The organism is uncultured Sulfitobacter sp. (assembly GCF_964021855.1).
Taxonomy (GTDB): domain Bacteria; phylum Pseudomonadota; class Alphaproteobacteria; order Rhodobacterales; family Rhodobacteraceae; genus Sulfitobacter.
Genome location: NZ_CAXHZD010000003.1, coordinates 399,156 through 454,169 on the forward strand (window position 1 = coordinate 399,156; position 55,014 = coordinate 454,169).

At 58.4% G+C, this 55,014-nt stretch carries 59 protein-coding genes (2 of these 59 running past the window's edge); 32 read left to right on the forward strand and 27 right to left on the reverse strand.

The features are described 5' to 3' along the window. The 8 genes from AADJ11_RS12535 to AADJ11_RS12570 all read left to right on the forward strand — a co-directional run. Nucleotides 1-578: the 3' portion of a transporter substrate-binding domain-containing protein gene (locus AADJ11_RS12535; RefSeq protein ID WP_341234850.1), read on the forward strand. It extends 157 nt beyond the left edge of the window; only the last 578 of its 735 coding nucleotides appear in the window; its start codon lies off the left edge, out of view; the stop codon is at nucleotides 576-578. A gap of 174 nt (nucleotides 579-752) precedes the next feature. After that, nucleotides 753-1,559: an ABC transporter permease subunit gene (locus AADJ11_RS12540; protein ID WP_341235020.1), complete on the forward strand. Its 807-nt coding sequence runs from the start codon at nucleotides 753-755 to the stop codon at nucleotides 1,557-1,559. Continuing rightward, a complete protein-coding gene (locus AADJ11_RS12545) occupies nucleotides 1,556-2,362 on the forward strand; it encodes an ABC transporter permease subunit (protein ID WP_341234851.1) in 807 nt (268 codons plus the stop codon). Before AADJ11_RS12540 ends, AADJ11_RS12545 begins: the two co-directional genes overlap by 4 nt. Nucleotides 2,363-2,460: 98 nt before the next feature. Next, entirely contained in the window at nucleotides 2,461-3,795 is a 1,335-nt protein-coding gene (locus tag AADJ11_RS12550; RefSeq protein ID WP_341234852.1) for a glutamine synthetase family protein, read from the forward strand. A 10-nt stretch (nucleotides 3,796-3,805) separates the two neighbouring features. Beyond that, nucleotides 3,806-4,486, forward strand: coding sequence for a type 1 glutamine amidotransferase (locus tag AADJ11_RS12555; protein WP_341234853.1), 681 nt, complete (start codon nucleotides 3,806-3,808; stop codon nucleotides 4,484-4,486). Next, nucleotides 4,486-5,844: a glutamine synthetase family protein gene (locus tag AADJ11_RS12560; protein WP_341234854.1), complete on the forward strand. Its 1,359-nt coding sequence runs from the start codon at nucleotides 4,486-4,488 to the stop codon at nucleotides 5,842-5,844. The genes AADJ11_RS12555 and AADJ11_RS12560 overlap by 1 nt, the downstream gene beginning before the upstream one ends. A gap of 74 nt (nucleotides 5,845-5,918) precedes the next feature. Beyond that, nucleotides 5,919-7,223, forward strand: a complete 1,305-nt coding sequence (locus tag AADJ11_RS12565) for an FAD-binding oxidoreductase (RefSeq protein ID WP_341234855.1) — start codon at nucleotides 5,919-5,921, stop codon at nucleotides 7,221-7,223. Nucleotides 7,224-7,318: 95 nt separating this feature from the next. Then, nucleotides 7,319-8,497 (forward strand): aminotransferase class I/II-fold pyridoxal phosphate-dependent enzyme, encoded by a 1,179-nt coding sequence (locus AADJ11_RS12570; RefSeq protein ID WP_341234856.1) that lies wholly within the window; start codon nucleotides 7,319-7,321, stop codon nucleotides 8,495-8,497. Between the two features lie 138 nt (nucleotides 8,498-8,635). On the opposite strand, the gene phaR is transcribed toward AADJ11_RS12570, so the two are convergent. The 3 genes from phaR to phaC form a co-directional block, all read right to left on the reverse strand. After that, the gene (gene phaR / locus AADJ11_RS12575; protein WP_341234857.1) at nucleotides 8,636-9,214 is read right to left on the reverse strand and encodes a polyhydroxyalkanoate synthesis repressor PhaR; all 579 of its coding nucleotides are present in this window, start codon (nucleotides 9,212-9,214) and stop codon (nucleotides 8,636-8,638) included. A gap of 140 nt (nucleotides 9,215-9,354) precedes the next feature. Continuing rightward, nucleotides 9,355-9,798 (reverse strand): phasin, PhaP, encoded by a 444-nt coding sequence (locus AADJ11_RS12580; protein ID WP_341234858.1) that lies wholly within the window; start codon nucleotides 9,796-9,798, stop codon nucleotides 9,355-9,357. 141 nt (nucleotides 9,799-9,939) lie between these two features. Then, nucleotides 9,940-11,745 carry a class I poly(R)-hydroxyalkanoic acid synthase gene (gene phaC, locus AADJ11_RS12585; RefSeq protein WP_341234859.1) on the reverse strand — a complete coding sequence of 602 codons (1,806 nt, stop codon included), beginning with the start codon at nucleotides 11,743-11,745 and terminating at the stop codon, nucleotides 9,940-9,942. Nucleotides 11,746-11,851: 106 nt separating this feature from the next. Here phaC and phaZ point away from each other — a divergent pair, with 106 nt between their 5' ends. After that, on the forward strand, nucleotides 11,852-13,141 hold the full coding sequence (gene phaZ / locus AADJ11_RS12590; protein WP_341234860.1) for a polyhydroxyalkanoate depolymerase: 1,290 nt from the start codon (nucleotides 11,852-11,854) through the stop codon (nucleotides 13,139-13,141). Next, entirely contained in the window at nucleotides 13,141-13,725 is a 585-nt protein-coding gene (locus tag AADJ11_RS12595) for a DUF6151 family protein (RefSeq protein ID WP_341234861.1), read from the forward strand. The genes phaZ and AADJ11_RS12595 overlap by 1 nt, the downstream gene beginning before the upstream one ends. A gap of 27 nt (nucleotides 13,726-13,752) precedes the next feature. Here AADJ11_RS12595 and AADJ11_RS12600 read toward each other — a convergent pair whose 3' ends face one another. The 4 genes from AADJ11_RS12600 to AADJ11_RS12615 form a co-directional block, all read right to left on the reverse strand. Beyond that, nucleotides 13,753-14,367: a hypothetical protein gene (locus AADJ11_RS12600; protein ID WP_341235021.1), complete on the reverse strand. Its 615-nt coding sequence runs from the start codon at nucleotides 14,365-14,367 to the stop codon at nucleotides 13,753-13,755. A 10-nt stretch (nucleotides 14,368-14,377) separates the two neighbouring features. Further along, entirely contained in the window at nucleotides 14,378-15,130 is a 753-nt protein-coding gene (locus AADJ11_RS12605; RefSeq protein ID WP_341234862.1) for an alpha/beta hydrolase, read from the reverse strand. 2 nt (nucleotides 15,131-15,132) lie between these two features. Next, entirely contained in the window at nucleotides 15,133-15,366 is a 234-nt protein-coding gene (locus AADJ11_RS12610; protein ID WP_093915341.1) for a hypothetical protein, read from the reverse strand. A gap of 61 nt (nucleotides 15,367-15,427) precedes the next feature. Continuing rightward, a complete protein-coding gene (locus AADJ11_RS12615) occupies nucleotides 15,428-16,708 on the reverse strand; it encodes an MFS transporter (RefSeq protein WP_341235022.1) in 1,281 nt (426 codons plus the stop codon). Nucleotides 16,709-16,888: 180 nt separating this feature from the next. Between AADJ11_RS12615 and thrS the strand changes: the two genes are divergently transcribed. From thrS to AADJ11_RS12640, 5 genes are all read left to right on the forward strand, one after another. Further along, nucleotides 16,889-18,835 carry a threonine--tRNA ligase gene (gene thrS / locus AADJ11_RS12620; RefSeq protein WP_341234863.1) on the forward strand — a complete coding sequence of 649 codons (1,947 nt, stop codon included), beginning with the start codon at nucleotides 16,889-16,891 and terminating at the stop codon, nucleotides 18,833-18,835. Between the two features lie 231 nt (nucleotides 18,836-19,066). Continuing rightward, a complete protein-coding gene (locus AADJ11_RS12625) occupies nucleotides 19,067-19,369 on the forward strand; it encodes a DUF2282 domain-containing protein (protein WP_341234864.1) in 303 nt (100 codons plus the stop codon). 71 nt (nucleotides 19,370-19,440) lie between these two features. Beyond that, nucleotides 19,441-20,289, forward strand: coding sequence for a DUF692 domain-containing protein (locus tag AADJ11_RS12630; protein ID WP_341234865.1), 849 nt, complete (start codon nucleotides 19,441-19,443; stop codon nucleotides 20,287-20,289). After that, complete coding sequence (locus tag AADJ11_RS12635; RefSeq protein WP_341234866.1) at nucleotides 20,286-21,053, forward strand: DNA-binding domain-containing protein; 768 nt, start codon at nucleotides 20,286-20,288, stop codon at nucleotides 21,051-21,053. The genes AADJ11_RS12630 and AADJ11_RS12635 overlap by 4 nt, the downstream gene beginning before the upstream one ends. Continuing rightward, a complete protein-coding gene (locus AADJ11_RS12640) occupies nucleotides 21,037-21,579 on the forward strand; it encodes a DoxX family membrane protein (RefSeq protein ID WP_341234867.1) in 543 nt (180 codons plus the stop codon). The genes AADJ11_RS12635 and AADJ11_RS12640 overlap by 17 nt, the downstream gene beginning before the upstream one ends. Here the strand turns inward: AADJ11_RS12640 and AADJ11_RS12645 are convergent. Continuing rightward, the gene (locus AADJ11_RS12645; protein ID WP_341234868.1) at nucleotides 21,576-21,890 is read right to left on the reverse strand and encodes an ArsC/Spx/MgsR family protein; all 315 of its coding nucleotides are present in this window, start codon (nucleotides 21,888-21,890) and stop codon (nucleotides 21,576-21,578) included. The two genes, AADJ11_RS12640 and AADJ11_RS12645, sit on opposite strands and share 4 nt — an antisense overlap. Before the next feature lie 164 nt (nucleotides 21,891-22,054). Here AADJ11_RS12645 and AADJ11_RS12650 point away from each other — a divergent pair, with 164 nt between their 5' ends. After that, a complete protein-coding gene (locus AADJ11_RS12650) occupies nucleotides 22,055-22,261 on the forward strand; it encodes a cold-shock protein (RefSeq protein WP_341234869.1) in 207 nt (68 codons plus the stop codon). 54 nt (nucleotides 22,262-22,315) lie between these two features. Here AADJ11_RS12650 and AADJ11_RS12655 read toward each other — a convergent pair whose 3' ends face one another. The 3 genes from AADJ11_RS12655 to AADJ11_RS12665 form a co-directional block, all read right to left on the reverse strand. Beyond that, nucleotides 22,316-22,588: a hypothetical protein gene (locus AADJ11_RS12655; RefSeq protein WP_341234870.1), complete on the reverse strand. Its 273-nt coding sequence runs from the start codon at nucleotides 22,586-22,588 to the stop codon at nucleotides 22,316-22,318. A 196-nt stretch (nucleotides 22,589-22,784) separates the two neighbouring features. Beyond that, complete coding sequence (locus AADJ11_RS12660; protein ID WP_341234871.1) at nucleotides 22,785-23,264, reverse strand: dihydrofolate reductase; 480 nt, start codon at nucleotides 23,262-23,264, stop codon at nucleotides 22,785-22,787. Nucleotides 23,265-23,266: 2 nt separating this feature from the next. Next, nucleotides 23,267-24,100 carry a thymidylate synthase gene (locus AADJ11_RS12665; protein WP_341234872.1) on the reverse strand — a complete coding sequence of 278 codons (834 nt, stop codon included), beginning with the start codon at nucleotides 24,098-24,100 and terminating at the stop codon, nucleotides 23,267-23,269. Between the two features lie 316 nt (nucleotides 24,101-24,416). Here AADJ11_RS12665 and AADJ11_RS12670 point away from each other — a divergent pair, with 316 nt between their 5' ends. The 3 genes from AADJ11_RS12670 to AADJ11_RS12680 are packed head-to-tail and all read left to right on the forward strand — an operon-like array spanning nucleotide 24,417 to nucleotide 26,262. Further along, the gene (locus AADJ11_RS12670; RefSeq protein WP_341234873.1) at nucleotides 24,417-24,851 is read left to right on the forward strand and encodes a VOC family protein; all 435 of its coding nucleotides are present in this window, start codon (nucleotides 24,417-24,419) and stop codon (nucleotides 24,849-24,851) included. Between the two features lie 5 nt (nucleotides 24,852-24,856). Beyond that, entirely contained in the window at nucleotides 24,857-25,570 is a 714-nt protein-coding gene (locus AADJ11_RS12675; RefSeq protein ID WP_341234874.1) for a DUF1194 domain-containing protein, read from the forward strand. Further along, nucleotides 25,567-26,262 carry a DUF1194 domain-containing protein gene (locus AADJ11_RS12680; RefSeq protein WP_341234875.1) on the forward strand — a complete coding sequence of 232 codons (696 nt, stop codon included), beginning with the start codon at nucleotides 25,567-25,569 and terminating at the stop codon, nucleotides 26,260-26,262. The genes AADJ11_RS12675 and AADJ11_RS12680 overlap by 4 nt, the downstream gene beginning before the upstream one ends. Here the strand turns inward: AADJ11_RS12680 and AADJ11_RS12685 are convergent. From AADJ11_RS12685 to AADJ11_RS12700, 4 genes are all read right to left on the reverse strand, one after another. Further along, nucleotides 26,259-27,086: a PhzF family phenazine biosynthesis protein gene (locus AADJ11_RS12685; RefSeq protein ID WP_341234876.1), complete on the reverse strand. Its 828-nt coding sequence runs from the start codon at nucleotides 27,084-27,086 to the stop codon at nucleotides 26,259-26,261. The two genes, AADJ11_RS12680 and AADJ11_RS12685, sit on opposite strands and share 4 nt — an antisense overlap. A 117-nt stretch (nucleotides 27,087-27,203) precedes the next feature. Then, entirely contained in the window at nucleotides 27,204-27,704 is a 501-nt protein-coding gene (locus tag AADJ11_RS12690) for a winged helix DNA-binding protein (protein ID WP_341234877.1), read from the reverse strand. Nucleotides 27,705-27,817: 113 nt separating this feature from the next. Continuing rightward, on the reverse strand, nucleotides 27,818-28,084 hold the full coding sequence (locus AADJ11_RS12695) for a succinate dehydrogenase assembly factor 2 (protein ID WP_341234878.1): 267 nt from the start codon (nucleotides 28,082-28,084) through the stop codon (nucleotides 27,818-27,820). Then, the gene (locus AADJ11_RS12700; RefSeq protein ID WP_341234879.1) at nucleotides 28,077-28,475 is read right to left on the reverse strand and encodes a helix-turn-helix domain-containing protein; all 399 of its coding nucleotides are present in this window, start codon (nucleotides 28,473-28,475) and stop codon (nucleotides 28,077-28,079) included. Before AADJ11_RS12700 ends, AADJ11_RS12695 begins: the two co-directional genes overlap by 8 nt. A gap of 90 nt (nucleotides 28,476-28,565) precedes the next feature. On the opposite strand from AADJ11_RS12700, the gene AADJ11_RS12705 reads away from it, so the two are divergent. Together AADJ11_RS12705 and AADJ11_RS12710 are read left to right on the forward strand one after the other, a co-directional pair. Further along, the gene (locus AADJ11_RS12705) at nucleotides 28,566-29,768 is read left to right on the forward strand and encodes a pyridoxal phosphate-dependent aminotransferase (RefSeq protein ID WP_341235023.1); all 1,203 of its coding nucleotides are present in this window, start codon (nucleotides 28,566-28,568) and stop codon (nucleotides 29,766-29,768) included. A gap of 91 nt (nucleotides 29,769-29,859) precedes the next feature. Next, nucleotides 29,860-30,255 carry a hypothetical protein gene (locus AADJ11_RS12710; protein WP_341234880.1) on the forward strand — a complete coding sequence of 132 codons (396 nt, stop codon included), beginning with the start codon at nucleotides 29,860-29,862 and terminating at the stop codon, nucleotides 30,253-30,255. Here AADJ11_RS12710 and AADJ11_RS12715 read toward each other — a convergent pair. Both AADJ11_RS12715 and AADJ11_RS12720 read right to left on the reverse strand, forming a co-directional pair. Next, nucleotides 30,252-31,628 (reverse strand): MATE family efflux transporter, encoded by a 1,377-nt coding sequence (locus AADJ11_RS12715; protein ID WP_341234881.1) that lies wholly within the window; start codon nucleotides 31,626-31,628, stop codon nucleotides 30,252-30,254. The two genes, AADJ11_RS12710 and AADJ11_RS12715, sit on opposite strands and share 4 nt — an antisense overlap. 41 nt (nucleotides 31,629-31,669) lie before the next feature. Further along, the gene (locus AADJ11_RS12720) at nucleotides 31,670-32,044 is read right to left on the reverse strand and encodes a DUF4260 domain-containing protein (protein ID WP_341234882.1); all 375 of its coding nucleotides are present in this window, start codon (nucleotides 32,042-32,044) and stop codon (nucleotides 31,670-31,672) included. Between the two features lie 96 nt (nucleotides 32,045-32,140). On the opposite strand from AADJ11_RS12720, the gene AADJ11_RS12725 reads away from it, so the two are divergent. From AADJ11_RS12725 to AADJ11_RS12750, 6 genes are all read left to right on the forward strand, one after another. Next, entirely contained in the window at nucleotides 32,141-33,001 is an 861-nt protein-coding gene (locus AADJ11_RS12725) for a LysR family transcriptional regulator (RefSeq protein ID WP_341234883.1), read from the forward strand. Nucleotides 33,002-33,082: 81 nt separating this feature from the next. Next, nucleotides 33,083-34,231 (forward strand): alpha/beta fold hydrolase, encoded by a 1,149-nt coding sequence (locus AADJ11_RS12730; RefSeq protein WP_341234884.1) that lies wholly within the window; start codon nucleotides 33,083-33,085, stop codon nucleotides 34,229-34,231. Continuing rightward, a complete protein-coding gene (locus tag AADJ11_RS12735) occupies nucleotides 34,228-35,100 on the forward strand; it encodes an alpha/beta hydrolase (protein ID WP_341234885.1) in 873 nt (290 codons plus the stop codon). Before AADJ11_RS12730 ends, AADJ11_RS12735 begins: the two co-directional genes overlap by 4 nt. Nucleotides 35,101-35,256: 156 nt before the next feature. Continuing rightward, nucleotides 35,257-37,218, forward strand: coding sequence for a DNA topoisomerase IV subunit B (locus tag AADJ11_RS12740; protein ID WP_341234886.1), 1,962 nt, complete (start codon nucleotides 35,257-35,259; stop codon nucleotides 37,216-37,218). Further along, nucleotides 37,211-38,056 carry a hypothetical protein gene (locus AADJ11_RS12745; protein ID WP_341234887.1) on the forward strand — a complete coding sequence of 282 codons (846 nt, stop codon included), beginning with the start codon at nucleotides 37,211-37,213 and terminating at the stop codon, nucleotides 38,054-38,056. Before AADJ11_RS12740 ends, AADJ11_RS12745 begins: the two co-directional genes overlap by 8 nt. Before the next feature lie 345 nt (nucleotides 38,057-38,401). Further along, nucleotides 38,402-39,082, forward strand: coding sequence for a hypothetical protein (locus AADJ11_RS12750; RefSeq protein WP_341234888.1), 681 nt, complete (start codon nucleotides 38,402-38,404; stop codon nucleotides 39,080-39,082). On the opposite strand, the gene AADJ11_RS12755 is transcribed toward AADJ11_RS12750, so the two are convergent. Continuing rightward, a complete protein-coding gene (locus AADJ11_RS12755; protein WP_245764144.1) occupies nucleotides 39,079-39,483 on the reverse strand; it encodes a cytochrome c in 405 nt (134 codons plus the stop codon). The genes AADJ11_RS12750 and AADJ11_RS12755 overlap by 4 nt on opposite strands. Before the next feature lie 95 nt (nucleotides 39,484-39,578). Here AADJ11_RS12755 and AADJ11_RS12760 point away from each other — a divergent pair, with 95 nt between their 5' ends. Further along, nucleotides 39,579-40,013, forward strand: coding sequence for a DMT family transporter (locus AADJ11_RS12760; protein ID WP_341234889.1), 435 nt, complete (start codon nucleotides 39,579-39,581; stop codon nucleotides 40,011-40,013). A 1-nt stretch (nucleotide 40,014) separates the two neighbouring features. Here the strand turns inward: AADJ11_RS12760 and AADJ11_RS12765 are convergent, their stop codons facing one another. The 4 genes from AADJ11_RS12765 to pepT form a co-directional block, all read right to left on the reverse strand. Next, nucleotides 40,015-40,698 carry an ABC transporter ATP-binding protein gene (locus tag AADJ11_RS12765; RefSeq protein ID WP_341234890.1) on the reverse strand — a complete coding sequence of 228 codons (684 nt, stop codon included), beginning with the start codon at nucleotides 40,696-40,698 and terminating at the stop codon, nucleotides 40,015-40,017. After that, a complete protein-coding gene (locus AADJ11_RS12770; RefSeq protein ID WP_341235024.1) occupies nucleotides 40,691-41,938 on the reverse strand; it encodes a lipoprotein-releasing ABC transporter permease subunit in 1,248 nt (415 codons plus the stop codon). The genes AADJ11_RS12765 and AADJ11_RS12770 overlap by 8 nt, the downstream gene beginning before the upstream one ends. Nucleotides 41,939-42,106: 168 nt before the next feature. Continuing rightward, nucleotides 42,107-43,447, reverse strand: coding sequence for a proline--tRNA ligase (gene proS / locus AADJ11_RS12775; RefSeq protein ID WP_341234891.1), 1,341 nt, complete (start codon nucleotides 43,445-43,447; stop codon nucleotides 42,107-42,109). A 155-nt stretch (nucleotides 43,448-43,602) separates the two neighbouring features. Continuing rightward, a complete protein-coding gene (pepT, locus tag AADJ11_RS12780; RefSeq protein WP_341234892.1) occupies nucleotides 43,603-44,844 on the reverse strand; it encodes a peptidase T in 1,242 nt (413 codons plus the stop codon). Nucleotides 44,845-45,076: 232 nt separating this feature from the next. Here pepT and AADJ11_RS12785 point away from each other — a divergent pair, with 232 nt between their 5' ends. From AADJ11_RS12785 to ppx, 4 genes are all read left to right on the forward strand, one after another. Then, nucleotides 45,077-46,156 (forward strand): AI-2E family transporter, encoded by a 1,080-nt coding sequence (locus AADJ11_RS12785; protein WP_341234893.1) that lies wholly within the window; start codon nucleotides 45,077-45,079, stop codon nucleotides 46,154-46,156. Nucleotide 46,157: 1 nt separating this feature from the next. Continuing rightward, nucleotides 46,158-46,829, forward strand: coding sequence for a chromosomal replication initiator DnaA (locus AADJ11_RS12790; RefSeq protein WP_341234894.1), 672 nt, complete (start codon nucleotides 46,158-46,160; stop codon nucleotides 46,827-46,829). 66 nt (nucleotides 46,830-46,895) lie between these two features. Further along, complete coding sequence (locus tag AADJ11_RS12795; protein ID WP_341234895.1) at nucleotides 46,896-49,070, forward strand: RNA degradosome polyphosphate kinase; 2,175 nt, start codon at nucleotides 46,896-46,898, stop codon at nucleotides 49,068-49,070. 221 nt (nucleotides 49,071-49,291) lie between these two features. After that, nucleotides 49,292-50,866, forward strand: coding sequence for an exopolyphosphatase (ppx, locus tag AADJ11_RS12800; RefSeq protein ID WP_341234896.1), 1,575 nt, complete (start codon nucleotides 49,292-49,294; stop codon nucleotides 50,864-50,866). 37 nt (nucleotides 50,867-50,903) lie between these two features. Here ppx and AADJ11_RS12805 read toward each other — a convergent pair whose 3' ends face one another. The 5 genes from AADJ11_RS12805 to scpA all read right to left on the reverse strand — a co-directional run. Beyond that, nucleotides 50,904-51,929 (reverse strand): endonuclease/exonuclease/phosphatase family protein, encoded by a 1,026-nt coding sequence (locus tag AADJ11_RS12805; RefSeq protein WP_341234897.1) that lies wholly within the window; start codon nucleotides 51,927-51,929, stop codon nucleotides 50,904-50,906. Further along, the gene (locus tag AADJ11_RS12810) at nucleotides 51,929-52,609 is read right to left on the reverse strand and encodes a molecular chaperone DjiA (protein WP_341234898.1); all 681 of its coding nucleotides are present in this window, start codon (nucleotides 52,607-52,609) and stop codon (nucleotides 51,929-51,931) included. Before AADJ11_RS12810 ends, AADJ11_RS12805 begins: the two co-directional genes overlap by 1 nt. Nucleotides 52,610-52,640: 31 nt before the next feature. Then, nucleotides 52,641-53,126: an N-acetyltransferase family protein gene (locus AADJ11_RS12815; RefSeq protein WP_341234899.1), complete on the reverse strand. Its 486-nt coding sequence runs from the start codon at nucleotides 53,124-53,126 to the stop codon at nucleotides 52,641-52,643. After that, nucleotides 53,123-53,737, reverse strand: a complete 615-nt coding sequence (locus tag AADJ11_RS12820; protein ID WP_341235025.1) for a VOC family protein — start codon at nucleotides 53,735-53,737, stop codon at nucleotides 53,123-53,125. The genes AADJ11_RS12815 and AADJ11_RS12820 overlap by 4 nt, the downstream gene beginning before the upstream one ends. Nucleotides 53,738-53,816: 79 nt before the next feature. Beyond that, nucleotides 53,817-55,014 carry the 3' portion of a methylmalonyl-CoA mutase gene (scpA, locus tag AADJ11_RS12825; RefSeq protein WP_341234900.1) on the reverse strand. Its footprint extends 932 nt past the window's final position, so 1,198 of the gene's 2,130 nt are visible here — the last part of the coding sequence; its start codon lies off the right edge, out of view; its stop codon occupies nucleotides 53,817-53,819.

Below are 55,014 nucleotides of genomic sequence, written 5' to 3' on the forward strand. Positions count from 1 at the left end.
AAGTCGGCGACGAGCTGTGCGCGCGTGCAGAACTGACCTGTGAGTGGGTCACAAACGAATGGGACAGCATCATCCCGAACCTGACATCCGGCAACTATGACACGATCATTGCTGGCATGAGCATCACAGACGAGCGTGAAGAAGTCATCGATTTCACACAGAACTACTTCCCGCCAGCGGCCTCGGCCTATGTTGCGAAATCTGAAGGTGCAGACATCGCAGGCGGTGTTGTTGCAGCCCAGACTAGCACAATCCAAGCGGGCCACGTTGCCGAATCCGGTGCGACCTTGCTGGAATTCGCGACCTATGACGAAACAGTTGCAGCCGTGAACAACGGCGAAGCTGACGCTGTTTTCGCTGACAAAGACGCGCTGGCCCCCACGGTCGAAGAATCCGGCGGCGAGCTGATGTTTGTTGGCGACGACGTGCCACTCGGCGGCGGTATTGGCCTTGGCCTGCGCGAAAGCGACACCGAGCTGAAAGCGAAATTCAACGCCGCGATCCAGTCCATGAAGGACGATGGCAGCCTGAACAAACTGATCATCAAATGGTTCGGCGAAGGTTCGAAAACCTTCTGATCCTAGACATCTGATCTTAGGGGGGCGGCGTCACACCCGCCCCTTTTTCCATACTTCAAGACGCCCAATAAGGGCGCTGCCACCCGGGGACATCTCGTTATTTTTGCCTGTACCGATCCTGAAACGCTTTCCGGCCTGTCTTGGCTGACCTGCTACCTGACCACGGGCAAGCATCTGGCGTTCTACGGGGCCTTTGGCACCGTGCTGTTGTTGCTGGCCGTAACGGCCCCGGCGGCGATGGTCTTTGGCTTTGGCGGGGCCATGGCCGCGCGGTCGCGGGTTTTGCCGCTGTCATGGTTGGGCCGTGGCTATATCGCCATCGTGCGCGGCGTGCCCGATATTGCGTTCTTTCTGTTCTTTGTGATCGCGCTGGATCAGGGCATCGAATACCTGCGCCACAAGATCAAATGCCCCGATTGGGACGAACCGATCCGGCAGGGCAGTGATTTTATCGTCTGTCAGGCGGCCAAAATGCCCTTGGGCAACTCGCCCCAATGGGTCCATGAGGCCTATGGGTTTTCGCTGGCCGTTCTGACCTTTGCCATCGTTTTCGGGGCCTTTGCGGCCAACGTTCTTTACGGTGCCATGCGCGCCGTCCCCCGTGCCCAGCTTGAAACAGCCGAGGCGTATGGCATGTCGCCCCGCCAGACCTTTTGGCGCGTGTTGGTGCCGCAGATGTGGGTCTATGCCCTGCCCGGTCTCGGCAACCTGTGGATGGTGCTGATCAAGGCCACGCCGCTGCTGTTCCTGCTGGGCGTCGAAGACATCGTCTATTGGGCGCGTGATCTGGGCGGGGCGAAAACCCCGCGCTTTACCGATTATCCCCACCCCGACTGGCGGATGTGGTATTTCCTGGCCCTGCTGGTGTTTTACCTTTGCTTCACGCGCCTGTCCGAAATTGTGCTGGACCGCACCATGCGGCGGCTGACCCATGGGCAGGCCACAGCGGGCGGCGAAGCCCAGCGAAAGGCGCTGACATGACCTGTTTGGAGACAATTCAGGCCTATAGGCTGCGCTCGCTTGGGATTGGTGAACGGCTGTTGCCGCGCAGTGATTTCACCCTGTGTGATCAGTTCACCCTGATCGGATCGGGCATGATCTGGAACGTCTATTTCGGGTTCTTCGCGCTGGTGTCCGGCTTTCTGCTGGCAACCGCCCTTGCCGTGGCTAAGGCGAACCCGAACCCATGGCTGCGCAAACCGGCGGAATGGTTCATCTTTCTGTTTCGCGGATCACCACTGTTTATCCAGTTCTTCTTTGGGTATTTTTTGTTCCTTAGTCTAAAATCTGTGCACCCGTTTTTTGATGCTTTCACCTCTGCTTGGCTGGGCGCATTGGTGGTTTTGTTCTTTAACACCTCTGCCTATTCCGCCGAAATCTTCTATGGCGCGCTGCAATCCATCCCCAAAGGCGACACCGAAGCGGCGGATGCTTACGGGCTGTCCGGCTGGCATCGGTTCAAGCGCGTGATCTGGCCCACCATGCTGCGTCTGGCATGGCCCGCCTATACAAACGAGGCTATTTTCCTGTTTCACGCAACAACTTTGGTGTTCTTCACAGGGTTTCCGGCGCTGCAACAACGCGGTGATGCGCTGTATTATGCCAGCTATTTCGCCGACAAAACCTTTAACCCCTTTGTCCCCTATCCGATATTGGCGATGTATTTTGTGATGCTGACACTGGTCATCATTGGGGTCTTCGGTCTGATAAACCGCCGCCTGAACAAGCACCTGCCGCAAGAGCAGATACGGAAAATTCGCTTGCGTCCTAATCTGATACGGTAGTATCCATCTTTTGATCAAATTATTTGGCGCGTGGGCGTCGACCCCGGGTTTCGCCTTTTGAAGACCCCGTTTCATGCCCGCCGCTTACAAGGTGTGTTATGAAAAACTGGCTCCGTAAACATCCTCAGGTTCGCACGATCCGTGTGGCTGCCGCCGACCTGAACGGTCAGGCCCGCGGCAAACGCATCCCCACGCGTTTCGCGGATAAAATCGTCGAGGATGGTACGCGTTTTCCCGTGTCTGTCCTGAACCTTGATATCTGGGGCGAAGACATCGACGACAGCCCGCTGGTGTTCGAATCCGGCGATGCCGACGGGGTGCTGTTTCCCACTGAACGGGGCTTTCTGCCCATGCCATGGCTTGATTCCCCTTCGGCCTTGTTGCCGATCTGGATGTTTCGCGAAGATGGCACGCCCTACCCCGGCGATCCGCGCCATGCACTGCGCGCCGTCTTGGACCGTTACAAGGAGCGTGGCCTGACCCCCGTTTGCGCGGTCGAGCTTGAGTTCTTCCTGATCGACGATTCGGGCCGCAAGCTGCAGGTTCCCGTCTCGCCACGATCAGGCAAACGGCGCAAGGCGGCCGAGACCCTGTCGATCCGGGCATTGGATCAGTTCGATGAATTCTTTACCGATCTCTATGACGCCTGCGAGGAAATGGACATTCCCGCAGATACCGCCATTTCAGAGGCCGGATTGGGCCAGTTCGAGATTAACCTGATGCATTGTGACGACGCCCTGCGCGCCGCCGATGATGCATGGTTCTTCAAGATGCTGGTCAAAGGCCTCGCCCGCCGCCACGGCTTTGCCGCCAGTTTCATGGCAAAACCCTATGAGGATTATCCCGGTTCCGGCCTGCACACCCATTTCTCGGTTCTGGATAAAAACGGCAATAACATCTTTGACGATGGTGGCCCCGATGGGACAGCGATCATGCGTCACGCCATTGCAGGCTGCATGAACGCCATGGCTGCATCGGCGCTGGTTTTCGCACCCCACGCCAACAGTTTTGATCGGATGGTGCCGGGTTCCCATGCGCCCACGGGGATATCTTGGGCCTATGAAAACCGGACGTCCTCGATCCGCGTGCCGTCGGGCAGTCACAAGGCGCGGCGGATTGAACACCGTGTGTCCGGGGGCGATGTGAACCCCTATCTGATGCTGGCGGCGGTTTTGGGCGCGGCCATGAACGGCATCGAAGACGCGATTGAACCGCCTGCCCCGATCACCGGCAACGCCTATGCCGCCGATCTGCCGCAAATCCCCGGCGATTGGAAAACCGCAATTGATCTGTTCGAAAGCTCCCCCGAGGTGGCGCGCATTTTCGCCCCCGAGCTGATCCGAAACTTTGTCCTGACAAAGCGCCAAGAGCTGCATTACATGCAAGAGCTTACCCCACAAGAACAGGTCGAGATCTACCTCGACACCGTATAAGGGCAACATGATGAAAATCGGCATCCTTCAAACCGGCCACTCGCCCGACAATATGAAAGACCAGTTGGGCGACTACGGCGAGATGTTTACCAAACTGCTGGGCGGGCATGATTTCGACTTTCAAATCTGGTCGGTTGTGGATGGTGAATTTCCCGCGTCAGCCGCGGATGCCGACGCGTGGCTTATCACAGGGTCCAAGTTCGGCGCCTATGAGGATCACGACTGGATCCCGCAGCTGGAGCAGTTGATTTTGGCCATTCGCGAGACCGGACGCCCCATGGTCGGCATCTGCTTTGGCCACCAGATCATCGCCCAAGCGCTTGGCGGTAAGGTCGAAAAATTCGGCGGCGGCTGGTCTGTCGGCCCCACGGATTACACCGTTAACGGAAAACCGATGGCGCTGAATGCGTGGCATCAGGATCAGGTCACAGCCCTGCCCAAAGGGGCCAAGGTTGTCGGATCATCAGATTTTTGCGCAAATGCTGCGCTGCTCTATGATGATCAAATCTGGACGATCCAACCCCACCCGGAATTCAACGCCGATTTCATCGATGGTTTGATCCGCACCCGCGGCAAGGGCGTCGTGCCCGATGAACAACTCGCAGCGGCCGCAAAGCGGCTGGATACCCCTACAAATAACGCTGATATTGCAGATTTTATCGCCGATTTCCTCAAGAAAGAGAGACCCTGATGTCCGACTGGATTGACGACCTGCCTGAAGCCGCCCGAGATTATCTGGCGGGCAAACGACTGGATGAAGTCGAATGCATCATCCCCGATCTGCCCGGCATCGCCCGTGGCAAAGCGGTGCCAGCCAAGAAATTCTCGCGTCAGGAATACTTCCACCTGCCCGACAGCATCTTTTACCAAACCATCACTGGTGAATGGGGCGAAGCGGCGGGGGCCGACGGGTTCATCGAAAAAGACATGATTTTGCGGCCCGATATGTCGACGGCGACCGCCGCACCTTGGACTGCGGATTGGACCCTTCAAGTGATCCACGACGCCTATGACCGCGATGGCGAACCGGTGCAATATTCCCCGCGCAACGTCCTCAAACGCGTGGTTGAACTCTACCGCCAACAAGGTTGGGAACCGGTTGTCGCCCCGGAAATGGAATTCTTTCTGGTCGCGCGCAATCTGGACCCTGCCCATGCCATCAAACCGATGATGGGCCGGTCGGGCCGCCCCGCCGCCGCGCGTCAGGCCTATTCCATGACCGCCGTGGATGAATTTGGCCCGGTGATCGACGACATCTATGACTTTGCCGAGGCCCAGGGTTTCGAGATTGACGGCATCACCCAAGAAGGCGGTGCGGGCCAGCTTGAGATCAACCTGATCCACGGTGATCCGGTGCGGCTGGCGGATGAAGTGTTCTATTTCAAACGTCTGATCCGCGAAGCCGCCCTGCGCCACGATTGCTATGCCACCTTTATGGCCAAACCGATCGAAGACGAACCCGGCAGCGCCATGCATATGCATCATTCGGTGCTTGATATTGAAACCGGCAAGAACATCTTTTCCGACGCGGACGGCGGCGAAACCGAGGCGTTTTTCCACTTTATCGCCGGTATGCAAAACCACATGCCCGATGCGCTGGCCGTACTGGCCCCGTATGTGAACAGCTATCGCCGCTACGTCAAAGACCACGCGGCACCAATCAACCTTGAATGGGGCCGCGACAACCGCACCACGGGCATTCGCGTGCCCTTGTCCAAACCTTCGTCGCGCCGGGTTGAAAACCGTCTGGCCGGAATGGACTGCAACCCGTATCTGGGCATCGCCGCATCACTGGCCTGCGGCTATCTGGGCCTGATGGAAAAGAAACAGCCAAAGCCCGAGTTCAAAGGCGACGCCTATGAAGGCGACGGGGACATCCCGCAGGTTCTGGGCTCCGCGTTGGACTTGTTCGAAGAGGCCATCGGAATGCACGAAGTTCTGGGCCCCGATTTCGCCCGTGTTTATGCCATCGTGAAACGTGCCGAATATGACGAGTTCCTGCAGGTTATTTCGCCTTGGGAACGAGAGCATTTGTTAATGAACGTTTGATCCCGTCGCCGATCGCGGATGCCTTCGGCGAGGATTTAAAACCATTTGGAAGCGGGGACAGGAGCCCCTTTGCGATGAACCTGCTTTATGCAAATGACAAAAAAGGCGCTTATCCGGACAGCTGGCATGCCGCAACAGCAACACCGATGGAGCGGTTTCCCACCCTTCAAGGCGCTATAAAGACCGATGTCTGCGTGGTCGGGGGCGGCTATACGGGCCTGTCGGCTGCACTGCATCTGGCCCAAGCCGGCCGCGATGTGGTTTTGCTCGAGGCGCAGCGCGTCGGGTTCGGGGCGTCTGGTCGAAACGGCGGGCAATTGGGCGGCGGCCAGCGGGTCGAACAGGATGCGTTGGAAAAGATGCTGGGGGCCGATCACGCGCGCAAGCTTTGGGATTTGGGCGAAGATGCAAAGGCGTTGGTCAAAAGCCTGATTGCCGAGCATGATATTGACTGCCACCTGAAGCCGGGCGTCGCCTGGACAGCGTCCACTGCCAGCGACCTGCGCCATTTGCACGACTATGCGGGCCATCTGCAAAGCCGCTATGGCTATGACCAGATCGAGGTATTGGACCACGAGGCCCTGCAATCGGTCTGCCCCTCGCCCGATTACAAGGGCGGTATTCTGGACATGGGGGCCGCGCATCTGCATCCGCTTAACCTTGCACTGGGTCTGGCGCGGGCCGCGCAAAAAGCTGGGGTTCGGATCTACGAAGGCTCTGCCGTGCACCATATCCAAGAAGGCGCAAAGGTAGTAGTGCAAACCGATGGCGGGCGCGTCACAGCGGGGCATACTGTGCTGGCCTGTAACGGCTATTTGGGCGGGCTGAACCGCAAGGTGGCTGCCCGGGTGATGCCCATAAACAACTTTATCATCGCCACCGAACCCTTGGGCGACCGTATCCGCGATGTGCTGCCGCGCGATGTGGCGGTGGCCGACAGCCGGTTCGTCGTAAACTACTTTCGGCTTAGCCACGATGGGCGGCTTTTGTTTGGCGGCGGCGAAAGCTATGGCTACAAATTCCCGCGCGACATTGCCGCCAAGGTCCGCGCGCCCATGTCCGTGGTGTTTCCCCAGCTCAAAGACGTGGCGATAGACTACGCTTGGGGCGGCACCCTTGCCATCACCATGAAACGCCTGCCCTATCTGGCCCGTGTCTCGTCCAACATCCTTTCGGCATCAGGCTATTCCGGCCACGGCGTCGGTACTGCAACACACGCGGGGCAACTGATGGCGCGGGCCATAATGGGCGACAGCGACGGGTTTGACGTGATGCGCACCATCCCCACCAATCCCTTTCCCGGCGGGGCCGCAATGCGCACACCCCTGCTGACCCTCGCGATGAGCTGGTACAGCCTGCGCGACAAACTCGGGCTGTAGTCATAAATATTTAACACTGCGCTGACCTGAATTAGCTTGGCGATGGCACGCCCTTGTTTTACTATTCTGAAAACAAACATTCAGGATTTTGAAATATGTCCCTGCCAGATATGAACCGCGCCGAGGCCATCCCTGACGCCGCCCGCGCCGAGATTGAGCGGCTTTTGCAATCCGGCGATCTGTTTCGCTATACCGCTGCCTCCGACGCCCCGGTTTCCCTGCTCGAGGCTGAATTCGCCCAAATAATGGGCAGCAAATATGCCCTCGCCGTGTCCTCCTGTTCGGCCGCGCTTTTCCTGTCGTTGATGGCGCTGGACCTGCCAAAAAACGCACGCGTTATGATCCCTGGGTTTACCTTTGCCGCGGTGCCGTCTTCGGTGATCCATGCCAACTGCCAGCCGATACTATGCGAGGTCGGGGATAATTACCGCATCGACCTCAATGACTTCGAGGTCAAGTTGCCCACAGTCGATGCAGTGATCATCAGCCATATGCGCGGCCACACCTCGGACATGGATGCCATTATGGGCTTGTGTGACGCGGCCAACATTCCTGTGATCGAAGACGCAGCGCATTCATTAGGCACGCTGTGGTACGGCCAGAAAATCGGCACGATCGGCAAAATCGGGTGTTTCTCCTTCCAATCTTACAAAATGATCAACGCCGGCGAGGGCGGTATCATGATCACCGATGATGCCGACTTGATTGCCCGCGCGATCATTATGTCCGGCGCTTACGAGCATAACTGGAAAAAACACCCCAGCATCGCCGACGCCTGTGCACGCTGGCAAAACCAACTGCCGCTCTACAACTTGCGCTTGGGCAACCTATCCGCCGCCATCGTGCGCCCGCAATTGGCCGAACTGCCACGCCGCGTTGCCGACGGGCGGCGCAACCACGACTATGTTGCGGCCAAACTGAACGCCTCCCCCCATATTTCTGTGCCTGCACCGCTGGCCCCGGAAACCCGCGCCCCGGATTCCATCCAGTTCAACATGGTCGGGCTAGACGATGCTGTAATCCGTGCTTTCGCAGCCGCCAGCGCCGCCGCAGGGGTCAAGGTTCAGGTCTTTGGCCAAAGCACCGACAACGCCCGGGCCTTCTGGAACTGGCAATTTATCGAAAACCTGCCGGATCTGCCGCAAACCCGCAAAATGCTGATGACCGCCTGCGATGTGCGTCTGCCCGTCCACCTCAAGCCCAGCGATCTTGACGCGGTAATCAACGTCCTGCTGGGCGCGGTTCAAACGGCAGCAGGTTCCAGGGCCGCTTAACCCAGCCCTTTCATTTTGCCAAATAAACTCCCGCCGGAGGCATCCAACAGATACGAAAAAGCCCACCCCATTGCTGGGGTGGGCTCAGGCCTGATCTGGATCAAATAATAAAAATCGCACGTCCGTGCGGCCACTGGATCACTTCAGCTTGGACAGCTTATCCTGCAATTCGGCCAATTGCTGTTTGATCGCATCCAGACTCTCGTCTTGGTTTTTGTCGGACGTGTCAGACTTCGCCGGTGCTTCGGCCTCCGGCTTGGTCATGCCCGGCCATGCGGCTGGGATATTTCCAGTCATGGCTTTCATGAATGCTTCTTGCTGGGCCTGCATCACATCAAACCCGGGCATTTTGGACATAGGGTTGATCGTGTTCATATTTTCCAGCACCCGCGACTGGCCATCGCGCAGCATATCAAAAGATGCTTTCAAAAACTGCGGCACCACGCTTGCACCCGGTGACATATAGCTGCGCACAAGGTCGTTCAGCACATCAACGGGCAAAACTGATTCACCACGGCTTTCGTGATCTGCGATGATCTGCAGCAGATATTGGCGGGTCAGATCATCACCGGATTTCAAATCCAGAATCTGAACTTCGCGCCCATCCCGGATAAACCCCGAGATATCCTCAAGCGTGACGTAATCGCTTGTTTCCGTATTATAAAGCCGCCGGCTGGCGTAACGCTTGATAAGCAGAGGCTTGTCTGTGTCGGCCACGGTGGATCCTTCCCAAATTGCGTGCTGCATTGCAGCTTAGGGTAGCGTGTTTCAAAAAGAAAGGGTCTCGCAACAAAGAAAGGGCAGACTTTTTCAAGCCCGCCCCATCACTCATGAAAGTTGATTTGCCTTGCGGCGAATTACTTTGCTGTCGCTTTTTTCGTGGCTTTTGTTGCTTCAGCTGTTGCCTTTTGAACGGCGGCTGTTGCTTCTTCGGACATGTCTTTGCCCGCGGCCATCATCAGTTCAACTGTGTCCATTTGAACGGATTTTGCGATTTCGGCGAATGCGGCCATGTGCTCGGCTGCGACTTCGGCAGAGGCAGATGTGAAATCTGTCATTGCTTTTGCATAGTCAGCAGGCTCGGACTTGGCTTTGGACATTTCTGCCAGCTTGGACAGTGTTTCTTTTTGCCATTTGCTGGAAATCTCGGCGGATTTCTCGGCAGCTGTCAGCGCAACGCCGGACAGTTTTTCATTCAGAGTGGCTGTTGTTTTGAACGCATCGTTCAGCGCAGTTGTATCAACTGGGAATGCGCCCATAACGTCTTTCATCATTGCGGCGATATCAGGTGTCTTTGTCATAGTCTCTTCCTCTTTCAGTTGAGAGCGGCAACAGCCTACTCGTTCTGGTATAGGAGATATCTACATGCTGCAGCGCGGCATTTCAAGTATATTCTGCACTGCAGCATGTGAAAGTTGACCTAGGGTAAAAGCGTAATCAGATCAGCCTCTTGCTTTGCGTGTCACATAGGTTCCGGGGGCATCGCACAAAATTTCACGACCGTCCGCGCCCGGCACACGTGCCTCAATCAGCCCGCCCGAGTGATTCTCGAGCCACTTGCCCCAGCGGGGCCACCACGACCCTTTGTGGAACTTGGCCCCCGCCAGCCAGTCTTTGTAATCGAGTGCCGTATCGGCGTTGGTATAGTGGCCGTATTTACCTTTGCTGGGCGGGTTCACGATGCCTGCGATATGGCCCGACTGGGTCATAATGAATGTTTTGTCCTTACTGCCCATCTGCTGGATGCCGCGATAGCTGTCTTTCCACGGCGCGATGTGATCGGTCTCGCAGCCGATGGCGATCAACGGCACCTCGATATCGCCCAGCTCTAGGTGGTGGCCCATCAGATCAAACCCGCCCTCGGCCAGTTTGTTCTGCTGGCACAGCCCGCGCAGGTATTCCATCGCCATACGTTCCGGCAGATTCGCCCCGTCCCCGTTCCAATACAGCAGGTCAAACGCAGGCGGCGTATCGCCCAGCATATAGCTTTTGATCGCGGGGCCATACACCAGATCGTTCGACCGCAAGAACGAAAACGTCCGCGCCATGATGGACGACGGCAAGATGCCCTTGTCCTTGGTCTCCGCCTCGATCCCGTCGATGAAATCATCCGTCAGGAAGGGCTGGAATTCCCCTTGATCGGAAAAATCCGTTAGCGCGGTAAAGAACGTGGCGGATCGCACCGATGGGTCGCCGCGCTGTTTGAGCAAGGACAGTGTCAGCGACAGTGTCGTGCCCGCAATGCAATAGCCCACGGCGTTGACCTGATCCTGACCGGTGATGTTTTTGACCTCTTCAATGGCCGCGACAAAACCGTCCTCGATATAGTAGCCCATGCCAACGTCGCGATAGCTGTTATCGGGGTTGATCCAGGACACCATGAACAACGTGTGCCCCTGATCGACGATCCATTTCACCAGACTGTTCTGTTCCTTCAGGTCCAGAATGTAGAATTTGTTGATCCACGGCGGAAAGATCACGATCGGTGTTTCATGCACTTTTTCGGTGGTGGGGCTGTATTGGATCAGCTCGAACATGCGGTTGCGGAACACCACCTTGCCCGGTGACGTGGCAATGTTGCGGCCTAGCTCGAACGCGCTTTCATCGGCCAGACGCACGATCATCTCGCCGTTATTGGCCTCAAGGTCGGCAATCAGGTTTTCCAGCCCCTTGATCAGGCTTTCGCCTTCGGTCGCGACCGCACGTTCCAGCGCATCGGGGTTGGTTGCCAGAAAATTCGTCGGGCTCATCAGATCAACGATCTGACGGCTGAAATATTCCAGCCGCTGCTTTTCGCGCGGTTCAAGGTCGGACACATCTGCAATCGCTTGGTGCAGCGTTTCGGCGTTGATCAGATACTGCTGTTTCACATAGTTGAAATAGGGGTGGCTTTCCCACAGCGGGTTGGCAAAGCGTCTGTCCTTGGGCGTGGTATCGGCTGGCGCTTCCAGCTTGCCCTTGGCCAATGCCTTTTGCGCCTCGACAAAATGCGCCACCGATTTGGTCCAGAATGACACCTGCTGTTCGATCAGCTTGGCGGGGTTTTGAACCGCCTCGTTCCAATAGGATTGCGCAGCCTTGGCGAATAACTCTTGATTCGGTCCGTCCAGGGCGGCTTGGTGCCCCTCCCGGTTCACCATAATCTGTGACAATCGTGCGCCCAACGCTTCGACTTTGTTCATATTCTCTGTCATCCGCGCCAGCGCGGCTGCATCAGGTTCCAAGGGCTCATTCGTTTTTGTTGTCATCTTAACGGTTCCTCCCTATGTTTGCACTTGCAGCATCGCGCCGTCCTATCTGGGAGGGGACCGGCGGAGCGCCCAAGCACAAGGGCCAACCAACAGGAGACCCCTCATGAAGTATATGGCATCTTATGATTTAATGGAAACAATGCGTAACACCAATCAGTGGCTTGGTGCGACAGCGCAGGCGTTTGCGTCATATCCTGTATTTTCCGCCTTCCCCAATCCCGCGATGGATTGGATGGCCGCCTGGGGCGAGGTGACCGAACGCAGCTTTGCGCGGATGGTCGCCAAACCCGATTGGAACCTGCCCGCCGTCGTTGGCGAAGACGAGGCAGACCACCAAGTAGACATCGAGAAAGAAATCGAAGGCGCGTTTGGCGATCTTTTGCATTTCGTGGTCCAGAACCGTCCAGTGCCAAAGCGCAAGGTTCTGTTGGTCGCCCCCATGTCAGGCCACTATGCCACATTGCTGCGGTCGACCGTGATCAGCCTGATCCCCGACACCGATTTGTACATCACCGATTGGCACAATGCCCGCGAAATTCCCGTCAGCGCGGGTAAGTTCGACGTCGAAGATTACACCCTGCATCTGGTCGAATATATGCGCCATCTTGGCCCGGACGTGCATGTTATTGCCGTCTGCCAACCCGCGCCGCTGGCCCTTGCCGCCACCGCCTATCTGGCCGAGGAAGAGCCAAGCGCGCAGCCCAGTTCCCTGACCCTGATCGGCGGCCCGATTGACCCCGACGCCGCCCCGACCGAGGTCACTGATTTCGGCGACCGCGTGCATATGGGACAGCTTCAGGAAATGTCGATCCAGCAGGTCGGCTTTAAATACCCCGGCGTTGGCCGCAAGGTATATCCGGGGCTGCTGCAGCTGAATTCGTTCATCTCGATGAACAGCGAAACCCACGCAAAAGCATTTCAGGATCAGATCATGCGCGTCGTCCAAGGCGAGGCTGGCGATCACGACAAACACAACAAGTTCTATGACGAATATCTGGCCGTCATGGACATGCCTGCCGAATTCTACCTCTCCACGGTCGAGCGGATCTTTAAAAACAACGAAATCGGCAAGAACAACTTTACCGTTGCAGGTAAAAAGGTCGACATCGGCAAGATCACAACCGTTGCCGTCAAAACCGTTGAAGGCACCAAGGACGACATTTCGGCCCCCGGCCAATGCGTTGCGGCGCTTGATCTGTGTACCGGTCTGCCCGACAGCAAAAAGGCCAGCCACCTAGAAGACGGCGCAGGGCATTACGGTATCTTTGCCGGCAAAAGCTGGCGCAATAATATCCGCCCGCTGGTGCTGCAATTCATTGATGCAAACCCACGCGAAGCCGAAAAGCCAAAGGCGAAAACCAAGAAACCCGCCAACGATAACGCGGCTGCCTGATGTTCAAAAAGCCTAAAGATGTCGCCTTTCGATGCAGCTGTGGCACCGTCACCGGCACGCTGCTAGGCGCATCCCCGGCCGTCGGCACGCATCTTGAATGTTTCTGCAAAGATTGCCGCGCGGCCGAGGTTTTTTCGGGCCAACCCGACACCCCGTCTGTGGCGTTATTCCAGACCACGCCCGACCGGATCAAATTTGACCAAGGGTTCGACAAAGTGGCGGTCTTTTCCTTTGGCGAAAAGAACATATTGCGGTGGCATGCAAAATGTTGCGGTTCCGTGATCGGCAACACATTGCGCAATCCCAAGATCGCGTTTTCCAGCATCCGCACCACGATCCTGACAGACACCGATGCCATTGGCCGCGTCGCAACCAAGGCGAATTTGCACACGCCCGGCGACAAGGCCCAGCACAAGGGCATGGGCCGTTTCGTTTGGGGCGTCCTAAGCCGCGGACTGGCGGCACGGATCACAGGCCGTTGGAAAGACACACCCTTTTTCGACACCGACAGCCTAAAGCCCGTGCGCGATGTTTATGTGGTGCCCAAGGACAAGCGCAACCAAATCAACGCGCAGCTTAGCTAGGCCCACAGGTGCGTTCTGCGCCAATCGTTATGGATAGGAAATGCCGCGCAAGGGCGGGAAATCGGCATATCGCGCACGGCGTTGTACTGTGCCCTCGACCGGTGTTTCCCCCGTGCGCAGCAACATGCCCCTAGGCGCGATGTAGCTTGAGATGGTGCGCAACGGCGTGGGCCGCCAGACCAGATTGAACGCCGCCAGCTTGGGAAAAAACCACATCTCGGAATAGGGCAAATGGTCGTGCACCCACCACGCCAGATCACGCCAATCGCGGCCCTGATCATATTGATCGGCAAACCACGGGATCACAATCGACGCCCCTGCAATGGCCGCATCCCCGGCATCCCGATCCCAGATGTGGCATTCGATGGGGTTATCGCTGGACGCGCAGTTCAGCTTGTTGGCGTTGCCATAGTCATTCAACGCCCGCGACCGATAGCCCGACCGCACAGCGACACGGCCGAATGTCTCCTCTAGCGGGTCCAGCAGCGCCGTGCAAAACGCCCGCCCGTTTTCAATCGCCAGATCGGGGTTGTCGGGAATGTTCGGAATGCCGTGAAAGCCCGTAATCTCGGAATACAGAAAATCGCGCATATAGAAATGTTTCGACAGACGCACCCGCCCGACGGTTTCAAGGCTCCACATGCTGGCGGGTTTACGCATCCGCGGCCTTGTCCAACACCTCTTGCAACGCCGTTTGCATCAACCCCAAACAGCGATCGTTGGAAAAACGGTGATCGGCGTCTTTGACCAGTTGCAACTGCATATCCGGCCCCGTGGCGTGTTCCAGCAGTTTCACCGCTGTTGCGACGCTCACCGCTGTATCCGCCGTGCCTTGCAAAAACCGCACCGGAAACGGCAGGTCCAACGCCGACCGCAACACCAACTGCTTGCGCCCGTCTTCGATCATCCGCTTTGTGATGATGTAAGGCTCCATATAATCCGATGGCAATTCAACGCGGCCCTCGGTCTCCAACTGCTGCTTTTGCGCGTCGGTAAAGCTGGCCCAATATCCGTCTTCGGTAAAATCCGGCGCTGCCGCGATGGTGACCAGCCCAGCAATCCGCTCAGGCATCGCGCGGCACAGCAGCAGCGATTGCCACCCGCCCATGGACGACCCGACCGGTACGACCTTGCCGTTGGTCAACGCAGTCACGGCGGCCAGCGTATCCTGCGCCCAATCGCCAATGCAGCCGTCGGTGAAATCACCCGAGGATTCACCATGCCCCGAGTAATCAAACCGCAAGAACGCACGGCCCTCGCGACGGGCCCATTCCTCAAGAAACACCGCCTTGGTGCCTTGCATGTCGGATTTCAGCCCGCCCAGAAACACAACGCATGGCCCACGGCCCGCTGTCAGATGATAGGCCAGCGTCCGGCCTTGTGGCGTTGTGAGGGTTTGCGCCATGGTCATCCGCCCAAATACGTGCCCTTGGCGGGGCGATAGAAAATCTTTTGATTGTGCAGACGCCCCAGCAGATCGTCGATCTTGCGCAGCGAATCTACGGTTTTATCGGCGGGCAGCATCTCTTGGGTGCCGTTATAGACGTCCGCTGATAGATCACGCTTGGTGATGTGCAGGGCTGCCTCGATCAGGTCGATATCGCTGACTGTCAGCTCGAAGTTGCGGTTGTGTTTGGACATCTCGCCATCCTTTTGAATGCATGGACCATGCCCCATGTCATAAAACCATGCGCGCCGACGTTCAATCTAATGCTTCGACCTCGCTTAGGCCAAAGGCCACAACCGCCGCGCCCACCGCCATAAGCGCAAACAGAACCAGCGTTGCATTTGGCCCGAACAGCGCCGCACCGCCCCCGGCGAACCCAGCGATCAACAGCAGCACCCCGATCACCGTGTTGGAAACCGCGGCATAGGCCGACCGCTGATCTTTGGGGGACATATCAACCAGATAGGTCGACCGCCCCTGCCGCACCCCGTGATACGCGATCATCAGGATGAACAGCACCAGCGGCATCGCCCAGATTTGCGTGGCCAACCCCAACAAGCTAAGCGCCACGGCCCCCAGCATCGCACAGGCCCCGACGATCCCGGTCAGCATCAACACCTTGCGGCTGGACCGATCCGACAAGCGCCCCCAGACATACGAGCTTAGGAAAGACGCCAGCGCCGACGCCAACACCAACGCGCCCAATTGGCCAAGGGCTGATTGCTCCTCTCCCCCCGCAAGCACCACGAAATAGGGTGGGGCTAGGGCAGTCGAGGCCAGCAAACCCCGTACCAAAATAAAGCGGCGCAGGTTTGCGTCTTGTTTCAAGATACTGAAATCGGCCCCTTCCGCCTTGGACGGGTCGCTTTTCATTTCCTTCAATGTGGAAAACAGCAACGCAGCCGCACCCCACAGGCAGGCGGCCAATGCAATCGCGGCGATAACAATCCCCGCGCTTTCGAACAGGCCCGACATCAGCAACAGAGCCAGAATAACCACGCCCACGGATGACACCGACCCTGCCAACCCCGTGATCGACCCGCGCCGCGATTTGCCGACGGTTTTGCCCAAGATATCTTTATAAGATACCGAACACGCCGCGCGACACAGCGCCAGCCCGCCAAGGGCCGCACAAATGGCAAACCCGGCGGCGGCCCCTTCAAGCGTGAGCGCCGCCAGCACGATCAACGCGGCGAATACGCCCTGCCCCGCGCTGCCAACCACCCACGCCCATTTGCGCCGCTGCATCGCCTGCACCCAAGACGCCAGCAACATCTGCGGCAGCAACGCGCCACTTTCGCGGATCGGCACCAGTGCACCGGCAAAAACGGCAGGCGCGCCAAGCGAGGTCAGCAGCCATGACAACATCAGCTTGGGATCAATCAACCCATCCGCCACCTTGGTCATCGACAGGCTGGCAACATGGCGCAGGGCGTTTGGTGCTTCGGCCTTTTGCGCGCCCTCGGTCAGATCGTCGGCGTCGTCTTCGGCCCCTGACAGTTTCTCAAAAGCCTTGCGCGTCCATCCGTCCTGCATCCTGTCGTTTCCCATCGTGCTGATTTTTTGCGGCGTCATCATACCGCAACGCACAAACACCCAAAGAGGTTTCGAAAAACGCCGCAGTTATTGACAAGACGGCCCCACGCCGCCATCTAGCGCAGGCACATAACCCGCAACCGGGCGTCTCGTAGGCGCCAAACCGACGAGGAGGCCCAAATGGCCCAGATCACTCTCACCCTTCCCGATGGCAATGCACGGCAGTACGACGCAGGTATTACTGCGGGCGACGTGGCCAGCGACATCTCAAAGTCCCTTGGCAAAAAGGCGATCAGTGCCACCGTGAACGGTGCGCATTTCGATCTGGCCTGGCCGATTGACGCCGACGCCGACATCGCGATTCACACCATGGCTGACGAAGATCAGGCCAATGAATTGGTCCGTCACGACCTTGCCCACATCATGGCCCGCGCCGTTCAGGAAATCTGGCCCGACACCAAGGTCACCATCGGCCCGGTGATCAAAGACGGCTGGTATTACGATTTTGACCGCGCCGAGCCCTTCACCCCCGAAGACCTTGGCGCGATCGAAAAGAAGATGAAGGAAATCATCAACAAGCGTGATCCCGTCCGGACCGAGGTCTGGGACCGTCCCCGCGCGATCAAGCATTACGAGGATCTGAACGAGCCCTATAAGGTCGAGCTGATCGAAAGCATTCCCGGCGATGAACCCCTGCGCATGTATTGGCATGGCGACTGGCAAGATCTGTGTCGCGGCCCGCACCTGCAACACACCGGACAAGTCCCCGGCGACGCGTTCAAACTGATGTCCATCGCCGGTGCCTATTGGCGCGGTGACAGCGACCGTGCCATGCTGCAACGCATCTATGGCGTCGCCTTCACCGGCAAGGAAAAGCTGCGTGCCCATCTTAACATGCTCGAAGAGGCCGCCAAACGTGACCACCGCAAGCTGGGCCGCGAGATGGACCTGTTCCACATGCAAGAAGAAGCCCCCGGTCAGGTGTTCTGGCATCCCAACGGCTGGCTGATCTACACCCAGCTGCAGGACTACATGCGCCGCAAACAACGCGCTGGCGGCTATGTAGAGGTGAACACCCCGCAGGTCGTTGACCGCAAACTGTGGGAAGCATCCGGCCACTGGGAAAAGTATCAAGACCACATGTTCATCGTAGAAGTTGACGAGGAACACGCCCGCGAGAAATCCGTTAACGCGCTGAAGCCGATGAACTGCCCCTGCCACGTGCAGATCTTTAACCAAGGCATGAAATCCTACCGCGACCTGCCGTTGCGCATGGCCGAGTTCGGCTCGTGTAACCGGTATGAACCGTCCGGCGCGCTGCACGGCATTATGCGCGTACGCGGCTTTACCCAAGACGACGGCCACATCTTCTGCCGCGAGGACCAGATCGAGGAAGAAACCCTGATCTACATCGAATTCCTGTCCGCCATCTACAAGGACCTCGGCTTCGAGAACTTTAAGGTCAAATTCTCGGATCGCCCCGAAACCCGCGCCGGATCGGACGAGGTATGGGACAAAGCCGAAGCGGCGCTGCTCTCCGCGACCCGCAAAGCCGGGATCGAGCCCGAGATTAACCCCGGCGAAGGTGCGTTTTACGGCCCCAAACTGGAATTCGTGCTGACCGATGCGATTGGCCGCGACTGGCAATGTGGCACCCATCAGGTGGATTTTGTGCTGCCCGAACGGCTCGACGCGACCTTTGTCGGGTCGGATGGCGCGAAACACCGCCCCGTCATGCTGCACCGCGCGACCTTGGGATCGTTTGAACGTTTCATCGGCATCCTGATCGAAGAACACGCAGGCAAACTGCCGTTCTGGCTGGCCCCGCGTCAGGTCGTTGTGGCCTCCATCACCTCAGAGGCGGATGATTACGTGCGCGAGGTCATCGAGACCCTGACCGCCGCCGGCGTCCGCGCCGAGGCGGACATTCGCAACGAAAAGATCAACTATAAGGTCCGTGAACATTCGGTCGGCAAGGTGCCTGTCATCCTTGCCGTGGGTGCTCGCGAGGTCGAAGAAAAAACCGTATCGGTGCGCCGTCTTGGGGAAAAACAGACCTCTGTCCAAACCCTTTCCGACGTCGCAGCAGCCCTCAAGGTCGAGGCAACACCCCCCGATCTGCGCTAAATCTTTCTGTAACAAACCCATCCGGGCGGCAAAACAAACCCGCCCGGATGTGACAGTTTGTTTCAACGAAAAACCCGTTTTCCGGGCTTTTTCGCCAAATATTACAAAAAAACAGCGGTTTTCCTGACGTTGATGTGAGACACTTTGACGTGAATAGATTTGTCACATCAACATGGGCTTAACTAGGATACGAATAAAAATTACCAACCAGACCATCAGGAGGAACATACAATGTCCAACACAATAAAAACATTCGCCGTCGCCGGTGCCGTTGCTGCCGCCATGGCCGCGCACAGCACGCCTGCCGACGCCGCCGCCAAGGAAAAATGCTATGGCGTGGCGCTGGCCGGTGCCAATGATTGCGCCGCAGGTCCGGGTACCACATGCGCTGGTTCATCCGTGACCGATTACCAAGGCAACTCTTGGAAACTGGTTGACGCAGGCACATGCGAATCCATGGAACTGCCCGAAATGGCAGACGGTTCCGCGCGCAAAGGCTCGCTTGAGCCACTTGATCGCGACCTGCCCGCATAAATCAAAAATCGCGCAAGCGGTGGCAACCGCCGCTTGCGCATTTTCATCTGAACCCCGAAAGGGAGCGCGTCATGCTGGACAGTCAACGCCGCTTTGACCGACTGCCCGCCAGTCCGGGGGTTGGCTATAAGCCCCAACATTTCAGTGATATACAAGCCGATCCCGGCCCTGTTGAATGGGTCGAGATTCACGCCGAAAACTACATGGGTGATGGCGGCCGCCCGCTTGCCCAGCTTCGTGCGCTATCGCAGCGTTTTGGCCTGTCCGTTCATGGCGTGGGCCTTAGCATCGGCGGTGAAACCCCGCTGGACCGCGACCACCTTAACCGGCTGAAAAAGCTATGTGATTGGGCGCAACCGGCCAGCTTTTCCGAACATCTTGCGTGGTCTACCCACGGGGCCGAGTTCCTGAACGATCTGCTGCCCCTGCCCTATACCGACGCGACATTGAACCGCGTCGCCAGCCACATCAGCCAGGTCCAAGACACACTTGGCCGTCAGATGCTGCTTGAAAACCCGTCCAGCTATCTCGCCTTTGCTGAATCCACCCTGTCCGAGACTGATTTTCTGGCCGAACTGGTGTGCATAACCGGCTGCGGGTTGCTGCTCGACGTCAATAACGTCTTTATCTCAGCCACCAATCTGGGCCTGTCTGCCCAGCAATATATCGATGCCTACCCGCTGGCCCATGTCGGCGAAATCCACGTCGGCGGCCATGACGAAGACACCGATGATGCCGGTGCGCCCCTGTTGATCGACAGCCATGGCAAACCCGTGGTTGATCCCGTCTGGGCCTTGCTGGAATACACCCTTGCGCGGACCGGCCCCAAACCGGTTTTGGTCGAATGGGACAATGATGTGCCCGACTGGCCCACCCTGCGGGCCGAGGCGCAGCGCGCCGCCCTTGCGCTGGCCGCATGACACGCCAATCGGATTTTCGCGCCGGTCTGCTTGACCCCTCTGCCGCCGTGCCGGATGGGCTGGAAGGGGCGGATGGCACCGCCGCGGGCAAGCGTTACGACGTCTATCGCAACAACGTCACCCATTCGCTGATCGCAGCACTGCAAACGGCCTTTCCCTTGGTCCGCAAAATTCTGGGCGGCCAAAGTTTCGACAGTCTTGCCCCGCTTTATGTCCGTGCGCATCCGCCGACCTCGCCCTTGATGATGCATTACGGCGGCATGTTTCCGGACTTCATTAAGCAACTGCCGCAGCTGGATAAGTTCGGCTATCTGCCAGATTGCGCGCGGTTGGATCTGGCGATGCGCGCCTCCTACCACGCGGCGGATGCACCCGCCTTTGATCTGGGCGCATTCCAGCAATTGCCGCAGGAGGCGATGATGGCGCAGACCTTCACGATCGCCCCCGCAACACGGATCTTAACCTCTTCTTGGCCCCTGTTTGATATCTGGCGTTTCAACATGGTCAAAGACGCCCCCAAACCCGCGATGCAGCCCCAAGACGTGATGATCACACGGCCCGATTTCGACCCCGAACCCAAGCTGCTGCCGCCCGGTGCCGCCGATTGGCTGGGGCATCTGGATCGGGGCAAAACCCTAAGCGAGGCCACGGACGCAACGAGTGCTGCAACACCCGAATTTGATCTGGCCGCCGCATTAACCATCGCTTTTACAAGTAGCGCCTTTTGCGCAAATGAAGGGCCCGCAGATGCAACAACTTCTTAACGTCTATGGCAGCACCGCAATGGCATTATCACGCCAAGACTGGCTGCTGGGCACCCTTGCCCGGCTGGTGTTTGCGGCCGTCCTGGCCGTCTATTTCCTGAACTCCGGCGTGACCAAATTGGGGGACGGCGTGATCGGCGTGCTGAACCCAAGCGCCAGTGCCTATATCCAGATTTTTCCCAAAGCTTTCGCCAATGTCGGCTATGACAGTTCAGCGCTTGGGCTGTATCACCACGCGGTCGTCATCGCGGGGATTGCTGCTGAATTTCTGTTGCCGGTGCTGATCTTGCTGGGGCTTTTCACGCGGTTGGCCGCTTTGGGCATGATCGGTTTTGTCGTGCTTCAGTCCGCGACCGACATCTTTGGCCACGGCCAGTATGATGCCTTGGGCCGCTGGTTCGATCACATCCCCGATGCCGCCATTCTGGATCAACGCGCGCTGTGGCTGCTGTTGCTGGTCACGCTATTGGTCAAAGGTGCGGGGCCGCTGTCCCTTGATAAACTGCTGCTGATGCTGCGCCGCTAAACGCCAAGCGCGCTCTGCACCTCTTTGGTCCAGCCCAGATGCAAACTGCCCGCGTCATCGATCAACGGGCGTTTCATCAACGCAGGATGCTGCGCGATCAACACCAGCGGACCGTGATCCCGCTCGCCCGCGTCCAGCCCCCGCCAAGTGGTCGACCGTGTGTTCATCAATGCCGGTCCAAACTGCGCAAACGCTCGCTGCATCACGTCATCCGGAACGCCATCTGCCCGCACATCAACCAGTTGCGCGTCTGGCAACGCTTTGACAGCCTTGCGGCAGGTATCGCAGTTTTTCAGCCCGTAAATGATCATATCGTGTCGTTTCCTTAAGATTTTCACCCGTGCAGCACCACTGGACCGGGAATTTCCTTGATTTTTGCCCAAACCAGACGATGTTTTGTGTAGCCCGACGATTAACGTGGTCGGGTCTAATTACTACGGCACTACGTACTACTCAACAGGAGGCACCGAAGGACATGCCAACAGGAACCGTTAAATGGTTTAACACGACCAAAGGGTATGGATTTATCGCACCAGAGGATGGCGGCAGCGATGTGTTTGTACACATTTCCGCCGTTGAAGGATCGGGTTTGACCGGTCTTGCCGACAATCAAAAAGTTTCATTTGAATTGGCGGAAGGGCGCGATGGACGTCAGATGGCAACGAACCTAAGCCTTTTGTAGAGGCGTTTCCCGACGCGCCAGCATCGGGCTTTTAGACAGGTCGGGCTGCGGGAACTAGCTGCAGCCTTTTTCGCCCGGGATGCAAGAATACCGATCCCAACGGCGTTTCTTTTGTACCGGATGCGCCATGACCTGCTGATAGGTCATGGACTGGTTTGGCGTGCCGCAACTGATGACGCCCTGAAAGGTGACCGGCTGCAATCCGGCGGGGCAATAGTTCGCGCTGGACGGATAGGGGTAAATCTTGACCTCGGCAGAGAGTTGAGCAGGCAGGCAAAGCGCGCCCATCATACCGAGCCCGGCGATCATCGCTGTTGAAACACGCATTCTACCCTCTCCTTTGGTCCGCTGTTGGTTAATTTTGACCAGTGGATGCGATCAAGTCTACTCTTTTCTCGCCACAATAAGGCATTGCCCAACCCCAAGGTTACCCATGGGTGACCTTAAGGCATTGTTATTGTTTATTTATTTTCCCTTACCCCACCGTGCCAACGTACGGGGTTGCCACCTCACGCGCCCTTTTTCACCTCGCCCGCAGATACTCGCGCACGGTGCATCTTGGCCCCGCTTCGCGCAGCACGCGGTCATTGACGACGCGCCAATCCTCGGCCGCGAAGGTCGGGAAAAACGTATCGGCATCCGCAATCTCGACATCGACTTCGGAGATCAGCAACCTGTCGGCTATCTTTAGCATCTCTTGGTAAATGCCAGCACCGCCAATGCCATAGACGCGATCATACCCCTGTGCCGACGCCATTTTGATCGCCTCGGCCACCGACGGCACAACAATCTCGGCCGCATCAGGGCGCGAAGACACAACAATGTTCAAACGCTTGGGCAGCGGTTTGACCGGCAGACTATCCCACGTGTTGCGTCCCATGATCAGCGCGCCACCAAGGGTTTCGCGTTGAAAGGATTTGAGGTCTTCGGGAACATGCCACGGGATTGTGCCGTCGCGCCCGATGGCACCGTTCACTGCTTTGCCAACGATCAAAGTAATCATGATCAGACCGCCACGGGTGCGCGGATCAGCGGATCAGGGTCATAGCCGTCGATCTCAAAATCCTCGTATTTAAAGTCAAAAATCGACGTCACATCGCGCTTAATCCGCACCGTCGGCAGCGGCTTTGGCGTGCGCGACAATTGCAGTTCCACCTGCTCCATATGGTTAGAATAGATATGCGCGTCGCCCAGCGTGTGCACAAAATCGCCCGGCGTATAGCCGGTCACATGCGCCAACATAACCTGAAGCAACGCGTAGGACGCAATGTTGAAAGGCACGCCCAAAAACATGTCGGCCGAACGTTGGTAAAGCTGCAAATGCAGCTTGTTATTGGCGATCCGGACCTGCCACATCGTATGACAGGGCGGCAGCGCCATCAGCGGCACATCGGCGGGGTTCCATGCGGTAACGATCAAACGGCGGCTGTCGGGTGTTGTTTTAATCATCTCAACCAGTTGCGCGATTTGGTCGATGCTGCCGCGGGTGAAAAGCGGCGTGCCGTCTTGGGTCTGGTCCGTGGCTTTCAGTGTTGGAAAATTACGCCATTGATAGCCGTAAACCGGGCCAAGATCACCATTTTCGTCGGCCCATTCATCCCAGATCGAAACACCGTTATCCTTAAGGTATTTAACGTTGGTATCGCCGGATAGAAACCACAGCAGCTCGTGAATGATTGATCTTAGGTGCAGTTTTTTCGTGGTGACCAACGGAAACCCATCGGCAAGGGGATAGCGCGATTGCATGCCGAAATAGGACCGCGTTCCGGTGCCTGTACGGTCGGCCGACTCGTCGCCCTGTTCCAAAATCATTTTCAACGCATCATGGTATTGCTGCATCGTTACCCCGCCTTTTTACATTGCCGCACTGCTGTTTACCGCCCAAGCTATAGCGCAATTCATGCGGCGACCGCCATATGTAGTGTTGATCTTGGGCCGGCCTTTGTGGGAAAGATGCGCCGAAGCCACGCAAAACCGGGCGTTTGTGCATCCAATATGATGGTAGTTTTTGACACGCGCGGCTTTGCGCCTAAATTCACTGCTAAGGCGAGCCAGACATATTAACCGCCCCCGTTTTGAGACCGGAAATCCAGGACTGCGACATGGGGCACGATCCCATTCGCGCTCCACAAAAAGACCAGAAAGAAGGACACCCATGCCGATCAAATATCTTCACACGATGGTGCGCGTTAAGGATTTGGAAAAATCCATGGCTTTTTATGAACTGCTTGGCCTGCAAGAGCGCCGCCGCATGGATCACGAAGGCGGGCGGTTTACGCTGGTCTATCTTTGCGCGCCCGGTCAGGACGATGGTCATGCGGACCTTGAACTGACCTATAACTGGGACGGCGATGATGCGCTGCCCGATGACAGCCGCCATTTCGGGCATCTCGCCTATACGGTCGAGAATATTTATGACACCTGCAAAATGCTGCAGGACAACGGCATCGTGATCAATCGCCCGCCGCGTGACGGGCGCATGGCGTTTATCCGGTCGCCCGACAATATCTCGGTCGAGCTGCTGCAAGAAGGCGACGCGCTGGAACCGGCGGAGCCCTGGACCAGCATGGAAAACACCGGCCACTGGTAAGGCCGATGCGGGCCGGGCTTGCATCCCTGATAGCAGCGTTGCTGCTATTGCCCGTCGCTGTTTCGGCGGCGGGGTGCAGGCTGGCCTTGGTCTTGGCCATGGATGTGTCCAGCTCTGTCGATGCGGCAGAGGACCGTTTGCAGCGCGGCGGGATGGCATCGGCACTGGTGTCAGACGCCGTGGCGCAGGCGTTTTTTGCCAGCGATTTGCCCGTGGCGCTGGCGGTTTACGAATGGTCGGGGCGCTATAATCAACAGCTGATTTTGGATTGGACGCTGGTTGACACGCAGGCCGATTTGTTGCGCGCCGCCGAAACCGTGGCCCGCAGCACACGCAGCCATAATGATTTCCCCACGGCGATGGGATACGGGCTGGGCTATGGTGCGGGCCTGTTGGAACGCGCGCCCAGCTGTTTGTACAAGACGCTGGATATGGCGGGCGATGGTCAGAATAACGAAGGGTTCGGGCCGCAGCATGCCTATGGCGCGTTTCCCTTTGACGGGGTCACGGTGAACGGGTTGGTGGTGAATGCCGCCGATTACGAGGCCGAAGTCGGGCTGATCGCCTTTTACCGCGCCGAGGTTTTGCACGGCCCCGGTGCGTTTTTGGTCGTGGCCAACGGGTTCAAGGATTACGAGCGCGCCCTGCGGATCAAGCTGGAACGCGAGCTGACGCCCCCTGCGATTGGCATGCTGTCCGCGCCGCTGGGTGCGGGATGATACGCGCGCTGGCCTGCGTTGTGGCGCTTGGGCTTGGCGGGGCGGCGGATTCGGCCTGTCGTCAGGCGCTGGCGCTTGGGCTGGATGTGTCAGGGTCCGTCGATGCGCGGGAATACCGGCTGCAGATCAACGGCTTGGCCGCCGCATTGGACAATATAGCGGTGCGCGATGCGCTGTTGTCGTCGCCCGGCGCGCCGGTGTCGGTCATGGTTTATGAATGGAGCGGCCCATCCGATCAGGCGGTGATCGCTCCCTGGGCTGTGATCGAGGACGCGCCAACCTTGGACGGATTTATCGAGACGTTGTTGCAAACCACGCGGCGCGACGTGTCGCCGGGCACGGCCTTGGGCACGGCGATCACCTTAGGCGCGCAATATCTGGATCAACAGCCCGACTGCTGGAAACGTACCTTGGATATCTCGGGCGACGGGATGTCGAACCTTGGCCCGCGTCCCCGCGATGTGAAAGACGCGATTGGCGCGCGGGGGATCACGGTGAATGCGCTGGTGATCGCGGCAACGCCCCGGCCAGAAATCGACGCGCTGGCATCGTATTTCAGGGCCGAGGTGATCACGGGGCCGGGTGCCTTTGTCGAAACGGCTTTGGGTTTTGACGATTACGAGGCCGCGATGACCCGCAAATTGCTGCGCGAGCTTGAGGTGCTAGCGGTGTCGGAACTGGTGGCTGATTAAATCTGACGCACTTCGCCCGACACGCGGATGGATGCGCCTTTTTCATCGGGGATTTCTGCGGTGATGATGGATTTCGCGCCCATATCTTCGCCCTGAATAATGGTGATTTTGCCACCGTGGGGCCATGAGATATCGCGCAGATACCCGGAAAACGCGGCAGCGGCGGCACCGGTTGCGGGGTCTTCCAGAACGCCGCCGGAGGCAAACGCATTGCGCGCGTGGAAAAGCTGATCGTTTTCGACCCAGACCAACATGATTGTGACAAGGCCATGTTCGCGCATCAAATCGCGGCCAGCGGCCAGATCATAGGACATCGCGGCCAGCGTATCACGGCTGTTCAGCGCAAGGATAAGATGCGTGGCCCCTGCCCCTGCAAAGCTGGGCGGTAAGCGGGGGTCAAGATCGTCGGGGCCAAGCCCCAGCAGGGCAAGTGCGGCTGCGGTTAGGTCTGGGGCGGCGGGATTGCTGTGCGTGGCAGGGGATTGCAGCGCAGCGCGCATCTGGCCGTTTTCGCTGTGCCCTTCGACGGTGATGGTCGCATCGTTCAGGACCAGCGTGTAGACGCCATTGCCATGCTGGGCAGCAAGTGCTGCGCCCAAGGCCACGGTGGCATGGCCGCAAAAGGGGACCTCGCTTTCGGGGGCGAAATACCGCACGCGCCAGGCATCATCTTGCGGACTGGCAAAGGCGGTTTCGGAATAGCCAAGATCGGCGGCAATCTGGCGCATCTCTTGGTCCGAGGGATGCTGCGGCGCGATCACCACACCGGCAGGGTTGCCCCCTTTGTTGTCGGTGGAAAAGGAGGCGAGACGAAGCGGTTGCATGATATGATCCCCAAAATGAATTACGGGATCATGTTGCCGTTAATGCGTCGGGCAGGTCCAGACCTATAGCCCGAAACGGCCATGACGATTTGACCGCCATACCATCACGATAATTGATCAGTAGATATATCTGATCTGGTCGGACCAATACCGTTCAACCCGTTTCAACGAATGGGTGATGTCTTCGATGCCTTCGGGGCCCAACACACCTTTGCTTTCCAAACCGATGGCGTGGCGGGCAAAAAGCTCGGACACGATGGTGCTGATATTGCGGCCTTTTTCAGTAAGACGCACGCGCACCGACCGGCGGTCAATCTCGCAACGCTGGTGGTGCATATAGCCCATATCGACCAGCTTTTTCAGGTTATAGCTGACGTTGCTGCCCTGATAATATCCGCGCGTTTTCAATTCACCGGCGGTCACCTCGTTGTCGCCGATGTTGAACAGCAACAACGCCTGCACGGCGTTGATTTCCAGCGCGCCCACCCTTTCAAATTCGTCTTTGATCACATCCAGCAAAAGCCTGTGCAATCGTTCCACAAGGCTGAGCGCCTCGAGATAACCCACCATAAACCCTTTTTGGGATCCCGGCAGGGCGATTTGATCTTGGACACTCATAATCTCTCTCCGACAAAAAATGCTTTGTCGGAAACTCAACAAAAAAGAGAAATATATCGTTAAACCCGTTACATCCTTATTTCGAATGCAAATTAATGGCTTAACCCATCCCCCTAAAGCGGATTGTCGGCGATATGAGTCTTAATATCAGCGATCAGGGCCGCAAATTCTGCGGGAGGCGCTGTTTGCCCCGTAACCCACTGATATAAATCATGGTCATTCTCGGCCAGCATGTCGTCATACAACGCCAATGCGGTATCATCCATGGTTTCAAGCCGGGTCGACGCATAAGACGGCAGGATCAAATCCATCTCTTTTATCCCGCGGCGCATGGACCGCATGTGCAGACGTTTGACCTTGTGTTCGCGCAGTTCAGCCATTTTCCGCGCCCCGCAAGGAGCTGCGCAGACGCTTTTCAAGGCGGCCCAGTTGTTCGGCTCTTTTCAGCATATCCACACGCAGACTGCGCAATTCGTTCAACACATCCATGGCGCTTTCATCGACGCTTGGCCCTTCTTCGGGTGCCTCGAGGCCTTCGCCTTCGCCGTTGATCAACCACATCATCGACACGCCCAAGACCCCTGCCAAGGTGGCCAGACGGTTGGCGCGGGGTTCTGAAAGATCATCCTCCCAGCCGCGCAGGGTCGATTGTTTTACGCCCAGACGTTTGGCCAGTGCGGCCTGTGTCATTTGGGCGTTTTCACGCGCCGCAGCGACGCGATCCCCAAAGGTAGCCACATCCGGGCCATACCAATCTGCGTTCTCGTTCATTGGTTCTCTCCTGTATGGCACCGTTGTTGCTTGATCGGTGCGGGGGTCAGCCGTATGAGTGTCACGCACACATATCAAACTGAGGCCGAAATGGAACTGCTGTCCAAGACACTTGCCCGCGTAAAACCGTCCCCCACTATTGCTGTGACCCAAAAAGCCGCCGAGCTGAAGGCCGCAGGGCGCGATGTCATCGGCCTGGGTGCCGGTGAGCCGGATTTTGACACACCCACCAACATCCAAGAGGCAGGGATCGCCGCGATCAAGGCGGGCAAAACGAAATATACGGCAGTCGATGGTATTCCAGAGCTAAAGCAAGCGATTTGCGAAAAGTTCAAACGCGACAACGGTTTGGATTACGTTCCGGCACAGGTCAGCGTGGGCACAGGCGGCAAGCAGGTGTTGTACAACGCGCTGATGGCAACGTTGAACCCGGGCGAAGAGGTCGTGATTCCCGCGCCCTATTGGGTCAGCTATCCCGATATGGTTTTGCTGGCTGGCGGGGAGCCGGTTATCGCGCCTGCCACCCTTGAGAATGATTTCAAGCTGACGCCCGAGGCGCTTGAGGCCGCAATCACGCCCAAGACCAAGTGGTTCATCTTTAACTCGCCGTCGAACCCGACCGGTGCGGGCTATGGCTGGGACGAGCTGAAGGCATTGACCGAAGTGTTGATGCGCCATCCGCATGTCTGGGTGCTGACCGATGATATGTACGAGCATCTGGCCTATGATGATTTCAAATTCTGCACCCCCGCGCAGGTCGAACCGGCCCTGTATGACCGCACCTTGACCATGAATGGCGTGTCCAAGGCCTATGCCATGACAGGCTGGCGCATTGGCTATGCTGCGGGTCCGGAAAAATTGATCGCGGCAATGCGGAAAATTCAGTCGCAATCGACATCAAACCCCTGTTCGATCAGCCAATGGGCGGCGGTCGAGGCGTTGAACGGCCCGCAGGATTTCATCCCCGAGAACAACAAGATGTTTGTCCGTCGCCGTGATCTGGTGGTGGGTATGCTGAACGAGATTGACGGCATGATCTGCCCCAAGCCTGAGGGCGCGTTTTATGTCTATCCGTCGATCAAGGGGCTGATTGGCAAGACATCAGCGGCTGGCACCAAGATCACCGACGACGAGGTGTTCGCGACGGCGCTGCTGGAAGAAACCGGCGTGGCGGTGGTGTTTGGCGCGGCTTTCGGGCTTAGCCCGAACTTTCGCATCAGCTATGCCACCTCGGATGAGGCGCTGAAGGAAGCGTGCAGCCGGATACAAGGGTTTTGCGCGGGGCTGACATAAGCCCCGCCTGTCTGCCCTGCCCTAAAGGTATTCATTTATTAGCCATTCAGAGGCTATGGCTGCGCCAAGGCCAGACGAAAGGACCACCGAGATGACGAGCGAATTGCCAGAGTATTATTTCCGCGTCCGGGACAACGGGGCGGCGGTGTTTCGGATTGATACCGCGAACCGTCAGCGCCGCATCGAAATGGATCAGATCGCCATCGCAAACATCCGCAACGGCGATATCAAACCGCAGGGTGATCGGGAGCTGTCGGATGAGGATATCGCCCATATCCGGGCGTGGATGAAAGAACGCACCGCGCTGTTGGCGCGGCGCGATATGGATGACATCCACCGCGCGATTGATCACCTGAACCTGACCACGCAATGGGTGCAATCCAAGGCCAGCGATGAACAGCTGGAAGAGGTCACCGACGCGTTATTGCTGGCCATGCATGATCTGCGCAGCACGTTGGTGCGCAAGAAATCATCCCGCTTGCCCTAGGCGGGCAACGGCGCGCTGCCCTTGCGCAGGTCCCGCATCGTCGGGCCCCAGAACCGCAGGTTCAGCAAGATTGCAGCCACGCCCAGACCAACGACCAGCCCCAGCCAGACGCCAATGCCATCCAGCCCCAGGGTAAAGCCCAGCAGATAGGACGCGGGGATGCCCACCACCCAATAGCTGATACCGGCAAGGATCATCGGTATCTTGGTGTCTTGCACGCCGCGTAGCAGCCCAAGGGCCACCGCCTGCGCACCATCCACAAGCTGGAACAGGGCCGCCATGGCCAAAAGCCCGGTGCCGACGGCGAGTATCTGATTTCGCGCCGGTTCTGATTTCTGCATGAACAGATTGATCAGCGGCTCTGGCCACGCGACAAAGGCGACGATTGTCAGGGCGGCAATACAGATCGACATGGCCGTGCCGGTGATCGCGCCCTTAGCCAGATGTTCCGGATCGCGGCGACCATACGCATTACCTGCGCGGATTGTGGCGACGTTGCTGATGCCCAGATGCACCATGAAGGTCATAGATGCCAGTTGCAGGGCGATCCCATGCGCGGCCAACGCCACGGTGCCAAGCCAGCCCATCATCACCGCAGAGGCCGCGAACAACCCGACCTCGCTTAACCCGGTAAAGCCGATGGGCAGGCCCAGACGGAACACCCGCGCCAGCATATCCCAATCGGGCCGCCACAGACGTACGAAAATCTGATGCTCTGGCAGTGCCTTGAGGACATAGATAATCACCGCCAGCAAGGCGACAGAGTTAGACGCAAGCGACGCAATCGCGGCACCGCGAATGCCCAGTTCGGGCGCGCCCCAATTGCCAAAGATAAAGGCGTAATTCGCCAGAACATTGGCGATGGCAGACACAATGGTGATCCAGAACACCACTTGGGTGCGTTCCAGCGCGGCCAGATAGCTTTTGAGAACCATCACCAACAACGCAGGGATAATTCCCCATCCGGCAATCGCCAGATATTGGCCGACCATTTCGGCCAGCGCCGGTTCCTGACCCATCAATGCCATCACCGGCCGCGACCAGATCATCAACGGCAGGGAAAGACAGGCAAAGCCCAGCGACAGCCAAAGCCCCATGCGCGTGGCACGGCGCAGGCTGGTTTCATCGCCTTCGGCTTCGAACGCGGCGACCATGGGCATCACGCCCCAAGCAAAGCCAGAGCCGAAAATCAGCAGAACAAAGAAATAGGTACTGGCAAGGGTGACAGCGGCCAGCGCCTCGACGCTGTACCAGCCCATCATGACCGTGTCGGTCACACCGATGGCCACTTGTCCCAGATGGCCGCCAACCAGCGGCAGCCCCATCACCGTAATCGCACGGGCGTGGCCGATATATGTCATTTTTGAAGTCATCCCGATGACATAGGCCAGCAACCGCACAAGGGAAAGAGATTCTAAACCCGACCCAGATGTGTGGTTTTGAACCCCTCAGGATATTTCAGCCCATACCCCAAAGCCCGGTCCGCACCGATGTGAACGCCCCAAATCAGACCTATCGCCACGGTCGTTTCGCTATCGACCCACTGCGCCACGGCCAACAGGATCAGCGGCGCGATATAACTATGGCCAAGATTGTACAAAATCGCCCCCACCCGTGGCCCCCGCACATAACCAATCATCGCCAGATCCGGGAGGAGGATCAGCGCTGCAAAAAGCAGCCAACTGAACCCGTGCTGCGCGTAAAGAACGATGCCGGCTATGGCAATCAGCGCCCCTTCGCCTTGCAGAATATACCGATTGGCAAAATGTGGTTTGGGATCGCCTTGCATGTCACATATCCTTTGTTGAGCTGTCCGCCAAAGCAGTCCCATATACCTCAGCTGAAATAAATTGTTCAAAAGCGTACGGTCAGATATCATAATTTGATGAGCAACCCGTTCCCCTCTCTTGACGTTATCCCTAGTTTTCATGCGGTAATGACCCAAGGCAGCCTGTCTGCGGCAGCACGCCAATTGGGTTTGGCGCATCCCACCGTGCGCCGCCATATCGAAGGATTGGAACAAGAGTTGGGGACGCAGCTGTTCACACGCTCGGCCAATGGGCTGACCCCGACACAAATGGCGTATAGCCTGATGCCAGCTGCGGCGTCGGTGCTGGAAGAAGCCGCATCCTTGCGCCGCATTGCCTCGGGCAACAAAGACGCGGTTGCGGGGACCGTGCGGATCACCTGTAGCCGGGTGTTGGCGGGGTTTGTGCTGCCCGATGTTCTGGGCCAGATCACCCGCGATGCACCTGATTTACGGTTCGAAATCATGGGCACGGACACCACCGAAAATCTGCTGCGGCGGGCGGCAGATATCGGGGTGCGTTTTGTGCAGCCCACGCAGAAGGCGCTGATTGCAAAGCGCCTGCCTGACGTGGAATTGGGGCTGTTTGCCGCGCCATCCTTGCCCCTGTCCGGCCGCGAGGTCGAGGATCTGCCGTTTATTGCCGATGACCGCGAAAACCGGATACTGCCCGCCATGGCAAACGCCGGTATGCCTGTGCCGCGGAACGTCATTTTACGCAGCGATGATCCTTTGGTGCAGATCGCGCATCTGCGCGCAGGACTTGGCGTTGGCATATGTCAGGTCAAACTGGCGGCGCGCCTCGGTCTGGTGCGCGTGTCCCCGAAAACCCGGCACATGATGCCCTGTTGGCTGATTGTCCACGAGGATCAGGCGCGACTGCGCCGTATTGCCTATGTGTTCGACGCGCTGAAGACACATCTGCCCCATCTGATTTAACCCGCATCCCTGCTTGCCCTTCGCGACATCGCTTGCCACAGTATTCCCGCCGTAGTAGTGGGTTTACCTAAAGGGAGCGCCGTGCATAACCGTATTGATATCGTGCGCCCAGATGCGCCCAGTTTAGCGGCGCGCGGGCACCATCCGGTCGGGGTCACCACCCACGAGATTACGATCTATGAAGGCCGGACATTAACGACGGAAATCTGGTATCCCGCCCATGCGGATACGGTGCCCGGCACCGAATACCCCACATTGACCCGCGACGGCGTCACCCCGACGGTTTTGCGCGGCTCTGCCAGCCGCAATGCGCTCCCCGCGCAAGAGGGGTTCGCGCCGCTGGTCGTCATCTCGCACGGGTATCCCGGCAACCGGTATCTGCTGGCGCATCTGGCCGAGAGCCTTGCCGCCAAGGGATATGTTGTAGCCGCCCCCGATCATGCGGGCAGCACCTATGAGGATCAGCAGCCCTTTGAGGTCACATTGGTGCACCGCCCGCTGGATCAGCGCGGCGTGATTGATGGCATGGCGCAGCTGGGCGGTGATCTGGGCGCGTTGGTCAATTGTGAAAAGGTCGGGCTGATCGGCTATTCCATGGGCGGCTATGGCGCGTTGATCATGGGCGGTGCCGGGCTGGCACCAACAGCGCTGAACCACACGCGGGCGGGCACGGATGATATGTTGTCGCGGCATCTGTTGGGGTCTGGCACCCATGCGGCCCTGCGCGATCCACGGCTGAAGGCGATCATTCCCATCGGTCCGTGGGGCAACGGGCAGAACATGTGGGATGCGGAATGTCTGGCGCAGCTGGACACCCCCATGTTTATGATGGCCGGAACGTCTGACGAGGTGTCAAACTATCGCGCCATGCGCCGCATCTTTGAGGGGGCAAGCGCGGATCGCTATTTACTGAGCTTTCAAGGCGCGGGCCATAATGCCGCCGCCCCCATTCCGGCCCCTGCCGAAAGCTGGCCCATGTCGGATACGTTGGGCTGGCACCCGTTTGCGCACTATGCCGACCCTGTCTGGGATACGTTGCGTATGAACAACGTTGCCCAACATTTCGCCGCCGCCTTTCTGGGTCTCCATTTACGCGGCGAGGATACGCTGCATTATCTGGATGGCACCACATGGCGCGGCTTTGATCCCGGCACCTCGGTCGGGCTTGTGCTGGAATATATGCCCGCCGTGCAACGGGACATCACCTCGGGGGGAGGGAACAGCAGATGACAGCCGATTGGACTGAAACAGTCACATTGAACGGGCACCCGTTTTTTGTACGCCACTGGGGCGACAAGGACGCGCCCAAGCTTTTGATGCTGCACGGGTTTCCCGAATATTCAGGGGCTTGGAATGATCTGGCCCCATTGCTGGCCACGCGGTTTCACTGCATCGCGCCCGACCAACGCGGCTATGGCCAAAGCTGGCGACCGGCAGAGGTTGAACACTATAAAACCGCGCAATTGGTATCGGATATGGCGGCGCTGATCGGCGATGAGCCGGTGATCTTGCTGGGCCATGACTGGGGTGCATCGGTGGCCTATGCGCTGACCATCGGGCGGCCCGAGCTGGTGTCGAAACTGATCATCATGAACGGTGTCCACCCGGCCCCGTTCCAGCGCGAACTGGCCAAAGGCGGGCCGCAAACCGACGCGTCACAATACATCCATTTCCTGCGCCGCGAGGGCTCAGAAGACATTCTGGCCGCCGATGATTTTGCCAAGCTGATGGGTTTGTTTTCCGCGTATATGAATATGGATTGGCTGCAAGGCGAGACCTTGGCGGGTTACAAAGCGGCATGGCGGGATGCGGCGGGGCTGCGCGGGATGGTGAACTGGTACCGCGCGTCGCCGCTGAAAATTGGCCAGACCGGAGAGGCTATCGACGATGCGCTGACCTTTGATCCGGCGCGGTTGCAAGTGCGCTGCCCACATCTGTTGGTCTGGGGCGAGGACGACACAGCGCTGATGCCCGCATCGACCCAAGGGCTTGAGGACTATGCCCCCGACCTGACCCGCGTGCGCATCCAAGGTGCCGATCACTGGCTACATCATCAAAAGCCGCGCGCGGTTGCCGATGCCATTTTGAACTGGCTCTAGCAGAACGCAGCAGTGCCGCATGGCGGGTGACCCCCACAAAACCTGCGCCAAAGGGCGGGAAAACGCGCTGGCGCGACGTCATCCACCCTTCCCCCGCCTTGCGGGCTCTGGCATAGTAGGACCCTAACAAAAGCAATAGACAGGCAGGCCCCCCTTATGTCCGATCTTCTTTCTGGTGCGCAGCCCACGGCCAAGGAATATGACGCTTCATCGATTGAGGTGCTTGAGGATATGGAGCACGTCCGCCTGCGCCCCGGTATGTATATCGGGGGCAAGGACGACCGCGCATTGCACCACATGGTCGCCGAAATCATCGATAACTCGATGGATGAAGCGGTTGCAGGCCATGCCACCTGGATCGAGTTGGAATTGCATGAAAACGGCCATGTCACCGTGCGCGACAACGGGCGCGGCATTCCGATTGATCCGCACCCCAAGGACCCCAGCAAATCCGCGCTCGAGATCATTTTCTGCACCCTGAATGCGGGCGGCAAATTCTCGGGCGATTCGTACGAAACATCGGGCGGTTTGCACGGGGTGGGGTCATCGGTTGTGAACGCCCTGTCCGACCACCTGCGGGTCGAAGTGGCGCGTAATCGCGAATTGTTCGCGATGGAATTTTCACGCGGCAAGCCCCAAGGGCCGCTGGCCAAGATCGGTGCCGCCCCCAACCGGCGCGGCACGGCGGTCACCTTTCACCCCGATCCGGAAATCTTTGGCGCGCTGAAACTGAAACCTGCGCGGCTGTTTGCGATGGCGCGGTCCAAGGCGTACCTGTTTTCCGGCGTCGAAATCCGCTGGAAATGTGCGCAGGCCGATGGCGACACCCCGGCCGAGGCGACGTTCCACTTTCCCGGTGGTCTGTCCGATTATCTGAACGAAACCCTAAGCGGATCAACCACCTACGCCGAAGCCCCCTTTGGCGGGACCGTCGATTTCCGCGAGAAATTCAACACCCCCGGCAAGGTCGAATGGGCGATCAACTGGACGCCGTCGCGCGACGGGTTCATCCAGTCCTACTGTAACACCATCCCCACGCCCGAGGGCGGCACCCACGAGGCGGGGTTCTGGTCTGCGATCCTGAAAGGCGTCAAAGCGTACGGCGAATTGGTCGGCAATAAAAAGGCCGGCACCATCACCCGCGACGACCTGATCACGGGCGGCTGCGCGCTGGTGTCGTGCTTTATCCGCGAGCCTGAATTCGTCGGCCAAACCAAAGACCGGCTGGCCACGGTAGATGCGCAGCGCATGGTCGAAAACGCCGTGCGCGACCACTTTGACAACTGGCTGGCGGCGGATACGAAATCCGCCGGCGCGATCCTTGATTTCCTTGTCCTGCGCGCCGAGGAACGCCTGCGTCGTCGTCAGGAAAAGGAAACCGCCCGCAAGACCGCCACGAAAAAGCTGCGCCTGCCCGGCAAGCTGACCGATTGCACCTCCAAAACCCGCGAAGGCACCGAGCTGTTCATCGTGGAGGGGGATTCGGCTGGCGGATCGGGCAAAGGGGCGCGCAACCGTGTGAACCAAGCACTGCTGCCGCTGAAGGGTAAGATCCTGAACGTGCTGGGCGCGGCCTCGGGCAAGCTGAACACCAACGCCGAGATCAACGATCTATGCGAGGCGCTTGGCGTCGGGATGGGCAGCAAATTCGTGCTGGACGATCTGCGCTATGACAAGATCATCATCATGACCGATGCGGATGTCGACGGCGCGCATATCGCGGCACTGCTGATGACGTTCTTCTTTACCCAAATGCGCCCGATGATCGACGCGGGGCATTTGTATCTGGCCTGCCCTCCGCTGTACCGTCTGACCCAAGGGCCCAAACGCGTCTATGTGTCCGACGACGCGGAAAAGGACATGTGGCTGGAAAAAGGTCTGGGTGGCAAAGGCAAGATCGACCTGCAACGGTTCAAAGGCTTGGGCGAGATGGACGCCAAGGATTTGAAAGAAACCACCATGGACCCCGCCACCCGCAAATTGATCCGCGTCACGGTTCAAGAGGACATCCCCGGAGAGACCGGTGATCTGGTGGAACGTCTAATGGGGAAAAAGCCCGAACTGCGCTATCAGTATATTCAGGATAACGCGCAGTTTGTGGAGGAGTTGGATGTTTGAGGGTCTTTCCTCATTCTACATGGAATACGAAAGCTTCCTAAATGGCGTCGTCACGACGGTGACGCTTGGAAGCTTTATATTTGCCCTATACCGCTTCATTAAATCACGGCAAAAGAAAATATTCTATCAATGGGTTAGATCAAGAAAAGTTAAAAAGTTAGCCTTTCCTGCTTACTCCCAATCAATTACCTTCGAAGGGAACGTCGGTAAAACGTTAGTCACCGACATCATCGTTATTTCCAATCGTACCGACGTAACATTGACTGATGATGACTTTGCAAAGCCAATATCTATTCAAAAGAAACCCGGAAAATTAATCTATCAATACACTATTGTTGACACAGGAAATGGAGCTAGTGCATCTATTGAAAATACGGAAACATCTATCGAACTATCTAATTTGCATATTCCTAGATTATCAACGCTGACGTTTTTTATCGCTCATGATGAAGCCATTGCACAGGTCCTGCATGCTACTACAAAATCCCTTCCTGACCTTAAGCAGAAGACGTTCAAAAAGGCGCGTGAGAATACATTCATTTCTTCATCATCCTTTTTAATCATAAACTTTTTCAATATATTTTTACTACTAAAAGTTAGACATTGGCTTATTGAAAATGGAACTGACAATTACTTGATACTCATCATTTTGTTTTTATTTCTTGTAGGCATTATTATTTTATATCACCATGCAACTCAATATTTTGAGAATCAAATTAATTCAATATTGAGGCCAATCTTTGGACTTACGAAAGATGAAGACAAACTCGCGGAAAAATACGTGATGGCATACGTTGAAAGTGAAATATTCGGCATTGATGAAACAAATCCGAAATAGAAAGTCTCCGAACAGGGCGAGACCCCGTCGTTATATTCAATAATTATCCGGTTTGTGGGGTGATGGGGCTTTGGTGGGTTGCACCCACCCTACGTAGGGTGGGTGCAACCCACGCGTTCCCGACCACCGCGTACCCAACCCACGCGTACCCGACCTCCACGCGTAACCGACCCACGCGTACCCGACCTCCACGCGTAACCGACCCACGCGTAACCGACCTCCACGCGCCCCCGACCACCGCGTTCCCGATCTCCACGCACACACCCACCGCGCACCCTGCACACCTCCCCCACCACGGCGAAAATTCCCCTTGATCGCCGCCCCGCTTTCACCCACGGTTTGGGCATGAAACGCGCGCTGATCCTTGTCCTGCTCCTTGCCTCTTGCGGGCGTCCGTTGACGGTGAATGAACGCGCATTTGCGCAGACCATCACGGGCGATACGCTGAATGTCGCGCGGGTGCGGCTGCATGACGGGGCCCCGTCCAAGGCCGTTACCATGACCCGCAAGGCCCGGCCCCGCACCACCTGTCGCGAACGCATTCTGCCCCCCGAAAAAGTGGGCGAGGTGATCACGACCAAGCCCGCAGCGATGGCTGCGTTCAACACGGTGCTGTTCGACAAGGATTGGTATCTGGACGATTATCTGCCCGATTATCCCGACCAGATCAGCCTGATCGAGGCGATGGTGTTCAGTCACGAGCTGACCCATGTGTGGCAATGGCAAAACCGCGCGACGACGGGCTACACCCCGCTGCGCGCCGCGTTTGAACATGGCGGGATGGCCGACCCCTATCTGTTTGATCTCACGGCAAAACCGCAGTTCCATGACTTTGGCTTTGAACAACAAGGGGCCATCGTCGAGGAATTCGTGTGTTGTCGCGCGCTCGCCCCGCAGGCGTCGCGGACCAAGCGGTTACATGCGCTGATATCACAGGTGATGCCCGTCGCCCCCCTGCCCCAAAGCCGCGCCTATGCGGTGCGGATGCCGTGGAACGGGGTCGAACTACGCGGGATTTGCGACTAGCGCTGGATGCTTTCGAGATAGACCAATAGCCCGGCCAGCACGCGCGGTGTCGGGGTCCATGCGCCGTCCAGCTCGACCGGCACCAGATCCAGCGCCATTTCCTTGCCAAAGTCGGGCATGACGCGGGTCAGGTGGTTTTCCTGCGGATCGCCATAGATATAGGCCAGCGTTTTGGTTTGCGGGAACCGGCCATCATTGTTGCGCGACAGCAGGGTCAGATCGGGTGGCGTGGTGGTCAGGTTCCCGGCCAAGGGGCCATCGCCGCGTGCGGATGTGCCATGGCAGGCGGTACAGTTATCGGCAAAAAACGCAGCCCCCTCGGGCCGTTCCGGCATGCCGGTTTCAACGCAGGCCGCAAGGGCGAGCGGGCCGAACATACACGAGATCAGGGGCAGACGCATTTTTGTTTCCTTTTATTGCTGGGACTAAACCTTGCCGTTCACCTGATGCTTTGCCATGATCTGTGTCAATTGGATAGAATAAACTGAGAGCTCCCATGGCCCACTATGCGATCATTATGCTTTTGGCCGGGGTCGGTATCCCAATTCTTGCAGGGTTGAACGCGGCCTTGGGCGCGCGTATCGGATCGCCCGCAGCGGCGGCGACGGTGCTGTTTATCGTGGCTTTCGCGGCCAGCCTGATCGTGGCGCTGGTGCATAACCCGCAAGGGTTTTCCAAGATGCCCGCAGCACCCCGGCATTTGTTTCTGGCCGGGCTGCTGGTCGCGTTTTACGTGATGTCGATCACGTTTATCGCGCCACATTTTGGTGTCGGCAATGCGGTGTTCTTTGTGCTTCTCGGCCAGTTGATCAGCGCCGCCGCGATTGATCATTTCGGGCTGTTCGGGGCGCAAGTGTCGCCCTTGGGGGCTGCGCGCATGGGGGGTATTGCGCTGATGTGTGCCGGTGTCTGGCTGACCCAGCAGGCATAGCTTACAGCGGTACCAACTGCCCTGCATCCAGCCGTATCTGGCGGTCCATCCGCGCGGCCAGATCAAGGTTATGGGTCGCGATCACCGCAGACAGCCCCGTGCCGCGCACCAGTTCCATCAGGGTTGCAAAGACCTGATCCGATGTGGCGGGGTCCAGATTGCCCGTGGGCTCATCCGCCAACAACAGACGTGGTTCATTGGCCAGCGCACGGCAAAACGCGACGCGCTGTTGTTCGCCGCCCGACAATTCCGCGGGGCGATGGCTGGCGCGATGTGCGATGCCCACCTGATCCAGCAAGTGCAGCGCGCGGGTTTGGGCGGCACCCTTGCTGACGCCATTGGCCAGTTGCGGCAACACGATGTTTTCGACGGCAGAAAACTCGGGCAGCAGATGGTGGAACTGATAGATGAACCCCACATCGCGCCGCCGCACGCCGGTGCGTTTGCGATCGGACTGGCCGGTCATGTCGGTGCCCGCGATTTCGACCGTGCCACTGTCCGGCGTGTCCAGCAGCCCCGCGATGTGCAGCAGTGTCGATTTACCCGCACCGGATGGCGCGACCAAGGCCACAACCTCCCCAGGGGCGACGGACAGGTCGATACCGCGCAACACCGATACCTCGGATGGAAGGCCCGCGTTATAAGCCTTGGAAATGCCTGACAGGCGCAACACGGGATCATTCATAGCGCAACGCCTCGACCGGGTTCATCCGCGCGGCACGGCGTGCGGGAAAGATTGTCACGATGAACGACAGGCCCAGCGACAGCGCCACGGCAGACATCACATCGCCAAATTGCAGCTTGGCCGGCAGGAAATAGATGCCGCGCACCGATGCATCCCATGCGGTGCCGCCCGACAGCCAGTTTACCACGCCAAAAATCTGATCGACGTACAATGCGAACAAACAGCCAAGGATCACGCCCATCGCGGTGCCGATGATGCCGGTAAACGCGCCGCAGATGAAAAACACCCGCAGGATCGACCCCTCGCTTAGGCCCATGGTGCGCAAAATACCAATGTCGCGGCCCTTGTTCTTCACCAGCATGATCAGGCCTGATACGATGTTCATCGCGGCAATCAGCACAAGGATGCTCAGGATCACAAACATCACGCGGTCTTCGATATCCAGCGCATCCAGAAACGACCCAGACGCGTCGCGCCATGTCCAGACCATGGCCCGTTCGCCAGCGGCGGCCATCAAGGGCTGGCTGAGGGCATCGACGTTATCGGGGTCCTCGACCATTACTTCCAGCTCGTCCGCCACCCCTTCGCGGTTAAAGAACGACTGCGCCTCGGTCAGGGGCAGATAGGCGCGGGTGCGGTCGATGTCATAGCGCCCGGCGCTAAAGATATAGACGACGTCATAGGCGTTGATCCGCGGGCTCGTGCCAAGGGCGGTTTTCACCCCGTTGGGCGAGATAATTTTGATCCGGTCGCCAAGCCCGACCCGCAGCGCTTGCGCCACGCCGGACCCGATCGCGATGCCCTGATCGAAATTTGCCAGATCGCCCTGCGCGGTTTCAGGGTTGGCAATACGCGGGCGGTTGGCCAGATTAGCGCCATCAATGCCATAGACCTCGATCCCGGTGTTGGCCTGCCCCTTGTTGGCCATCACCTGCCCGCGCACCAAGGGGGCCACATGGGTCACGCCGGGCACCTGTGCCACCCGCGCCGCCATATCGGTGTAATCGGCAATGCCGGTCTGGCTGACACCGTTTTCATCAACCGTGGCCAAATTATAAACGGTCACATGGGCATTCGCGCCCAGAATGGTGCCCACGAACTCTGCCCGAAATCCGGACCGTACCGAAAGCGTGGCAATCAGCGCGAACACCGCCAAGGTAATGCCGATCAGGCTGATCCATGTCATGACGCTCACGCCGCCTTCGGCCCGGCGGGCGCGCAGGTACCGCCATGCGATCATCCATTCAAACGGGGCAAAGGGCGCGGTGGTCTGGGCAGGTTTCGCCATCAAAGGGCTCCGGTCAGATAGGTCGCAGGCAACCTGCTGGTTTGCGCACGACGGGTCAAGCGGTGAAGGGGCAGCGGCATTTTCGCGCCACCGCCCCATTCAGTTAGCCGGAACGTTGCCTTAGGCAATCGCGCGATAGATCGCTGCGATCTTTTCGACGGCCGCTTCCGGCGTCATTTCTTCGCTTTCGCCGGTCTTGCGCGAGGTCAATTCGACCACGCCGTTTTTCAACCCGCGTGGACCGACCGTGATCCGCCATGGCAAACCGATCAAATCCATCGTCGCGAATTTGCCGCCCGCACGCTCGTTACGGTCATCATACAGTGGCTCAAGCCCCAAGGCAGTGATGCTATCATAGAGCGCCTGACAGGCCGCATCCGCCTCTTCATCACCCTGCTTGAGGTTCACAATTCCCACATGGAACGGCGTCACGCCTTCGGGCCAGATGATGCCCTTGTCGTCATGGCTGGCCTCGATGATCGCGCCCAACAGACGGCTGACGCCAATGCCGTGGCTGCCCATATGCACGGGCGTCGGTTTCCCATCGGGGCCTTGCACCGTCGCGCCCAACGGCTCCGAATACTTGGTGCCGAAATAGAAGATCTGGCCCACTTCGATGCCGCGTGCGGTGCGCTGGCGGTCGGCGGGGACTTGCGCAAACAAATCGGCATCATGCGTCTCGTCCGTGCGCGCATAGCGCGAGGTGAACTCTTCCATCACCGCTTGGCACTGATCCACCGAATCAAAATCAATCTCGCGGTCGCCGAATTTCAGATCGGTGATCTCGCTGTCATAGAACACTTCCGACTCGCCGGTGTCGGCCAACACGAGGAATTCATGGGTATCGTCACCGCCAATGGGGCCTGAATCGGCACGCATCGGAATGGCTTGCAGGCCCATCCGCTCGTAGCTGCGCAGATAGCTGACCAGATGCCGGTTATAGGCGTGCAGCGCGTCTTCCTTGGTCAGATCAAAGTTATAGCCGTCTTTCATCAAAAACTCGCGGCCACGCATCACGCCGAAACGCGGGCGGATCTCATCTCGGAACTTCCACTGGATGTGGTACAGCGTCAGCGGCAAATCTTTGTAAGACCCGACATGGCTGCGGAAGATATCCGTGATCATCTCTTCGTTGGTGGGGCCATACAGCATATCGCGGTCCTGACGGTCCTTGATGCGCAGCATCTCGGGGCCGTAGGCGTCATAGCGCCCGGATTCTTTCCACAAATCGGCTGGCTGCAAGGTCGGCATCAACATCGGAATATGCCCAGCGCGCTGCTGCTCTTCATGCACGATATTTTCAATCTTGCGCAGCACCTTAAAGCCCAACGGCAACCACGAATAAATCCCGGCAGCGGATTGCTTGATCATGCCCGCCCGCAACATCAGCCGGTGGCTGACAATTTGCGCCTCGGACGGGTTTTCCTTGAGCACGGGCAGAAAATAACGGGACAGACGCATGATGATCCTCTCAAACTGGCTTCGGCCCTGATTATGCCAAAGCAATCAGGGAAACAATCACCAACACTGCCCCTGTTCTCTGGCTCTTAAATATCCCGGGGTTTGGGGCAGAGCCCCAATCGCACATCTAATCCAAGCGCTCCCCCAAAAAACGATCAGCCCGGCACCGCCCGCTTGGCCAGTTCCAGCGCCACCCGCAATGCTTTGGCCATATCCTGAACCGATATCCACTCAAGCGGTCCATGAATTTCCTGCATGCCGGTAAAAATGTTGGGGCATGGCAGGCCCATTTCAGTCAAGCGCGACCCGTCAGTGCCGCCCCGGATAGGGATCGATACCGGCTCCATCCCTGCCGCGCGCACCGCGTCATGGGCCAAGGTGACCGGCGTCATGTCGTTTTCCAGCCAGTAGCGCATGTTGCGGTATTGCGGTGTGATCTCGCAGGTGATCTGGGCGCGCGGCTCCGTCGCCTGCACCGTTTCACATACCTGTTGCAGCAATGCGCCCTTCTGGGCCAGCCCATCCCGCTCGAAGTCCCGCAGGATAAATTTAATCTCCGCCTCCGATGACCCGCCCTTGATGGTCGAGGCGTGGATAAACCCCTCTACCCCGTCGGTCGTTTCTGGCGTCATCGTGACATGCGGCAGGGTCATCAAAATCTTCGCCGCCAGATGCAGCGCGTTCACCATCTTGTCCTTGGCCCAACCCGGATGCGCCGAAACACCCGTCACGGTCACCACAGCAGCGTCCGCTGAAAACGTCTCATGCTCGACCTCACCCGGTTTTGATCCGTCAAAGGTATAGGCAAAGTCGCAGGCCATATCGGCAGGCAAGCGTGCATCCACGCCACGACCGATTTCCTCGTCGGGGGTAAAGGCCAGCCTGATCTTGCCATGGGCCACTTCGGGGTTTTCCAGTAGATGCCGCGCGGCGGTCATGATGATTGCAACGCCTGCCTTGTCGTCGCCGCCCAGTAATGTCGTCCCACTGGCGGTGATGATATCATCGCCCTGTTTCTCAGCAAGAAAGGGTGAGTTTTCTGGTGACAGCTTTAACTCTGGCGCGTCGGCAAAGGTGATATCGCCGCCGTTATACCCACGGTGCACGACCGGTTTGACCCCCGTTGCATTGAATTGCGGTGCCGTATCCACATGGGCGCACCATCCCATCACTGGCGCACCATCGACCGTGGCGGGCACCGTGGCCAGAACCACGCCATAATCGGTCAGCTCGACATCTGCGGCCCCCATCGCCTCCAGCTCCTTGACCAGCAAACGCGACATATCCAGCTGTCTTTGCGTGCTGGGGCTGGTCGGGCTGGTCTCGTCGCTTTGGCTGTCAATCGCGGCATAGCGCACCAAACGCTGTTCAAGTTCACGGTCAAAATCACTGCGCATATCAGGTCTCCTTGTTAGCCACAGTGGCAATGGCAGCCCCGCTATTGTCAAGCCGCCGCGCCACACTGCGCGATAGATCCCACCTCATAATTTCCAAATGGTCTTAAATCCCCGCCGGAGGCTCAACATCCGCCAAACGCGCCTATGTTTTGTGGGTCCCGCACCGCTCAGCCCTTGAAAATCCGGTACCAGTGCGCAATGTCAACACGGGAACGCGTATCGGAGGTTGCCCATGGCCCTGCCTATCAGAGATCAATTGAAATACTGGGGGATTGCAGGCGCAGTCGCTCTTGTGATCCTTTGGTTCACCGGGGATATTCTGCTGCCCTTCCTGATCGGGGCCGCGATTGCGTATTTTCTGGACCCTGTTGCCGACCGCTTAGAGACTTTGGGCCTTAGCCGGGCTATGGCCACCGCAGTGATCACCTTGCTTGCGCTGTTAATCTTTGTCCTGATGGCGCTGTTGGTGGTGCCGACCTTGGTCAACCAAGCGATCAACCTGATCGAAATCGCGCCAGAACTGACCCGCAATTTCATTGATTTCCTGACAGATCGCTTTCCGACCCTGCTGGTCGAGGGTTCAACCCTGCGTACATCGATCACCGGTATTGGTGCCACAATACAGGAACGCGGCGGCGAGCTGCTGAATACGGCTTTGGCCTCTGCCGCTTCCTTGTTGAACATTTTGCTGTTGTTCGTGATCGTCCCTGTAGTAGCGGTCTATCTGCTGCTCGATTGGGACCGCATGGTCGCGCAGATCGACAGCTTGCTGCCCCGCGACCACGCGCCGGTTATCCGCCGTCTGGCCCGCGACATTGACAAGACCCTTGCCAGTTTCATTCGCGGCATGGGCACCGTCTGCCTGATCTTGGGCGCATATTACGCCATCGCGCTGATGCTGGTCGGGTTGCAATTCGGCCTTGTCGTCGGGTTCATCGCCGGGCTTGTCACATTCATCCCCTATCTTGGCGCCGTGTTGGGCGGCGTTTTGGCCATCGGTTTGGCCCTGTTCCAGTTCTGGGGTGATTGGGTGTCCATCGGTTTGGTCGCGGCGATCTTCATCCTCGGTCAGATGCTCGAAGGAAACTTCCTCACGCCAAAACTGGTGGGCAACTCGGTTGGCCTGCACCCTGTGTGGCTGATCCTTGCCCTATCCGTATTTGGATCGCTCTTTGGCTTTGTCGGCATGTTGGCGGCGGTACCTATTGCTGCGGCCCTTGGGGTCGTGGCGCGCTTTGCCACCGAGCAGTACCGCGAAAGCGTACTGTATAAGGGCGTTGATCAAACCACCTTGGACGAACGGGCCGACTGATATGGCAAAACAGCTTGGCCTTGCGCTTCCCAGTCGCACAGCACTGGGGCGCGACGATTTCTTTGTTGCCCCGTCGAACGCGATTGCGGCGGCGATGATTGACGGCTGGCAAGGCTGGGCTGGCAACAAGCTGGCGCTGACCGGCCCCGCCGGATCGGGCAAAACCCACCTGACCCATGTGTGGGCCGCCATGTCCGGCGCGCGGATCATCAGCGCCATTGATCTGCCCGATGCCGATATCCCCCAATTGGCGCAAGACTGCGTCGCTGTCGAAGATGTGCCTGCCATCGCGGGTAATGCAGATGCGGAAACGGCCCTGTTCCACCTTCACAATCTGGTTCTGGCCGAGGGGCACAGCCTGCTGATGACAGGCACGCCCCCCGTTGCCGGTTGGAACCTTAACTTGCCGGATCTGACCAGTCGTATGGGGGCTGCAGGCTCCGCCGCACTTGAGGCCCCCGATGACATGCTGCTGACGGCGGTACTGGCCAAGCTTCTGGCGGATCGGCAACTGACGCCCAAGCCAGATTTGATCCCCTATCTGCTGCTGCGTATGGACCGGTCCTTTGCCGCGGCGGGTGATCTGGTTGCTGCCCTTGATGCGGCCAGCCTTGCGCAGAAAAAGCCGGTGACCCGTGCGCTTGCTGCACAAGTACTGGACAATCGCGCCTGACCCGCGCGATACTCTCACCACTTCCCTTGTCATAATTCTGTTGTAATCCAACGCCATAAGGCCGCTATGAACCAAGCTGATTTTCTAAAAGCCGCCTTCCCCGAACCCGAGACATTGCCCGATCTGGACATGTCTGGCCCGGGGCGCTTCTTTAACCGCGAACTCAGTTGGCTGGGCTTCAATTGGCGTGTGTTGGAAGAGGCGCAGAACCCCCGTGTCCCCCTGCTGGAACGCCTGCGGTTTCTGTCGATATCCGCCAACAATCTAGACGAATTTTACACGGTGCGCGTGGCCGGTCTGCGCGAATTGGCACAGGCGGGCAATACGACCCCGGCTGCCGATGGCCTTTCCCCTGCTGAACAGCTTGTGCTGATCAACGAAAACGCCCGCAAGCTGATGCTGACGCAGCAAAGCACGCTTGTCGATCTCATGGCCGAGATGGACGCGCAGAACATCATGCTCGAACGCGCCGCTGATCTGGATAAGGCCGATTTGACCCATCTTGATGATGTGTTTTTAAACCAAGTGTTTGCGGTCCTCTCGCCCCTCGCCATTGATCCTGCGCACCCTTTCCCCTTTATCCCCAACACAGGCTATGCGCTGGCGCTGCAACTGGAACGGACGGCAGATAAACGCCCCCTACAGGCGCTGCTGCCCATCCCGGCCAAGATCGACCGCTTCGTACCGCTGCCCGCGCCCGAAGGCTGCCAGCGTTTCCTACCGCTCGAAGATCTGTTGGTGCTGAAGGTGCCGGACCTGTTCCCCGGCTACAAACTAAAAGACCACTTTGAATTCCGGGTTCTGCGCGACAGCGATCTCGAGGTCGAGGATGAAGCCGAAGATCTGGTGCGCGAATTCGAGGTTGCGCTGAAACGCCGCCGCCGCGGCGAGGTTGTACGCCTGACCCATTCCGCTGGCGCGCCAGAAAAGCTGAAAAATGTGGTCATGGCCGAACTGGGCGTGCGCCCCCAGGACGTCATTGAAATCGACGGGATGATCGGGGTCGGGGATCTGTCCGAACTGGTCATCGACAGCCGCCCCGATCTGCTGTGGCCGCAATTCACACCCCGCGTGCCGGAAAGGGTCACCGACCATGATGGCGATATGTTTGCCGCCATCCGGTCCAAGGACATGCTGCTGCACCACCCCTACGAGACCTTCGATATGGTGGTGCGTTTCCTGACCCAAGCCGCCCGTGATCCCAATGTGGTGGCGATCAAACAAACGCTCTATCGCACCTCGCGCGACAGCCCCATCGTCGAAGCCCTGTGCGAGGCCGCCGAAGATGGCAAATCCGTCACTGCACTGGTCGAGCTGAAGGCCCGCTTTGACGAGGCCGCCAATATCCGCCAGTCCCGCAGGCTCGAACGGGCCGGTGCCCATGTGGTGTACGGCTTTATCGACCTGAAAACACATGCGAAAATTTCTACAGTGGTGCGCCGCGAGGGTGATCAGCTGGTCACCTACACCCACTACGGCACCGGCAATTACCACCCGATCACCGCGCGCATCTATACCGACCTGTCGCTGTTCACCTGCGATCAGAAACTGGGCCGCGACGCGACCAAAGTGTTCAACTACCTGTCCGGCTATGCCCAACCGGAAACCTTGGACAATCTCGCGATCTCGCCGCTCACCCTCAAGACCCGCCTGCTCGACATGATCGCAGCCGAGGCGAAACACGCCGCCGCTGGCAAACCGGCCGAGATTTGGGCCAAGATGAACTCCATTGTCGATGCCGATGTGATCGATGCGCTTTACGCGGCCTCTCAGGCTGGCGTTAAAATCAGCCTCGTCGTGCGCGGCATCTGCAGCCTGCGCCCCGGCATCAAAGGCCTGTCCGAAAACATACGCGTCAAATCCATCGTCGGGCGGTTTTTGGAACATTCTCGCATCGTATGCTTTGGCAATGGCCACGGGCTGCCCCATAAAAAGGCGCGGGTTTTCATGTCCTCCGCCGACTGGATGGGCCGCAACCTGACCCGCCGCGTCGAAACGCTGGTGGAAATCGAAAACCCCACCGTCAAGGCACAGATCACCAGCCAGATCATGGCGGCAAACCTCGCCGACGTGGCGCAAAGCTGGGTGATGTCCGCGGATGGCAGCTTTGTCCGCCCCCCCTTGAAAGAAGGCGTATTCGCCTTCAACTGCCACCGCTTCTTCATGGAAAACCCCTCGCTTTCGGGCCGCGGCAGCGCCGGTGCCTCGGACGTGCCCAAGCTAACACATACCGAAGACTGACCTGATTTTCATTTTGCCAAATAAACTCTCGCCGAAGGCGCAGGTCTCCTCCCCGATCCCGCCTCCGGCCACATGGGGCTCACGCCTCCCCCACATGCTAAAATGTCACGAGGGCCTCTGGCCCTCTCCTTTTTACAACAGGCCGCGCACCGTTAACGATTGACCTCCCCCCCACAACTGGGCCAATTTGGACATGAACCAAAGCCCCCGCAGGAGCATTTGTGGCAGATACGCTAGACACCAATCCGCCCACCTCTGTCCCTGAAACCGGCGTGGCCGATCTGGGGCTTTTCGGAAAACCGCTGTTTCTAGACCCCTCGGCCCGCGCATTGGCCAAGGTCGGTGTTGTCGATGTTGGATCAAACTCGGTCCGTTTGGTGGTGTTTGACGGGGCCGCCCGGTCGCCCGCCTATTTCTATAACGAAAAAATCATGTGCGCCTTGGGCGCTGGCATGGCTGAAACCGGCCATCTATCGCCCCAAGGGCGCGCACGCGCTTTATCCGCGATGAAGCGGTTCAGAAAGCTCGCCGATGGCATGCAGCTGGCCGAACTGACGGTGGTGGCGACGGCCGCGGTGCGCGATGCCTCCGACGGCCGCGCATTTTGTGACGAGGTCGAGCGTGAAACCGGCCTGAAAATCTGGGTCATCGACGGCGAGGAAGAAGCCCGACTTTCGGCGCAGGGTGTGCTGTTGGGCTGGCCGGGGGCGTATGGTCTGGTCTGCGACATCGGCGGCTCGTCGATGGAGCTTGCTGAGATTTCCGCCGGACGCGTGGGCAAGCGGGTCACCTCGGCGCTTGGGCCGCTCAAGCTGCGTGATATCAAGGGCGGGGCCAAGGCACGGCAGGAACATATCAAAGAGGTCATGCAAGGCTTGGCCGACAAAATGGGCGCGCAGCGCGACCGTCTGTTTCTGGTCGGTGGATCATGGCGCGCCATTGCCCGCATCGATATGGTCCGGCGCGGTTATCCGCTGCATGTGCTGCACGAATACCGCATGACGGCCAAATCCGTGCGCGAGACCGTGAAACATATCAAAAACGCCAACCTCGAAGAGCTGCGCCAAATCAGTGGCGTGTCCTCCAGCCGGATGGCGCTGGTGCCCTTTGCCGCCGAGGTTCTGTCGCGCTTGGTCAAGACCTTCAAGCCCAAGGACATCGCCATTTCCAGCTATGGTATCCGCGAGGGGATGCTCTACGAACAGATGCCGCAACGTCTGCGCGACCGCGATCCGCTGATCGAGGCCTGCCGTTTTGCCGAAGCCAAAGATGCCCGCATGCCCGGTTTCGGCAAGGTGCTTTATGATTTCATTTCACCGCTGTACAAGTCCGCCCCCCCACAGCGCAAACGTCTGATCAAGGCGGCTTGCCTGCTGCATGACGTCAGTTGGCGTGCGCACCCAGACTACCGCGCCGAGGTGTGTTTCGACAACGCCACCCGCGCCAATCTGGGCGGGTTAAAGCATTCCGAGCGAATATTCTTGGGCCTTGCCCTGCTCCACCGCTATTCCAACAAGCGTGAAAACACCCGATTTGAAGACCTCTATGAGATGGTCGATGAAAAGACCCGGATCGAGGCCGAAATTCTGGGCAAGGCCATGCGCTTTGGTGCGATGTTGTGGATGAACAAGGACGAGGACCGCGGCACATTGCGCTGGTATCCCAAGAAAAAGCAGCTCGAACTTTGGCTAACCAATGACATGCTGCCGCTGTTTGGAGAGGTCGCCGAAGCGCGCCTGAACTCGCTTGCAGCCTCCCTTGGGGCCGAGGTGCAGCTCAAGACCGCTAAATCCTAAACCCCGTGCTCCCTATGCATGGGGCTTTGGTCGCGGTTCAGTCGTCAAACTCGATCGTCACCGGAAAATGGTCAGACGCGGTGATCAGCGCATCACGCAAATCCGTGTCTGCCCAGCAATCAGGATCATCCAGCGGATGCCAAATGCGCCAGCTTGCGTTGCGCTGCACAAAGTCGGGGCTGACCATGATGTAGTCCAGCAACGCCTGCAAATACCGTTTCTCTGGCGCGATCCAAAACCGCGATGTCGTGGGGGTCGCACCGATGCGTTGGGACAATGCGCGCTCCGCATGCGGTTCAATCAGCGCATATGCGCCGCGATGCCCCATCACGATCTCGACCGAGGACCGCCCGAACAGATCCTCGAATGAATCGAGACCCGGACCATCATTTAAATCCCCCAGCACCATCATCGCATCGCCTGCCTCAAGATGGGTCTCAATCCGCCGGCGCAACCATATCGCCTGTGCCAATTGTTTGCGGCGGTTGGCGATCCCCAAACGCAGCACGTCTTGGGGTGTCTTTGCGCCGTGCGGTGCTTTTGATTTCAGATGCGCGCCAATCATCCGGAACGTGAACCCCGTGTTGGTCTGAACGCTCAGCTCCAGCGGCGGCTTCGAGAAGACGACCTGATCTTCCTTGGCGTCGATATCCAGATCAATCCGCAAGACACCGTCAAAACGCGGCGCGCCTGTTGCACCCTCCGGCCCTGTCGCCTCGCCTCCCGGAGCATGGGTGACCGTCAGCTTGCTTGGGTCATAGAGCAGCGCAATTTCCTGCTGCGTGTCATTGGAAAATCCCATGATCGCGTCTGTCGTGCGCAGACCGAAATGCGCGGCAAAGTTCTGCAATGCCGCCACGGTCGCGTGATTGCGGCTGGTATCCGGTGCCTCGATGATCATCACCGCATCGGCATCAAGCGCATGAAACACACGGCCCAAGGCTTGGGTCTGCTGGGCGCGGGTCACATTATGCCGCGCCGACCACGCGCCATCGTCAAACAGTTGATCTTTCTCGTCAAACAGCCCGGTGAACCATTCAACATTATAGGTCGCAATACGCATTACCGCGCCTTGCCCGACCAGGTTTCCCACGCGCGATTGATGTCGATCAGCCGTTTTTCCGCCATCGAAATCGCCTCCGGCGGAAGCCCCCTTGCGACCAAAGCATCGGGGTGGTTGTCACGCACCAACTGCCGCCACGCAGCTTTGCCTTCTTCCAACGACGCATTGGGCGATATCCCCAAAACCGTATGGGGCAGCGGCGATGTATCAGGCACAAACCGTGCGCGCAGCGACGCGAAATCGCTTTCGTTCATGGCAAAAATCTCGGCCACGCGGGTCAGAAACGCATCCTCGTTCGGGTGATATGTGCCATCGGCCATTGCGATGTAAAACAGCCCCTCAATCAGATCGCGCAGCATCTCGGGCTGGTCCGCAAACATGCTGGCGATGCGGCTTGCGTAATCCTCAAACCCGGTCACATCCTGCCGCGCCAGGTTGAATACCCGCGCCGCACCCTGTTGGTCGGCCTCGGCGATTTGGAACACTTCGCGAAATGCCGTGACCTCGTCGCGGGTGACCTGCCCGTCCGCCTTGGCCATCTTTGCACCAAGGGCGATCACCGCGATGGTAAAGGCGACCGACCGCTCTGGCGGGCTACGCAAACGGTCAAAAACCGTCGACAGTCCCTCCCCCGCGGTGAGCGCTGACAAAGCTTCGGTGATGCGTGACCAAATCGACATGGCCCCACCCTACTGCGCCGCAGCAAGGAAGTCAGGGGGCGGTCAGCATTTTCTGCATCAAAATCAAATCAAGCCATTGCCCGTCTTTACGCGCGATTTCCGGCATCCGGCCAACCTGTTGAAATCCCATAGCAGCATGAAAGGCCACGCCGCCGGTATTGGCCGAACTGATGCCCGCAACCATGATGTGCCGACCTTGCTGCGCTGCAGATAAACAGGCCTGATCCATCAACGCGCGGCCCACACCCTGCCCGCGCGCGCCATCGCCCAGCACGATGCTATGCTCAACGCTTGAGAGGTACCCCGGCCCGGTTCGAAATTGTGCGTAGGTGACAAAACCAACGATCCGGTCCGTCTGCGCAACCCAAACGGCCCCCGGCCGGTCTGCGATCATGGCAACGATCCCGGCTTCGGTTTTCTGTTCAGTGGTAAAGGTGAACAATGTATCGCGGATCATGTCGTTCCAGATCGCGGCAATCTCGGCCGCGTCATCCGCCATTGCAGCCCGAATGATCACGTCAACACGGCCTTGCGACCCGCGATATCGAATGCGGCCGTCAGCCCCGGATCACCCGTTACAAATGACACCCGATTGTCGCGCAACAAGGGCGCAAGCAGGTCAGCCAATTCCAACGCATCAGGATGCTGCACCTCTAACGTCTCCAAACGGCAGCCCCCCGATCCAAGCCTATGCGCCGGGTGCGCATCGCCCTGCCATTCAATCAACGCAGGGGCGCAATTATCAAAGGGCAGGATACCTGACTGCGGCACCGCCATGCGCCAGCGTAAATCACCGCGTTGCAACTGAACCGGCGCGCCAAACCCATCCGGCAGCGCACGCAACGTCGCATCCAGATCATCGCAGCGGCAAATCCAGTTGGTCAGCCGCGCGGGCCCGCTGAACCGGTCCAGATCAAACCACCGCGCCCGGTCCGGATCGGGTGCCGCAGGGTTCACCGCAATCGCCTCAAGATACAGCCCGTCTTCCAACCCCAACAGTTGGTTATGGGTATGAAAAACCGCATGCTCCCCGCCCGGCTGCATGGCGACGCCCAAGCTTTCTTGAACATAAGCAACCGCCGCAGAAAGGCACTCACCCGCGATTGCAATGTGATCCAACGCCATCATCTTTTCATTTTCCAAATGGGTCTAAATCCTCGGGGGAGTTTGAGGGGGCAGACAGCCCCCTCATTCTTTAAAGGTTGGCTTAACCGCGCGCCTCGCGGATCAACTTCAAAATATCCTGCGCCGCGTTGGGGATATTTGTGCCCGGCCCGAATATCGCTTTAACCCCCGCGTCATACAGGAACTTGTAATCCTGCTGCGGGATCACGCCGCCGCAGATGACCAGAATATCCTCGGCCCCCGCGTCCTTCAGCGCCTTGATCAATTGCGGCGCTAGGGTCTTGTGGCCCGCCGCCTGCGACGAGATGCCAATGACATGCACGTCGTTGTCTACGGCGTCTTGGGCGGCCTCGGCGGGGGTCTGGAACAAGGGGCCGACGTCCACGTCAAACCCGATATCGGCAAAGGCGGTCGCGATGACCTTGGCACCACGGTCATGTCCGTCTTGACCCATCTTAACGACCAGCATACGTGGGCGACGGCCCTCGGCCTCGGCAAAGTCTTCGACCGACTTCTGGATTTCGGCAAAGCCGCTATCGCCCTCATAGGCCGCGCCATAGACGCCAGCCAATGTTTTCACCTCGGCGCGGTGGCGGCCGAATTCGCTTTCCATAGCCATGCTAATTTCTCCAACTGTGGCGCGGGCGCGGGCCGCTTCGACGGCCCCTTCCAACAGGTTGCCGCCCTCTTTTGCGCGGCGGGTCAATTCCGTCAGCGCGGCTGTGCAGGCGGCCTCGTCCCGGTTTGCGCGCAATGTCTCAAGGCGTTTGATCTGGCTGTCGCGCACCGCGACGTTATCGACGTCCAAGATATCAATCGCGTCTTCAGTCTCGCGGCGGTATTTATTGACGCCGACGATCACATCGGTGCCCCGGTCGATCTTGGCCTGACGTGTGGCTGCTGCTTCTTCGATGCGCAGTTTGGGCATACCGGATGCCACGGCCTTGGTCATGCCGCCCAGCTCTTCAACTTCTTCGATCAGCTTCCAAGCCGCCTCGGCCAGATCGCTGGTCAATTTCTCCACGTAATAGCTGCCTGCCAGTGGATCGACTACATTGGTCACGCCGGTTTCTTCTTGCAGGATCAACTGGGTGTTACGTGCGATACGCGACGAGAATTCGGTCGGCAGGGCAATCGCCTCGTCCAGCGCGTTGGTGTGCAGCGATTGGGTGCCGCCCAACACCGCCGACATCGCCTCGTAGGCGGTGCGGATCACGTTGTTATAGGGGTCTTGTTCCTGCAACGACACGCCCGATGTCTGGCAATGGGTGCGCAGCATG

What these genes read in the sequence shown, in the direction of transcription:
- thrS (WP_341234863.1), top strand. Translation starts at nt 16,889, where the DNA reads ATGGCCCAGATCACTCTCACCCTTCCCGATGGCAATGCACGGCAGTAC.
- AADJ11_RS12700 (WP_341234879.1), bottom strand. Translation starts at nt 28,475, where the DNA reads ATGAACGAGAACGCAGATTGGTATGGCCCGGATGTGGCTACCTTTGGG.
- AADJ11_RS12705 (WP_341235023.1), top strand. Translation starts at nt 28,566, where the DNA reads ATGGAACTGCTGTCCAAGACACTTGCCCGCGTAAAACCGTCCCCCACT.
- AADJ11_RS12820 (WP_341235025.1), bottom strand. Translation starts at nt 53,737, where the DNA reads ATGATGGCGTTGGATCACATTGCAATCGCGGGTGAGTGCCTTTCTGCG.
- AADJ11_RS12715 (WP_341234881.1), bottom strand. Translation starts at nt 31,628, where the DNA reads ATGACTTCAAAAATGACATATATCGGCCACGCCCGTGCGATTACGGTG.
- AADJ11_RS12650 (WP_341234869.1), top strand. Translation starts at nt 22,055, where the DNA reads ATGCCAACAGGAACCGTTAAATGGTTTAACACGACCAAAGGGTATGGA.
- AADJ11_RS12615 (WP_341235022.1), bottom strand. Translation starts at nt 16,708, where the DNA reads ATGCAGGACGGATGGACGCGCAAGGCTTTTGAGAAACTGTCAGGGGCC.
- pepT (WP_341234892.1), bottom strand. Translation starts at nt 44,844, where the DNA reads ATGCGCAGTGATTTTGACCGTGAACTTGAACAGCGTTTGGTGCGCTAT.
- AADJ11_RS12570 (WP_341234856.1), top strand. Translation starts at nt 7,319, where the DNA reads ATGTCCCTGCCAGATATGAACCGCGCCGAGGCCATCCCTGACGCCGCC.
- AADJ11_RS12805 (WP_341234897.1), bottom strand. Translation starts at nt 51,929, where the DNA reads ATGCGTATTGCGACCTATAATGTTGAATGGTTCACCGGGCTGTTTGAC.
- AADJ11_RS12545 (WP_341234851.1), top strand. Translation starts at nt 1,556, where the DNA reads ATGACCTGTTTGGAGACAATTCAGGCCTATAGGCTGCGCTCGCTTGGG.
- proS (WP_341234891.1), bottom strand. Translation starts at nt 43,447, where the DNA reads ATGCGTCTGTCCCGTTATTTTCTGCCCGTGCTCAAGGAAAACCCGTCC.
- AADJ11_RS12595 (WP_341234861.1), top strand. Translation starts at nt 13,141, where the DNA reads ATGTTCAAAAAGCCTAAAGATGTCGCCTTTCGATGCAGCTGTGGCACC.
- AADJ11_RS12725 (WP_341234883.1), top strand. Translation starts at nt 32,141, where the DNA reads ATGAGCAACCCGTTCCCCTCTCTTGACGTTATCCCTAGTTTTCATGCG.
- AADJ11_RS12790 (WP_341234894.1), top strand. Translation starts at nt 46,158, where the DNA reads ATGGCAAAACAGCTTGGCCTTGCGCTTCCCAGTCGCACAGCACTGGGG.
- AADJ11_RS12785 (WP_341234893.1), top strand. Translation starts at nt 45,077, where the DNA reads ATGGCCCTGCCTATCAGAGATCAATTGAAATACTGGGGGATTGCAGGC.
- AADJ11_RS12580 (WP_341234858.1), bottom strand. Translation starts at nt 9,798, where the DNA reads ATGACAAAGACACCTGATATCGCCGCAATGATGAAAGACGTTATGGGC.
- AADJ11_RS12740 (WP_341234886.1), top strand. Translation starts at nt 35,257, where the DNA reads ATGTCCGATCTTCTTTCTGGTGCGCAGCCCACGGCCAAGGAATATGAC.
- AADJ11_RS12685 (WP_341234876.1), bottom strand. Translation starts at nt 27,086, where the DNA reads ATGCAACCGCTTCGTCTCGCCTCCTTTTCCACCGACAACAAAGGGGGC.
- AADJ11_RS12560 (WP_341234854.1), top strand. Translation starts at nt 4,486, where the DNA reads ATGTCCGACTGGATTGACGACCTGCCTGAAGCCGCCCGAGATTATCTG.
- AADJ11_RS12630 (WP_341234865.1), top strand. Translation starts at nt 19,441, where the DNA reads ATGCTGGACAGTCAACGCCGCTTTGACCGACTGCCCGCCAGTCCGGGG.
- phaZ (WP_341234860.1), top strand. Translation starts at nt 11,852, where the DNA reads ATGAAGTATATGGCATCTTATGATTTAATGGAAACAATGCGTAACACC.
- AADJ11_RS12810 (WP_341234898.1), bottom strand. Translation starts at nt 52,609, where the DNA reads ATGTCGATTTGGTCACGCATCACCGAAGCTTTGTCAGCGCTCACCGCG.
- phaC (WP_341234859.1), bottom strand. Translation starts at nt 11,745, where the DNA reads ATGACAACAAAAACGAATGAGCCCTTGGAACCTGATGCAGCCGCGCTG.
- AADJ11_RS12795 (WP_341234895.1), top strand. Translation starts at nt 46,896, where the DNA reads ATGAACCAAGCTGATTTTCTAAAAGCCGCCTTCCCCGAACCCGAGACA.
- AADJ11_RS12765 (WP_341234890.1), bottom strand. Translation starts at nt 40,698, where the DNA reads ATGAATGATCCCGTGTTGCGCCTGTCAGGCATTTCCAAGGCTTATAAC.
- AADJ11_RS12645 (WP_341234868.1), bottom strand. Translation starts at nt 21,890, where the DNA reads ATGATCATTTACGGGCTGAAAAACTGCGATACCTGCCGCAAGGCTGTC.
- AADJ11_RS12555 (WP_341234853.1), top strand. Translation starts at nt 3,806, where the DNA reads ATGAAAATCGGCATCCTTCAAACCGGCCACTCGCCCGACAATATGAAA.
- AADJ11_RS12695 (WP_341234878.1), bottom strand. Translation starts at nt 28,084, where the DNA reads ATGGCTGAACTGCGCGAACACAAGGTCAAACGTCTGCACATGCGGTCC.
- AADJ11_RS12750 (WP_341234888.1), top strand. Translation starts at nt 38,402, where the DNA reads ATGAAACGCGCGCTGATCCTTGTCCTGCTCCTTGCCTCTTGCGGGCGT.
- AADJ11_RS12550 (WP_341234852.1), top strand. Translation starts at nt 2,461, where the DNA reads ATGAAAAACTGGCTCCGTAAACATCCTCAGGTTCGCACGATCCGTGTG.
- AADJ11_RS12665 (WP_341234872.1), bottom strand. Translation starts at nt 24,100, where the DNA reads ATGCAGCAATACCATGATGCGTTGAAAATGATTTTGGAACAGGGCGAC.
- AADJ11_RS12690 (WP_341234877.1), bottom strand. Translation starts at nt 27,704, where the DNA reads ATGAGTGTCCAAGATCAAATCGCCCTGCCGGGATCCCAAAAAGGGTTT.
- AADJ11_RS12675 (WP_341234874.1), top strand. Translation starts at nt 24,857, where the DNA reads ATGCGGGCCGGGCTTGCATCCCTGATAGCAGCGTTGCTGCTATTGCCC.
- AADJ11_RS12710 (WP_341234880.1), top strand. Translation starts at nt 29,860, where the DNA reads ATGACGAGCGAATTGCCAGAGTATTATTTCCGCGTCCGGGACAACGGG.
- AADJ11_RS12605 (WP_341234862.1), bottom strand. Translation starts at nt 15,130, where the DNA reads ATGGCGCAAACCCTCACAACGCCACAAGGCCGGACGCTGGCCTATCAT.
- AADJ11_RS12635 (WP_341234866.1), top strand. Translation starts at nt 20,286, where the DNA reads ATGACACGCCAATCGGATTTTCGCGCCGGTCTGCTTGACCCCTCTGCC.
- AADJ11_RS12745 (WP_341234887.1), top strand. Translation starts at nt 37,211, where the DNA reads ATGTTTGAGGGTCTTTCCTCATTCTACATGGAATACGAAAGCTTCCTA.
- AADJ11_RS12680 (WP_341234875.1), top strand. Translation starts at nt 25,567, where the DNA reads ATGATACGCGCGCTGGCCTGCGTTGTGGCGCTTGGGCTTGGCGGGGCG.
- AADJ11_RS12600 (WP_341235021.1), bottom strand. Translation starts at nt 14,367, where the DNA reads ATGTGGAGCCTTGAAACCGTCGGGCGGGTGCGTCTGTCGAAACATTTC.
- AADJ11_RS12760 (WP_341234889.1), top strand. Translation starts at nt 39,579, where the DNA reads ATGGCCCACTATGCGATCATTATGCTTTTGGCCGGGGTCGGTATCCCA.
- AADJ11_RS12660 (WP_341234871.1), bottom strand. Translation starts at nt 23,264, where the DNA reads ATGATTACTTTGATCGTTGGCAAAGCAGTGAACGGTGCCATCGGGCGC.
- AADJ11_RS12610 (WP_093915341.1), bottom strand. Translation starts at nt 15,366, where the DNA reads ATGTCCAAACACAACCGCAACTTCGAGCTGACAGTCAGCGATATCGAC.
- AADJ11_RS12565 (WP_341234855.1), top strand. Translation starts at nt 5,919, where the DNA reads ATGAACCTGCTTTATGCAAATGACAAAAAAGGCGCTTATCCGGACAGC.
- AADJ11_RS12720 (WP_341234882.1), bottom strand. Translation starts at nt 32,044, where the DNA reads ATGCAAGGCGATCCCAAACCACATTTTGCCAATCGGTATATTCTGCAA.
- AADJ11_RS12655 (WP_341234870.1), bottom strand. Translation starts at nt 22,588, where the DNA reads ATGCGTGTTTCAACAGCGATGATCGCCGGGCTCGGTATGATGGGCGCG.
- AADJ11_RS12735 (WP_341234885.1), top strand. Translation starts at nt 34,228, where the DNA reads ATGACAGCCGATTGGACTGAAACAGTCACATTGAACGGGCACCCGTTT.
- AADJ11_RS12640 (WP_341234867.1), top strand. Translation starts at nt 21,037, where the DNA reads ATGCAACAACTTCTTAACGTCTATGGCAGCACCGCAATGGCATTATCA.
- AADJ11_RS12755 (WP_245764144.1), bottom strand. Translation starts at nt 39,483, where the DNA reads ATGCGTCTGCCCCTGATCTCGTGTATGTTCGGCCCGCTCGCCCTTGCG.
- AADJ11_RS12670 (WP_341234873.1), top strand. Translation starts at nt 24,417, where the DNA reads ATGCCGATCAAATATCTTCACACGATGGTGCGCGTTAAGGATTTGGAA.
- AADJ11_RS12625 (WP_341234864.1), top strand. Translation starts at nt 19,067, where the DNA reads ATGTCCAACACAATAAAAACATTCGCCGTCGCCGGTGCCGTTGCTGCC.
- AADJ11_RS12770 (WP_341235024.1), bottom strand. Translation starts at nt 41,938, where the DNA reads ATGATCGCATGGCGGTACCTGCGCGCCCGCCGGGCCGAAGGCGGCGTG.